Origin of the sequence: Helicobacter sp. (genome assembly GCF_029067145.1) — a bacterium.
Taxonomy (GTDB): Bacteria; Campylobacterota; Campylobacteria; order Campylobacterales; family Helicobacteraceae; genus Helicobacter_D.
The window spans coordinates 1-54,674 of sequence record NZ_JAIEFA010000034.1 but is presented as its reverse complement, the minus strand read 5'-3'; the positions used below and the strand labels follow the sequence as shown (position 1 = coordinate 54,674).

Here is a 54,674-nt window from a genome sequence, read left to right as displayed (position 1 = left end):
ATATTTATGCAAACCCAACGCGTCGTATGGATTTGATTTTTGGCGTTGGTTATACGAGTGATTTGCAAAAGACAAAGCAAATTTTAGAGGAAATCTTACAAGAAGAGGAGATTGTCTTAAAAGAGCCTTTGCCTGTTATAGGCGTGAATGCCTTAAATACTAGCAGTGTAGATTTAATTGTGCGTTTTTGGGTAAAAAGTGAAAACTACTTTAAGGCAAATATTATTATGCAACAAAAGGTTAAATTGCGTTTTGATGCAGAGGGCATTGAGATTCCATACAACAAGCTAGATATTAACCTAAATCAATTAATGGGAACAAATCCATAATGCAAATTATTGGCGCGGATTTTGTAGTGCTTTGTGATGCAGAATTTCGCGTCCTCAAAAGAGGTGGGATTTGTTTTGAATCCGATGAAATTATCGCTATAGATTCCTATACTTCCTTACGCCAACAATACCCCAATATCCCAAGTCTATATTATGAATCCTGCGCTATCACGCCCGCATTAGCAAATCTACATTTGCATTTGGAGTTTAGCCAAAATGAGGGAATCTTGCATTTTGGAGATTTTGGAAAATGGCTAGATAGCGTGATTGTAAATCGCGAAACTTTAATGCAAGAAAAATTAATGGGTGTTAATTTGAAAACTGCAATGCAACAAGGAATCACAGAATGCTTGCGAAGTGGCGTGGGGTTTGTAGGGGCAGTTTCAAGCTATGGATATGATTTGGAGGTTTTGGCGGATTCTCCTTTGCGCGTGCTTTATTTTAATGAAGTTATTGGTTCAAAAGTAGAAGTTTTGGACATTTTGTTTCAGAATTTTCTTGCGCGTTTGCAGGATTCTAAATCTATGCAAAAGGAATGCTTTACTCCAGCAGTTGCGATTCATTCTCCTTATTCTGTCCATTCAAAATTGCTTGAAAAAACACTTCAGATTGCGCAAAAGGAAAATTTGCCTTTAAGCGTGCATTTTTTAGAATCGCAAGCAGAGAAAGAATGGCTAGAAACTAGCAGCGGTTATTTCCAAGAGTTTTATCAAAAATTTTTTGGGAGCAATCCCAAATCTTTTTATGATGTGCAAGGTTTTTTGGAGTTTTTTAAGGACACAAAAAATACTTATTTTGTGCATTGTCTGGAAGCGGATTCTCAAGTCTTAAGGAAAATTGCTACAATGGAGGGTAAAATCATCACTTGCCCTAAATCCAATCGCTTATTAAACTCCAAACTTTTGAATCTTAACGCATTGCAAGAATGTAGGATTCCATTTTGTTTGGGGACAGATGGCAAAAGCTCTAATAATTCTCTTTCTTTGTTAGATGAGTTAAGAATCGCCTTATTTGCATATAGTAGTATGCCTTTAGAATATCTCGCAAGGGAATTACTGCTTAGTGTAACGCGCAATGCGTTTTTGAATACCGCTTGGAAGCTTGGAGAATTAAAAGTTGGGAATTTAGCAGACTTTGCTGTGTTTAAAATCCCTAAAACAAAGGAATTTTTAGCGCAAAATTTAATTTTATATGTTAGAGAGGCGTTTGCACTTTATATCAAGGGTAGGGAAGTCTTGGAAAATTTACAGGAGAGGGAAGAATGCAAAAATTAACGATTTTTAGAGAATACGATATTCGCGGAATCTACAATGAGGATTTAACGCGAGAAAATGTTACGCGCATTGGTTATCTTTTGGGGCTAGAATTGCAAAAAAGGGGAGGTAGAAATTTGGGTGTGGGTTATGATGCACGCGTGCATTCAGAAATCATCTTTGATTGGTTTTGTCAAGGTGTTTTTGCAAGTGGAGCTTGTGCGTATAATCTAGGGAGGATTCCAACTCCTGTGGGATATTTTGCCTTGTATAGCAAGTTTGAAATGCAATCACAAGCTTTGCAGCTTGAGGGAAGCGTGATGATTACAGGTTCGCACAATCCTCCTAAATATAATGGATTTAAAATTACTCTTTGCAAAGAGCCCTTTTTTGGTGATGCAATTTATGCGTTAGAAAAAGACTTTTACGCACTTAAATTTGAGGAAGTCGCTAAAAAGATTCCCCACAATGCAATCCCGCAAAAGCTGAATGTCTTAGATTTGTATGTGGATTATTTGGTAAATGAATTTGCGCATTTAAAAGGATTGGATTTACCTATTTCCATAGATTGTGGAAATGGAATCGCAGGAGTTGGAATCGCACGCGTTTTGGAACGTTTGGATATTCGCTTTAAAGGATTATTTTTAGAGCCTGATGGGAATTTTCCTCACCACCACCCAGACCCTAGTGAGGAGAAAAATCTACAAGACCTTAAGGCAGAAGTCGCAAAAAGAGGCGGAATTGGGTTTGCCTTTGACGGAGATGGGGATAGATTGGCGGTGATTAAACATACGCAAGAGGGAGGAAAAGTCTATAAAGGCGATGAGCTTGCGATTATTTTTGCGCAAACGATTCCACACCCTATTGTAATTGGCGAAGTGAAATGCTCGTTAAATATGTATGAAAGCATTGATAGAATCGGACAGAGCATAATGTATAAAACAGGGCATAGCAATCTGAAAGTCAAATTAAAAGAAAGTGGCGCGCATATGGCGTTTGAAGTCAGTGGGCATATTTTCTTTAATGATAGATATTTTGGATATGATGACGCGACTTATGCGGCTTTGCGCGTGTTAGAATTGCTAAAAACTAAGGGCTTGGAGTTTGATAAAGTCCTAGAATCTCTGCCCAAACTCTATTCCACCGATGAAATCAAAATTCAAACGAGCGAAGAAGAAAAATTTACGCAAGTAGAGCGACTAAAAGAGATTCTAAACGATGTTTCTAAGCTTCCTGCAAATTTTCCTAAAATTGTTAAGATTATTTCCATTGATGGCGTGCGCGTAGTTTTTGAAGAGGGTTGGGGGCTTGTGCGGGCAAGCAATACCACGCCCGTGCTTGTAACGCGTTTTGAAGCCAAGAGCAAGGAAGCAGTTGCAATGTATCAAAGCGCACTTTTAGAGCTGCTCAACAATCTTTCAAAAGAGGAACAATAATGGAACAAATCGTTTTGCAATCTCCCTTGGATATGCACTTGCATTTAAGGGACGGAGAGATTCTTGAAAGTGTCGCGAAATTTACCGCACAAAGCTTCAGCGGTGCGCTTGTAATGCCGAATCTCAATCCCCCGATTCTAAATGTAGAGGACGCGCTTGCTTATCAAAAGAGAATTTTAAAGGCTTGCGGAGATGAAAATTTCAATCCAATGATGTCTTTGTATCTCACAGAAAAATTAGATAAAAAAGAACTTCAAAAGGCAAAAGAAAAGGGAATTATCTTTATCAAACTCTATCCAAAAGGGGCGACAACAGGAAGCGAGAATGGCGTAAGCGAAATCCTTAATCCAAAAATTTTAGAGATTTTAGAGATTGCGCAAGAGCTTGGGCTGATTTTGAGTATTCACGGAGAGAGTAATGGCTTTGTTTTGGAGCGAGAAGCAGAATTTCACGCAGTGTTTGCAGAGCTCGCAGAGACTTTTCCGCATCTAAAAATTATTTTTGAACACTTGAGTGATAGACGTTCTATTGCTGTGGTAGAAAAATATGACAATCTCTACGCCACACTGACTTTACACCATATTAGCTTGAGCTTAGAAGATGTGATTGGCGGAGCATTGAATCCCCATTGTTTTTGCAAGCCTATTTTAAAGACGCCAAAGGACAGAGACGCTTTGTTGCAGGTTGCTTTAAGTGCACATAAGAAGTTTTCTTTTGGTAGCGATTCTGCGCCTCATTTGCAAAGCAACAAAGAGAATGCCAAAGGTGCGGCAGGAATCTTTAGCGCACCGATTCTGCTTCCGGCACTTGCGACACTCTTTGAGACGCATAAAAGCCTAGAAAATTTAGAAAACTTCATAAGCGGTAATGCACAAAAAATTTATGGAATCCGCGCAACCAATAAGCAAGTGAAGTTGATTAAAAAATCAATGACGATTCTACAAGTCATAGAGGGAATTATCCCTCTTTATGCCGGAAAAACCCTTGCGTGGAGCTTCGGCTAATGTCAAAAATCGCAGTGTATCCCGGCACTTTTGACCCGATTACAAAAGGGCATTTAGATGTGATTGAACGCGCGTGTAAGCTCTTTGATGGATTGATTATTGCCGTTGCAAAATCAGAGAGCAAGCACCCTTTATTTTCTCTTGAGGAACGCGTTAAAATGGTGAATTTGGCAATTAAGGATTCCAAAAATATTTCTTGCAATGTGTGTGTGCAACCTTTTAGGAATCTTATTGCGGATTTTGCAAAAGAAAACAACGCTAATATTCTTGTGCGCGGGCTTAGGGCGGTAAGTGATTTTGAATACGAATTGCAAATGGGATATGCCAATGCGTCTTTGAATCGTGAGTTGGAAACGATTTACCTTATGCCTGCACTTCAAAATGCCTTTATTAGCTCCACGGTGGTGCGTTCTATTCTTTTGCACGGAGGGGAAATTGCACATCTTGTGCCAAACTCTGTTAAGGCACATATTGCAAGTTTGCCTCATTTTGTGGAAGAGAATGCAGAATCCAAGACGCAAGATTCCATCTTAAAGGATTAAGATGTATTGTGCGATAGAGGGAATTGATACGAGCGGAAAAAGCACGCAGATTGCAGCCTTAAAAGAGATTTTTAAAGAAGCCCTTTTTACCTTTGAGCCCGGCGCGACAGAGATTGGCAAAGAGATTCGCTCCACTTTGCTTGAGCGCAATTTGCACTGCACACCAAAAACAGAAATGCTGTTGTTTTTGGCTGATAGAGCAGAGCATAGCGAGAGAATCTTAAAGCCAAATGCAGATAAACTCATCATTAGTGATAGAAGTTTAATTTCTGGAATCGCTTATGCAAAAGACTTTGATTTTGAGATTCTGCGCAGTTTGAATCTTTTTGCCACGAGCGGAATTGTGCCCAATAAAGCTGTATTATTGGAATTGACGCGAGAGGTTTTAGAGGAAAGATTGAGTGCAAAAAGTTGGGATAAGATAGAAAAGCGTGGAATCTCTTATTTGCTTGAACTTCAAGAAGCCTTGAAAGAGGTGATTTTGAAGCTTGAAATAGAATCGCTTTTGTTGCAAGCAGATTTACCACAAGCAGAGATTACTACAAAAATTGTGGATTTTATCAAGAGCTAATGCGCTGTTTGATTTGTGGGGATTGGACATTGCATACATTCTGCAAAAACTGCTTTAATACAATCCATATTACTCCACGATACAGGGAAATTAAAGGCTTTAAAATTTATAGCTTTTTTGCATTTAGTGAGATTGAATATTTGCTCCACGCTAAATATCAAGTGATTGGTAGTAAAGTCTATGGAATCTTGGCAAAAAAAGCAAGTCAATATTTGAAAAATACTTTAGAGATTCCGCTTAATGCTTATGCGGTGGGGATTGATGATAAAATCAGCACACAAGGCTACGCACACAATGCGATTTTATTGCATTATTTAAAACAGGTGGGATTGATGCCACTTTATCGGACATTATATGCCAAAAACCCTGTATCTTATGCAGGAAAAAGTTTGAAATTTCGTCAAGCAAATCCTCGCAATTTCTGCCTTAAACGCAAGGTAAGAGGCAAAGAAATCGTATTGGTTGATGATATTGTTACGACAGGCTTAACGTTAATGGAGGCAAAAGAATGTTTGGAATCTAATGGCGGAAAAGTTTTGAATGCTTTTGTCTTAGCAGACGCAAGAAACTAAAGGCAAACAAAGAGAAAACATATTGAGGGCAAGAAAAATAAAAGAACTTATTTAATTTTAATTAACAAGATTGCAAGAATTTAAAAATTGCGAGATTCTACAAAAAATCTCACAATCGTGCTATGCTAATCATCTTTCATTAAGTTATCTTTGGCAGCTTGTGGAAGTTTAGTTAAAAAATTTCCCATATTAAAATCTACTCCTTGATTGGTAGCTTCATTAACAAGCGCAATGGCTTTTTTAGAATTAAAAGAGCTTAAGGGATTATAGGGTTCAAAAAGACAATTTGTAACCGCTAGTGCGTAGGCATTTTTTTTGATTTCGCTAGAAGCAGCGTGTGGGTTTTCAATATGGGTAATGCTCTGGATTAGTCTTTCATCAAACTTCCAATGGTCAAATAAGAATCCTAGAAATGCCACATGATCAATACCGCAGTATTGATTTTCTAGTTCGGATACATTTTGAAAATTGTTGGTTTGATTTTCGGTTAAAAATTCCTTTGCTTTGCCTGATTTTAGGAGCATATTTGCAAGCAAAATCATTCCTAAACGCAAAAGCATAGCACAGGGCACAAGCTCATTAGAAAGTGCTTTATCTTCTTCTTGAAGCCAAGTAGAGATGAAATCCACTTCATTAGAACAATTGGCTAAGAATACTCCTGTATCTAATCCATAAGGAGAAACATCAATAGAAAAATTAGACCGAATAGAGTTTGCTAAAACAACATTTTTGATATTGCTAATTCCGAGCAATGAGACAACTTGTTGAATCGTAGAAACTTGATGAGAAAATCCATAAAATGGAGAGTTTGCAAGACGTAAAAGCTCACCAATTAATAAGGGGTCTTTAGAAATGATAGCGACAACTTTGTTAATCTCCAAATCTGCCCCGCTAGAATCAACATATTCTTGCAGTTCCATCACGGTTTTAGGGAGTGGTGGGAGATCATTAATAGTCTCTAAAAGTAAAGGATTCATTGAAAACTTCCTCTATAAGGTATTTTTTGTAAATAATTTTTTATTGTATAGTATTTTTAGTAAAACATTACTTATTAAAGTTTCAAAAATAACATAAAATTGTGAATAAATGGTAAAATAATCAGAAATTTTTAGGAGATTTTATGCGCTTTGGAAAAATTGATTACCTCAATCTTTTGCCTTTTGAAACTTTTGTGCGGGCATATCCTAAGCCATCGCATTTTCAATTATTTTATAACAAAAAAAAATCTTATCCTGCAAAGTTGAATCGTGAATTTTTGTTTGGGCGTATTGATGCGGGATTTGTTTCATCTATCACGGCACTTAGGGCAAGGAGTGAGCGTTTTTGGGCTTCGCAAGTTGGAATCGTAGCACGCAAGGAAGTCCTAAGTGTGATTTGCTTGCCAAAGGAAAAGGGAGAGGATTATCAATCTGCGACTTCTAATGCGCTTTTAAAAGTTCTTGGTTTAAAGGGACGTGTATTAATAGGTGATAGAGCACTTGTAGAGGTTTTGAAGCAGAAAAGCAACCATCAAAAAGATTATGTGGATTTGGGTAAGTTTTGGGTAAAAAAGGAACATTTGCCTTTTGTTTTTGGGAGATTGTGCGTCAAAAAGAATCATTCGTTTTATAAAAAATTAATCCATTCCTTCTATAAAAAACCTATCAAGATTCCACATTTTTTGCTAACAAAAGCTGCACTTAAAAGCGGAATCTCAAAACAAGAGATTTTGCAATATCTCCAAGTATTGTCTTATAAAATAGACAAAAAAGCAAATTTCGGTGTGGAAAGATTTTATAGGAATTTAAGGATTTCAAGGATTAAAGCACCACGAAGATTTTAAGAAATGGATTCTTGGCTATATTTTATGGTTTGCCAAGATTTTATTTAAGATTTCTTGTGTGGAATAAAATGGAATCTAAAAATAATGGCATTTAATAAAAAATGCAGGTTATTTTGAATATAATATGTCCTTTTATTTTAAAATTGCCCCAAAAGAGTGGGCTTTAGGAGTAGCAATGGAGCAAACATTATCCATTATCAAGCCTGATGCGGTGAAAAAAAATGTTATTGGGAAAATTGTTGAACGCTTTGAAAGTAATGGGTTAAGAATCGCAGCAATGAAAAAAATCAGACTTAGCCGATGTGATGCAAAAGATTTCTATGCAGTGCATAAAGAGCGTCCCTTTTTTGGCGAGTTGGTAGATTTTATGGTAAGCGGACCAGTTGTAGTTATGGTGCTTGAAGGATTGAATGCGGTAGCAAAAAACCGCGAACTAATGGGTTCAACGAATCCAAAAGAAGCAGCACCCGGCACCATTCGCGCGGATTTTGCAGAGAGTATTGACGCAAATGCAGTGCATGGAAGTGATAGTCTGGAAAATGCTAAAAAAGAAATTGCATTTTTCTTTGCTACAAAGGAAATTTGCTAGTTAATGCATAAAATTGCTTTCGCAAAGGCATTTCAGACTTGCAAGAATGGAGAAAAAGTCCAATTTTGCATTGAAGAGAATCAGGTCAAGTTGGAGGGTGTTTTATCTTGTGATAAAAGTTATCCCGATATGCTCAAGCTCAATGGAATCTTAAGCGGAGCAATCACTCTTGTCTGTGATTTGAGCGGAGAAGAATATCAAGAAATATTAGAAGAGCCCGTGGAGTTTTATCTAAGTGATACAATCGTGCATTTAGATAGCGAGCATTTTGAGGAAATTGTGGAATGCAAAGAGGGCGAGATTGATTTTGAAGAAATTTTACAGAGTGAATTAGAGATGATTCGCTGTGATTATCATATTAAAGAAGACGAATTTAAGGAGTAAAAAATGGCAGTACCAAAAAGACGTGTGAGTAAAACAAGAGCAGCAAAACGAAGAACACATTATAAAATTACACTAGCAGTTCCTGTAAAAGATAAAGACGGGACTTGGAAAATGCCTCATCGTGTAAATAAATTTACTGGAAAATATAAAAATAATTAGTTGGAATTTTGCAAATGAGAATTGCCGTTGATGCAATGGGTGGAGATTTTGGCTCTTCCCCGCTTGTGCAAGGTGCTTTGCAGGCACTAAGAGAACGTGATTTTACACTTGTGCTTGTAGGTGATGAACAAGTTATTGCGCCGCTTATTCCTGCAGAATACAAGCAAAAGGTAGAAATTGTGCATTGCACGGATTTTATTACGATGGAAGAGGGTGCAACTTCTGCACTCAAGCGTAAAGAAAGTTCTATTTATCTCGCAATCGAAATGCTTAAAAATAAGCAAATAGACGCAGTGGTTTCTGCTGGGCATAGCGGTGCAACAATGAGCCTTGCAACTTTAAAAATTGGACGTTTAAAGGGTGTTTCTCGTCCAGCAATTTGCACTCTTATGCCACGTATAGACGCACAAAAAAGTTTAGTAGTAGATGCGGGTGCAAATGTTGATTGCAAACCAGAGAATCTCTTTGAGTTTGGAGTTATGGGGCACGAGTATGCGACTACAATTCTTAACTATCCTAAGGCACGGATTGGTTTGCTAGCAAATGGAGAGGAAGAATGTAAGGGTAATGAAATGACAAAAGTTGCCTTTGACCTTTTAAAAAAGCATCCAAGTTTTATTGGCAACATTGAAGGGAACAATATTTTTGACGCAAATGTAGAAGTCATTGTGTGTGATGGATTTGTCGGTAATGTTGTGCTAAAAACAAGCGAGGGAGTGGCGGATTCTATTATTTTTTTGTTAAAAAAATATATTAAATCCTCTCCTATTGGAATCTTTGGTGCATTGTTTATGAAAAATGTCTTTAAAAAGCTTAAAAAACAAATTGATTATGCCGAATATGGAGGTGCGCCGCTTCTTGGGGTAGATGGGAATGTCATCATTTGCCACGGAAAAAGCAATGCAAAGGCGATGAAAAATGCAGTTTTTCAAGCAATTTTAGCAGTTGAAAATAATGTCAATGACAAAATTTTAAGTGCTTTAGAGAAATATAAGATTTAAGAAATGTCAATAGAAATTCCACTTTATGCGTCCTTAAGTTCTATTGGTGCATATGTTCCTAGTAGAATCGTGAGTAATGAGGATTTATCTAAAATTGTTGAGACAAGCGATGAATGGATAACGAAACGCACAGGCATTAAAGAAAGGCGATTTGCAGAGGACAATGAAGCAACAAGTGATTTGGCAACCAAAGCCGCAAGAATCGCAATAGAGCGCGCGCAGATTGATATTAGCGCGATTGATGCGGTGGTTGTTGCAACAATCTCTCCCGATTTCTTTTGTATGCCTTCAACTGCGTGTGTAGTGGCAAATAACTTAGGAATCATCAATAAGCCTGCTTTTGATATTGCAGCGGCTTGCAGTGGATTTATCTATCTCCTTTCTCTTGCAAAATCTTTCATAGAATCTCAGACTTACAAAAATATTTTGATTATCGGTGCGGAAAAGATTTCAAGTATTTTAGATATGCAAGACCGCAGTACTTGTGTTCTGTTTGGCGATGGAGCAGGAGCTGCAGTCATTCGTGCGACAGAGGATAAAAACCTTAGCATATTAGATGTGCAGTGTGCTGCAAATGGGCAATATCAAGAGCTTTTGATGACACCGGGTTGTGGCAGTCGTTATCCTGCAAGTGCTGAAATTTTGCAAGAACGTTTGCAATTTATCAAAATGAAAGGCAATGAGACTTTTAAAATTGCGGTAAAGACCTTGACAAAAGATGTGGTAGAGATTCTACAAAGAAATCATCTCTCCAAAGATGAAATTGATTTTTTTGTTCCACATCAAGCAAATTTACGCATTATCTCTGCGGTAGGAGAGGCATTGGGATTCTCAAGTGAAAAAGTCGCCCTTACCGTGCAGAAATATGGCAACACTTCTGCTGCTTCTATTCCTATGGCTATCAATGATTTATACGAAAGCGGTAAAATCAAGCAGGGTTCAAAACTGCTTTTGGACGCTTTTGGTGGTGGCTTGACTTGGGGTTCTGCGATTCTTACCTTTGGTGGTCAATGATTTTGCGGGCAGTGTTTTTATTCTTGCGAATGTGGTGAGTGTCTATTAAAGAATCTAGCCTGCATTTGCAAGCTCATAATCTAAATTGACTTTGTGATTCTATTGCTAAACTTGCTATGCCAAATTATGGATTGCTCAAGCTTGATGAGGCTTCACAATAGCACAAATTAGTAATGTTGTAAATGTCAATATAAAATCTTGCTACAAACAAATGTATTAGTTTGCTCTGCCAACCAATCTAGCTACCAAAGCTAACGAGGAATCTTTGGCACGTGGAATCAGAGTTTCTTGATAAAATAAAATCTCTAAATCCAAAAAAGCGTGCAAAAGCTCATTTTTGTGCAATAAATGATTAGAATTGCTTGCAAAGGCATTGTGCGATTCTATCTCGCTTTTGGCAAAAGTTTCAAAGACTAAGATTCCACCCTTTTTTAATCCCTCACGCATAAAAGGAAATAATCTTCGTTCTAAAAAATAGCTATTGCAAATGAGATGATAATTTTGCGACGGAATTTTAAAAGAATCCAAATCTACGCAATGTGCGTAAATATTGCGTTCATTTTGCAAGGAAGCAATCGCAAAGTCAGAAATATCTATGCTTTCTACTTCAAATCCGCAATCCCGCATAAAGCGCGAATTGCGTCCCATACCGCAAGCAATATCTAGTGCTTTGCCTTGTGGGGCTTTGGTGATGAATTGACGCAGCAGCGCAAGAGGCTCACTTGGAATTGGATTGTCTTTATGACGCAGATTCCATTTGTCTTGGTCGCTTTGCATTAGTCGCAGAATCTTTTGAGAATCTCTTGATAGGAATCAATGCGTCTATCACGCAAAAAGGGCCAAATCCTACGCACTTCCTCGCTTCTTTGTTTATCCCATTCAAAATATAAAATCTCTTCTTTTTCTACGCTTCCAAGCGCGAGCAATTCGCCTTGTGCTCCATAGGCAAAACTAGAACCCCAAAAGGTGATTCCCTCCATTACCCCGCTTTTGTCCGCTTCAAAACCCACGCGGTTAATCGCTACAACAGGGATTCCATTTGCGACACTATGTCCGCGTTGCACTGCCATCCACGCTTCCCTTTGCCGCTCTTTTTCATCGGTTTTATCGCTATTAAACCAACCAATTGCAGTGGGATAGATGAGAATCTCTGCCCCTTTTAATGCCATAATGCGTGCGGCTTCAGGATACCATTGGTCCCAACATACAAGCACTCCGAGCTTGCCTAAGCTTGTAGTAATGGGCGTAAAATCTAAATCCCCGGGCGTAAAATAAAATTTCTCATAGAATCCAGGGTCGTCGGGAATGTGCATTTTGCGATATTTTCCCGCAATGTCTCCATCGCGTTCAAACACGACTGCCGTGTTATGATAAAGTCCTGCACTTCTGCGTTCAAAAAGTGAAGTTACAAGCACGATTTTATTGTTTTTGGCAATTTGACTGAAATATTCGCAATCTGCTTCAAAACTCAACGCATAATCAAAAAAATCTACATTTTCACTTTGACAAAAATATTCTTGCGTATGGAGTTCTTGCAATAAAACAAGCTGTGCTGCATTTTGTGCAGCTTCTTTTATCATTTGCGCACTTATTTGCTGTGTAGAGGGTTTGCTGCCTTTATAGGATTGTTGGATTAAAGCAACTTTGATTTTGGATTCCATTTTTACTCCTTAGTAGTCTGCGTCCTCGTAATCTTCCTCTCCGCTATCGTAATCGTCCTCATCATAGAGAAATTTATCGCTGTCTTCATACTCCGAATTGTAGCCGTCATATTCCTCATCTTCAAACTCTTCGCAATTTTCGTCCTCAAAAATTTTCATCTTTACTCCTTTTTAAAATCATTGTAATGGCTTCACTCGCTAAGCGTAGTCCAAAACTTGCTGTTACTCCGCTAAAACTCCCAAGCTCTTTACATTTTGGCTCTTCTGGACTAAAGGCTACCATAAAACTTCCTTTAAAACCTTGCTTTTTCAACCCCTCGCGAAATTTTCTTGCAAATTTATCCCCATAGCTTTTCCAAATTGGTGCAAATTGAATCTGTGATGGGTCTAGTTTCTTAGCGCTTCCCATAGAGGAGAGTAAAAGAGGTTTTGCAGGAGATTCGGGCTGATTTGCAACTTTGAGTGCAAGAGCGATTTTTGCGTCAATGTCGTCAATCGCATCTAAAACAATGTCATAAGCGGTAAAGTCAAATTGTTGGATAAAGTCTTGTGTGATTTTTACATCAAGGGGAATGACGCCTTGATAAATTTCAGCAAGCACTTCTACTTTTTTGCGTCCGATTCCGCCTAGAGAGCCGATTTGGCGGTTTTGATTGCTTGGCTCAAAACAATCAAAATCTATAATGCAAATCTCACCGATTCCTGTGCGATAAAGGCAATCCAATGCAAATCCTCCAACACCTCCTACGCCAAGAATAAGGACTTTGGAATCTTGTAGTTTTGCTAAACCCTCTTCTTTGAATAATGGTAAAGTTCTTGCAAATTTTTTATTCATTGAATCCCCCGCTAATCCAATCTTCTAAAGCGCGCAAGCGATTCCTTGCGGTAAAATCAAGGGTAATAGGAGTGATAGAAACATAGCCGTTTTTGGTTGCTTCAAAGTCGGAAGTTTCGTTGTTGTCTCGCTCATTCCACGCAAGAGGATGTAAGCCAAGCCAATAATACTCCTCTCCGCGAGGATTGCGATGCACATGCGCGTCGTTGCCATAGGTTCGGATTCCAAGTTCGGTGATTTTAAATCCCTTGCAGTCTTTGGGAGAAATTTGTGGAATATTGATATTTAAAAATTCTCTTGCGCCTAGAGGATATGTATGATTTAGGATTTTTTTGGCTATTTTGTAAATACTTTGTTTTGCGAGTTCAAAATCAAATCCAAAGTAATTTTTATCTTGCAAGACTTGTGAAATAGCAATAGAGGGAATCCCGTGTAGCACGCCCTCCATTGCAGCACTTGCCGTGCCAGAATAGCTGACATCCTCCCCCATATTAGAGCCAATATTAATTCCGCTCACAATTAAATCCGGCATAAATCCCTCTTGATAAAGCGCATTTAAAGAAAGATAAACACAATCCGTAGGGCTTCCATCCTCTAGCTTATAAAAATCATCTTCTAGTTCTACAAAACGCAAAGGGCGCGTGAGGGTCATTGCGTGCCCACAGGCAGATTTTTCACTAGCGGGTGCTACAATCATAATATGCCCAAGTGGGTTTAACGCACTTTTAAGTGCTAAAAGTCCGGGAGATTGATAACCATCGTCATTGGTAAGTAAAATGCGTTTCATCACTGCTTCTTAAAAAATAAAATAATGACTTAAGAGTTCATTTAAAATTTTGTTGGCTTTTGGATTAAGCGTTTTAAATTGTGTCAAAATAGAATCCGATAGATTTTTTGCTTCTTTTTTTGCCGCCTCTAATCCCAATAAATTTACATAGCTATTTTTATCAGTATCGTGCTGTGTGGGTTTGCCGGCTTCTTGTTCGCTTTGTGTGGCATCTACGATGTCATCACGAATTTGGAAAAATAATCCCAAGTCTAAGCCTAATTTATAAAGAGATTTGCGTGTCTTTTTATCACAATCTGCAAGGATTCCACCCATTTGTAAGCTTGCTGCAATCAGCTTGGCTGTTTTATTTAGATGAATGAATCTTAGCTGTTTTAGCGGAAGTTTTTGATGTTCAAAATAACAATCTAGTGCCTGTCCTAGCACCATACCATAGATTCCACCATTGTAGCTTAAGCATTGGATTAGCTTCACCTTTGTTTTTGGTTTTAGTTTTGCCTTTGTGAGCAGATAAAACGCGTGCGTATTTAGCCCATCGCCCACTAGAGTCGCACTCGTTTCATCGTATTTTGTGTGAAGTGTTTGGAAGCCTCTGCGCAAGGGCGCATTGTCCATTGCAGGTAAATCATCGTGAATAAGCGAATAAGTGTGCAGAATCTCTAATGCAAGCGCAGGGGCAAAAGCCTTTTCTAGCATTTTGGGTTTATAGCTTGCAACAATGCTTAGAAGAAGTTTCGGACGGAATCTTTTACCGCCATTTACAACCATTTCCCACAGAGCTGCTTCAAAATGAGGGTGAAAACTTGCAACTTTTGGAGCTTGATTCTTGACATAATGTTCAAATCTATCAAAGACTAAAGGCATTAGATTCATTTAAAAGTCCTTGTATGAGACTATCTTGCGTATTTGTAGGTTGTGCTTTTTGATTGACATTGATAAAAAATTGAAAATCATCTCGCGAAATCAGCCATTTTTGCGTTTTGTCTGGAAATTTACCAAGCAGGCGAATAATTGCGTCATAGCCTTTTGGAGCAATTTGCTGATTGACGCGCAAGACTTTGTCGCCCACTCTTAAACGTTCAAAGCCATTTTTGGCATAAGGTGCGACAGAGGTTACCACAAAATCACTATTGACTTCAATTCCTACGCGCCCTAAAAAATCTTCTTTTAAGAGCATTCCGCCACGTCTTTTATCCACGCGCGCCTGTAACTCCATTACTACTCCATTGCGTGATATGCGCACAGGCACGCTTTCACCTTCTTTTAAATCAAAAACTACACGATGAAAATGTGCGACATTTGGAATCGCTTCGCCATTAATCGCCATAATAATATCCCCATACGCAAAGGGATTTGCGCTGAAAAATGGGTCAATGAGATTCACTTCCACTTTATCCTCGCTGTTTTGGAAAACGCGTACTCCAATGTCTCCATAATAAACTGAATTGCCATAAATAAATCGCTCTAAATAAACTTTTTCAATGAATTGATTTTTGCCAATCCCGATTCCATAAATATGGTCGCAAACCGTGCTAATAAGGCTATTTTGAAAGGTTGGAGTATTGAGCGTTGCATAATCAATGGGACTTTGCATACGCGTTTGAATCTTTCCACTCACGCCCTCTTGCGGTAGAATGCTTGCCATTTCGTCCTCTAGGATTTCTTTATTGATAGAACGCAAGGAAATAGGGAGCAATTCTCCTTTGGATTCCAATAAATACATTCCAACAAATGGGTCGTGTTTTAGGATTTTATAACCTTTGGGTGTAGAGTGTGGAGAATAAACAAAAAGGGCTACTTTGGAGGGTGTCAAGCTGTTTTCGGATTCTTTTGTAGAATCTCCTAGCCGTTTAATAGCGATTCCATAAGTGCTGCCTACGCGTTCCATTGAAAGAACCGCCTTTTGTCTGCAAGCCTCAAAGTCGTATGCAGCAAGTGGCAGATTCAACGCAGCGATTCCGTATCCCAACCAACAAAGTTTTTTGCAAAGTTTTTTGAAATTTATTAAATTCATCATAACCCCTTAAATGGAAAATCTCCTAAATTGCCCAACATTCCCATTGCCATATTTTTGCGATTTTGCTCTACACTCTTAGAAATATCATTAAACGCACTCATTAGGAGGATTTGTAAGGATTCTTTGTCTTCTAGCAAAGAATCGTCAATGCTAATATCAATGACTTCTCCCTCTCCATTGGCTGTGATACTTACTAATCCCCCACCGCTTTTGGCACTGAAAGTTAAGTTTTTGTTCTCTTCTTGCGCCTCTTTAAGCTTTTCTTGTAGGCTTCCAAGTGTTTTAGCAAGCTCCTGTGGGTCAAACATTTTTCAACTCCTTTTTAATTGCGATGATTTGGTTTTTTTCATCTACTAGCACAACTTTTGGTGTATAAGTTGCAAGTTCTTCTTGTGTATAGGTAGCATACGCCATTACGATGATTTTGTCGCCCACTTGCACCTTGCGCGCTGCTGCACCATTAAGGCACATATCTCCTTTTTGTCCCTCTATCACATAGGTTGAGAATCGCTCACCATTGTTGATATTGACAATATCTACCTTTTGCCCCTCTTGAAGTCCCGCAGCTTTGATGAGTTCAATATCAATGGTAATAGAGCCTACATAGTTAAGATTGGCATCGCTCACACTCGCCCGATGAATTTTGCTATATAACATTGTGAGATTCAATTTAAAACCTTTTTAAGAATTTTAACACATTTTGATATTTTTGATTTCATATTTTTAGAATCTTTAAATAAAGATTTCCTTATAAATCCAAAAGCGTATAAATCGGAACAATTTTACGCAAATTTTCTGCGCCTTTTAGGGATTCTAAATTTAAAATAAAGCAAGATTCTAGACAATTTGCTCCCGCTTGTTTAATGAGATTGACTGCGGCGACTGCTGTGCCACCTGTGGCAATTAAATCATCTATCAAAAGCACATTGGGGGTTGGATTCTTTGAATTTTTAAATGCATCAATGTGGATTTCAATTTCACTAAACCCATATTCCAAAGAGTATTTTTCAGAAATCGTTGTATAAGGCAATTTGCCTTTTTTGCGGATTGGCACGAATCCAACTCCTAGCGCGTAAGCTAAAGTCGCGCCAAAAATGAAGCCACGACTTTCAATTCCAGCAATAAAATCAATCTTGAAAGATTCATAATGTGTCTTAAGATGAGAGATAATAAAATGAAAAACTTGTGGATTGTTTAGAAGTGTTGTAATATCATAAAATAAGATTCCGGGTTGTGGATAATCTGGAATCGTGCGGATAGAATCAAGTAATTTTTTTTTGTCCTCTTGGGTGAGTTGTTGCATATTTGTCCTTTTAAAATCAGAATTCCCGAAATCTTAACGCGTTTTATCTTAATGTGTCAAGAATTTAAGTTTTGTTTGGATTAAAATTTGATAAAAGTGGAAGTTTGCTACAATTTCAAGCATAAAATAAAATGCTTTTAAAAGGCAGAATCTTAAAATGCAAAATCAAAAATTGCTTAACAAACTTTTTCTCATTCTGTTAGGCTTGTGTTTGACAAGCTTAAATCTCTTTGCCTTTGCGACGCCTCCTATTAGCAGGCAGGCACTGATGAAGCATATTTTTGCGCCCACGCTTTTTAGTATGTATAGCAAGGATTATGGAATGCTTTATTGTCAGCTTTATGGTGTCGCAGGTGTGAGCAAAAGCTTCAAAAATGACACTTGCGAAGTAAGTGCAAGAGCGGTTAAAGAAATGCGACATTTTGCGATGCAATACACGCGCAATAAGGTTTTTTTGGAACAACAATATCGTTTGGGTTATAAAAGCGGTTGGTGTTTTTTGCAACGCGGGGGGAATCTCTTTAATGCGGAGTTAGTGCGTGATGGCTATGCGGTGGTGCAGTATTTTGATATTACAGAATCCGCAGTATTGGCAGATTTGGAAGTGCTAGAAAGTATTGCAAAGGCTGAAAAGCGCGGATTGTGGAAAGAGTGGGGCAAGGAAATGGAATGCTTGAAAAGAACCTTGCAAGAAATCGCCAAAGAAACATTAAGCGGAGATTCTGCCGAATAAATTGCATAACTTTTATATGGAATCTTAAGGAGATAAAATGATGATGTTGGGGTTAAAATGCTTTTGACGAGTTTATATATTGTAGGAATCACCGCAGAGGGAATGAGTGGCGCGTTAGCGGCTGGAAGGCATAATATGGATTGGTTTGGAGTGGTTTTTATCGCTTGTGTAACCGCGATTGGCGGAGGTTCTATCCGTGATGTGCTTTTTGGGCATTATCCTCTTACTTGGGTGGCTCACCCAGAATACTTACTTATCGTGTGTTTTGCGGCAATTTTAACGACCAAGATTCCTTATTTTGTCGCTAGATTTGAGCGCACCTTTTTGGTGCTGGACGCTATGGGGCTTGCGGTTTTTAGCGTGATTGGCGCGCGCGTGGGGATAGATTTGCACCCAAGTGGGGCAATGGCAGTAACAGGAGCAGTCATCACGGGAGTATTTGGCGGAATCTTAAGGGATATTTTTTGTGCGAGGATTCCGCTGGTGTTTCAAAAAGAGCTTTATGCTAGTGTTTCCTTGCTTGTAGGTAGCTTGTATGTGGTTTGTGAATGGATTAGCGCGAATTATTTTGTAATGAATCCAAATCTTATTATTATCGCTTGCCTTTCCATTGGCTTTGTTGCGCGCTTGGTTGCGATTCGTTATCATTTGGGGCTTCCAACCTTTAAATATACGCCTAAATCGTAGAATCTTGCCCTGTCATTGCGAGAAAAGTTTGCGATTCGTGGTAATCTATAATGTGGAATCTTATCTTTAAAGATTCCATTGTAAAGGTTTAAGTATGCAAGATTATAATTGCTTCGGCTTTGCCTCACAAGGACGAAGCGGCGAACTTTTGATTTTCCGCTACTCACCACCTACAATAACGATAAATTAGACTTTTTCTAAAGCTTCTTAGCAATAAACAATGTGCAAACATTTGCAGAAAATGCTTTGGTGTAAAGTGGCATAAAGCCTACTTCTTGTAGCTCACTATTAAGCTTTTTTGCGGTGAGAAATTCCTCAATGGAATCGGGCAAATAGCGGTAAGCGCGGTAGTTTTTAGAGACAATTCCTCCGATATAAGGTAGGATATTTTTGGTATAAAATCCCATAAGTTTTTCCAAAAGCGTAGGATTCTCACATTTGGTAAATTCCAAAATTACCAAGATTCCATTGGGCTTAATCACCCGCGCAAACTCCTCTAAAGCGCGTTTTCTCTCAACGACATTGCGGATTCCATAGGCAATGCTTAAAATATCCTTGCTTGCGCTTTCTAGTGGGAGTTCTTTTGCCTCACACTGCTTAAATTCCACATTGGGGAGTTTTTTGCGTGCGACATTTAGCATTCCCTCGCTCGGGTCTAGTCCTATTATGGTTTGGATTTGCACCTTTTCTTTGAGCGCATTTTTGTGCCAATGGCTTATCATATCTCCCGTCCCGCAAGCAACATCAGCGATATTTAACGCAGACAAGGATTCTTGTGGCAAGTTTTTAAAGGCAAGATTGCAAGCCTTTTGTCTCCAAGCAATATCTATCCCGCAGCTCATCACGCGGTTTGCCAAATCATAGCTTCCCGCAATGTCATCAAACATCGCGATGATTTCTTGTTGCTTATTTTGCATTTTGGGATTCCTTTGAATCTTGCAATGCCCTTTTTGCAAGTTGTAGCCAAGCCTCTAAGCTCTCAATCTGTGTTTTTGTCGCTTGCGTGGAAGTGCCACCATAGGAGTTTCTGCTATTCATAGAAGTCATTAAGTCCAAGCTTTTGTGCGCGCTTTGTGGAATCCTAGAATCCGCGCTACATAATTCCTCTTGCGTAAGCTCGCTTAAGTCCTTGCCTAAGGATTCTGCAAAGGCTACGGCTTTGCCTGTGATATGGTGTGCTTCGCGGAATGGAATCCCACAAGTCTGCACGAGGAAGTCCGCTAAATCTGTCGCACTCAAATGTCCTCTTTTGCAGGCTTTAAGCATAGAATCGGTGTTAATAGTCATTGTTTGTAAGGTATCTTTAAGGATTCTTAGCGCAATGTCCAATGTTTCAAAACTATCAAACACACCCTCTTTGTCCTCTTGCGTGTCTTTATTATAAGCAAGTGGCAAGCCTTTCATTACTACTAAAAGCGAGAGGAGATTGCCATAAACGCGTCCGCTTTTGCCACGTAAAAGCTCGGGGACATCGGGATTCTTTTTTTGTGGCATTATGGAGCTTCCTGTGGAATATGCGTCGCTTAGAGTGATGAATCCAAACTCATAGCTGCTCCACAGCACAAGTTCTTCGGCTAGTCTTGAAATGTGCATTGCAATCATAGAACAATCATAGAGAAAATCTAGTGCAAAGTCTCTATCGCTGACGGAATCGGTGGCGTTTAATGTTGGCGCAATAAAGCCCAAAGTTTGTGCAGTGAAAAATCTATCGGTTGCATAAGGTGTGCCAGCAAGAGCCGCCGCGCCTAATGGGCAGAAATTATTGCGTCTAAAAGAGGATTCCAATCTTTCAAAATCTCTTACAAACATACTGATATACGCACACATCAAAAAGCCAAAATTCACAGGTTGGGCGTGTTGTAAGTGCGTCATACCCGGAAGCATTGTTTGCGTGTGTTGGGTTGCGATTCTTAATAGAGTGGCGATTAAGTCTAAAAGGAGCGCGCGTAAATTGTGGTTGGAATCTAGCACAAAAAGTCTAAAATCAAGGGCGACTTGGTCGTTACGACTGCGTGCGGTGTGGAGCTTTTTGCCCACCTCACCGATGATTTGTGTCAGTCGCTTCTCCACTGCCATATGAATATCCTCATCGCTAAGGATAAATTCAAATGCTCCTTGCTCTATCTCCTCTTTAACTTGCTCTAAGCCTTTGCAGATTTCCTCTGCTTCCTCTTTTGTTAGGATTCCGCAGTTTGCCAGCATTTTGGCGTGTGTTTGAGAGCCTAAAATATCTTGCTTGTAGAGTTTTTTATCAAAGGGCAAAGAAGCGTTAAATTCATCTAAAATTTCTGCTGCACTTACGCTAAATCTCCCGCCCCAAAGTTTTTGATTTTCCATTTTTTACCTTTAAAAAGGTTTGAGAATGACTAAAATAGTGATAAAAATAATGGCGAGTGTGGGCACTTCATTGTAAGCGCGGAAAAACTTGCCACTTTTAAAACAGCGATTCTCTCTAAAAGCCACCAAAAACCGATAGAGGCTATAATGATAAGCTACCAAAAGCACGATAATTAGAATCTTTGCGTGCAACCAGCCCCCGCTGAACCAACTTGGCTCTAACACAAGTAACCATATCCCAGAAATTAATGTGCAAATTAGCGCGGGGTAGCCAATAAAGTTAAAGAGTTTTTCCTCTTGAATCTTTACAACTTCTACAAAGCCGCTGTTGTCTAAATGCTCCGCGTGATAGACATAAAGTCTAGGGAGATAAAATAGCATCGCCATCCACGATACAAACGCCACAATGTGAAAAATCTTTACATAAAGATATGCCATAGATTGCTCCTTACAAACTAAAAGTCAAAATTGTAGCAAAACAGACTTAAAGTCAAGCGAAAAATTAATTATCTTTTTTGTATAATCCGCGACAAATTGCCAAAATAACTGAAATTTATATGAGGATTTTGTTTGCACGAGCTGTTTTTGAACCTTGATTTTGCTTTTATGCAAAATGCGATTCCAACCTTTGCCAAAGCTTTGTGGCTGACGCTACATTTATCTTTTTTTGGAATCTTGTTTTCTATTGTTTTGGGGTTTTTGATTGCTTTGGTGCAGTATTATAAATTGCGTTTTTTATCTACATTGACGCAAGGCTACATTGAGCTTTCACGCAACACGCCCTTGCTGATTCAGCTTTTTTTCTTGTATTATGGATTGACGCAAATCGGATTCCATTTGAGCGGATATGCTTGCGCCCTCATCGGTGTAGTGTTTTTGGGTGGAAGTTATATGGCAGAATCTTTTCGTGCGGGGTTGGAATCTGTGGGTAAGATTCAGCTAGAATCCGGGCGGAGTTTAGGGCTTAGTGAATGGCAGCTTATCGCCTTTGTCGTCTTGCCACAAAGCCTAATGGTGAGTTTGCCCTCTATTGCTGCAAATGCAATTTTCTTGCTCAAAGAAACTTCAGTTGTTAGCGCAATTGCTCTAGCAGATGTGCTGTATGTAACTAAGGATTTAATCGGTAGTTATTATAAGACAAGTGAAACTTTGTTGCTGCTTGTGCTTTGTTATTTGGTGGTGCTTTTGCCTTTGTCCATTCTGTTTTCGCTTTTGGAGCGACATTATAAGCGGTATATTTAGAGGTAAAGATGAAAAGAAAGAGAATGCAAAATACAAAAAATAGCATTACGCAATCGGGTCTTAAAAGGAATCTAGGGCAGTTTTTTAGCCCCAAGATTCTTGTAGAGCAATGTATTGCTTTGATTCAAAACAAAAAGGGGAGACTTTTAGAGCCAAGTTGCGGGAATCTAGCCTTTAAAGAATGCTTGAAAGACAATGCGGTTTTTATTGAGATAGATAAAAGCTTGATAAAGGATAAAAGAGTCTTAAATATGGATTTTTTTGATTATCCTATGGAGCAGAAATTTGACACCATTATAGGTAATCCGCCCTATGTAGATAACAAGTTTTTAAACATTACACACCAAACAAATATTAATGTAGAGGCAAATTTATATCTTTATTTTATTGAGAAATGTTTTCATCATCTAAAAGAGGGTGGCGAGTTGATTTTTATTGTTCCACGCGATTTTATCAAACTCACTTCTGCAAGATATACAAATCAACTTCTTTTGGATAATGGGACAATTACGCATTTCTTTGATTATGGAGATAAAAAACTATTCCGTGAATCTTGTCCTAATGTCTGCGTTTTCCGATACGAAAAGGGCAATTTTTCTTATCAAACCCAAACTTTTAGTGGCAAAAAACATTTGCTTATTCAAGATGGCATTATTTCTTTTAGTCAAAGTCGTAAGGTAAAATCACTTGGAGAAATTTTTGATATAAAAGTAGGAGCAGTTAGCGGCAAAGATGAAGTTTTTGTCAGCGAATGCGGAGAGGAGTTTGTCTGCTCACAAACAGCAAAAACAGGCAAACTAAAAAGAATGATTTACGAAAGATATGATTCAGAACTTGAAAAATATAAAAAAATTTTGCTGAATCGTAGCATTAAAAAATTTAATGAGGAGAATTGGTGGGCTTGGGGGCGTTCGGTAAATTTTAGAGAAAAAGAACCTAGAATCTATGTTAATTGCAAAACAAGAAACAAAAAACCATTTTTCATTCATCAATGTAAAAAATGGGACGGCTCCATTTTAGCACTTTTTCCAAAGATTCCGTTAAATTTAGAAAAAGCAGTAGAGCAATTAAATACGCTAAATTGGGAGCAAATGGGGTTTGTAACGGGTGGCAGATTTATTTTTGCTCAAAAATCCTTAAAAGAGGCGATGATAGATGACGCAATATTTAGAAAACATTGTTGATTTTTTGAAAAATCACCCGCTTTTATTAAAGAACGAAAACGATGATGGCAGATTAAATTCTGCAACAAATGAAGAAATGATTTTAAAACAATTACAATTACTTGAAAAATTTAAAGAAATCAAAACGCCAAGCATTAGAGAATGGTATGATTTTAGGATTTGCATTCAAGAGGAACTTTTTGTCAATATTAAAATTTCAGATTTAAACAATGGTGCAGCGGATAATTGCTCATCAAAATTAGGTATGGGTTACGCTTTAAGCGGGGTTAGGAATATGCCTTTAGCGTGGGATAAGTTTCATAGTATGCTAGTAGATGAATTAAAAATAGGCTACGATTATTACTTTTTAGTCATCAATAAAAATGACACGCAAGATTGCTTTTATACATCACTTAAAAGAATCCAAACGCTTGTGCCAAATGGCAATAATTTGCCTTTTCAATGTGATTGGTCTAAGAATAGAGAATTTTCAAATAGAACCGAGATTGAGGCTATGCGATATATTTTGGATATTTATATAAAAAGTTGGGATAAAAAGGTTAAGGGATACCCTTTTGCGCTAAAAGAAATGTTATTAAATCATAGAATCTTGGAGACTGAATAAGCCAAATATTAGGTATTTTAAATTAGGAAACACAATGGAATTACTCTTTTTGCCGCAAAATATGTTAAGAATCGCGCAAGGTGTGCTAGTAACACTTCAAATCGCGCTGATAGCGATTCTGTTTTCTTGCATTTTTGGCTTTATTTTAGGATATTTGATGACTTTGCAATCTAAGGTTTTACGCGGTGGTTGCCGATTGTATTTAGAATCTATCCGCATTATTCCGATTTTGGCGTGGTTGTTTATCGTTTATTTTGGCTTTTCTAGCTTTTTGAACCTAAGCGGAATCGCCGCGTGTATTTTGGTATTTAGCCTTTGGGGAATCGCAGAAATGGGGGATTTAGTGCGCGGAGCAATCTCAAGTTTGCCTCCACATCAAAGCGAGAGCGCGAGGGCATTGGGTTTAAGCGAATTTGCAGTGCAGTATTATATTATCTTTCCGCAAGGTTTCAAGCGGCTTTTGCCAAGCCTAGTAAATCTCTTTACTAGAATGATAAAAACAACTTCTCTAGCGGCACTCATTGGTGTGAGCGATATGCTAAAAGTTGGTCAGCAAATCATTGAAGTGAATCTCCTTGCTTATCCAACGGCGAGTTTTTGGGTGTATGGCGGAATCTTTATGGTGTATTTCGCACTATGCTATCCCCTCTCGTTGTGGAGCAGAAGTTTAGAGAAAAAATTAATATAAGGTTAAGGCGATGAATCCTGTTCTTTTAAGATTAGAAAATATCACAAAAAAATATGGGGACAATTTGGTGCTAGATTCTGTGAGCTTGGAAATTACAAAAGGGGAAGTTTGCGCGATTTTGGGACCAAGTGGTTGTGGCAAAAGCACCTTTTTGCGTTGCATTAATGGGCTAGAATCCATACAAGGGGGCAAAATTTTTTTCAAAGACACGCAAATTAGTGGTGAAAATGTGAAAACCCAATGGAAAAAAGTGCGCCAAAAAATCGGTATGGTATTCCAAAATTATGAGCTTTTTCCGCATTTGAGTGTCTTAGAAAACATCATCTTAGCACCAATGAAAGTAGAGAATCGCAAAAGAGAGGAGGCAATTACAGAGGCTTTAAGTCTCTTGCGCCGCGTAGGTTTGGAGCAAAAAAAGGACGCATATCCCAAAAGCTTAAGCGGAGGGCAAAAACAACGCGTTGCCATTGTGCGCGCACTTTGTATGAATCCAGAGATTATGCTTTTTGATGAGGTTACCGCCTCTTTAGACCCTGAAATGGTAAAGGAAGTGCTAGATGTGATTAAGGAGCTAGCAAGCGAGGGAATGACAATGCTACTTGTAACGCACGAGATGAAGTTTGCCCAAAATGTCGCTGATAGAATCGTGTTTTTTGATAAAGGAAAAATAGCAGAAATTGCAACGCCACAGGAATTTTTTAGCAATCCCAAAAGCGAGCGTGCAAAGAAATTTTTGAATATTTTTGAATTTTAGATTCTAAATATAATAAATTAGCAACAATTTCTCAAAAAGTCTGTATAATTATGACATTTCATTTAAGGAGAGGTTATGAAAAAAGCTTTAGTCATTTTGGGAATCTTGGGTTTAATGTTTGCGTTCAATGCTTGCAAAGGCAACGACTATCAGCACCCTTCTCATCGTAGCGGTCAGACAAAATAGCCAAATTTTGGATTCTGTGTGGAAATGCAGAATCCCTTGAAATCAACTTCCTTATTTAAAACAATCTAAGTCAATCCAATGTGTTAAAAACAATTTTGGAACAAGTTTTGCTTTATCTTTATTTAGTTTAAGCGAGAAAAGGATATTCAAGCAATGAAACAACTTCGTAAGATTCCAATCATTCTACTAGTATTCCTCTGTTTTACGATTCCGTCTTTTTGTGCAAAAGTTGGAGATTTAGTCAATGTAGTTGGAGTGCGCGATAACCAACTCATCGGATATGGTCTGGTTGTTGGGTTAAATGGAACAGGCGATAAGACGACCTCAACCTTTACAATGCAATCTATTTCCAATATGTTAGAAAGCGTGAATGTCAAAGTAGATCCTAATGACATTAGCTCCAAAAACGCAGCAGCAGTAATGGTAACTGCAAAACTCCCCGCCTTTGCAAGACAAGGGGACAAGATTGACATCATTGTTTCTAGCATTGGAGATGCAAAATCGTTAGAGGGCGGAACGCTCTTGCTTACCCCGCTTAGTGGTTTAGATGGTAGAATCTATGCAGTAGCACAAGGAGCAGTTGGAATCGGAGGTAAAAGTGAGCGAGGAGGAAGCGCAAATCACCCATTAGCAGGTATTTTACCCAATGGCGCAACGGTGGAACGCGAAGTAACTTATGACCTTTATAATAAGCTGAATGCAACCTTGAGTTTAAAAGAATCTAATTTTCAAAATGCTGTGCGGATTCAAACGCGTATCAATGCGGCTTTCCCTAATCCCCAAAACGCAGGAGAGATTCAAGCTCCTATTGCTACTGCCGTAGATCCTCGTACAATCAAACTGCAACGCCCACAAGAAATGAGTATGGTAGAGTTCTTGGCTCGCGTGCAAGAAGTGGAGGTAGATGCGATTAAAGAGGACAAAATTATCATTAACGAACGCACAGGAACAGTGATTGCTGGAATGGGTGTAGAGGTTTCGCCTATTGTTGTAACACATAATAATATTACGATTAAAGTCAGCAATGAGCCAAATAACGACCCCGAAGCTGTGGATATGGGCAATGGAGCAACCTTTAGTGCGCAAGGTGCAATGGTAACAAGCGCTAATAATCCGACGATTTCAAGTGTAACGCGTGCCTTGCAACGAATGGGGGCAACGCCTAAAGATGTGATTGCGATATTGGAAACGATGAAAAAAGCGGGCGCATTTAATGCGGATTTAGAAATTATTTAAGGAGTTTAAAATGAATATTGATTTTAGCGGAATCGGTGGATATTCTAAAGAGTTGTTAGACGCAGCAAAATCTACACCAAACATTATTAAAACAGATGATGATTCAAGATTGAGAGAGCAAACAGATGCTTTTGAAGCATTGATTATCAAAAATATGCTAGATACTGCATTGAAAATGGACGAATCTCTTTTCCCTAAAGCTCCCGGACATGATATTTATGAGTCTATGTATCGCGATACTTTAGCTGATAGTTTAAGCGGAAGCTTCGGGTTTAGTGATTTGCTTTATGATTATCTCAAAGATTTACAAGGCAAACAAGGCGTTAAGGGTTTATAAGTGATAGACCAAAATCTACTAGAATCTTTAAGTAGTAGTGATAAGGAATCCTTTGCAAAAGGCTTAAAGGAGCTGATTACTCAAACCTATGAAGTAGAAAAGGAATTTGTAGAGTTAAAAGCTCTTTTTGAGGAAGTGCTAGATGTTTTGCCAACGGCGGTTTGGGTTCTAGAGCAAGAGGGGACGATTTTTTATCAAAATAGCCTTGCTAGCGAGATTCCAGAGTTATTAGAAAAGCTTGATTTATCGCAAAATAATCGGCAGGAAATTGAATTGGAGGCTTTTGGCGAGCCAAAAGTCTATTTGGTGCAATCCAATCAAAAATTAAATAAATTGATTATTTCTGCGACAGATATTACAAGCGAGAAGCGGCGCGAAAGGCTTGCTTCAATGGGACAAATTTCTGCGCATTTAGCACACGAAATCAGGAATCCCGTAGGTTCAGTCGCTTTGCTTGCTTCCACTCTTGCAAATCGCGTGGAGTTAAAAAACAAAACTCTTGTATTGGAGATTAAGAAATCTATTTGGCGTGTGGAAAGAATCGTAAAAGCTACCTTGTTGTTTTCTAAAGGTGTGCATTGCAATAAGGCAAAAATCAACCCCCAAAGTCTTGAAGAGGAACTCAACGAAGCATTAAATTATTATACTTATTCTAAAAATATTAATTTTTTATTCCATTTTGAATGTGATTCCTTTGAAGCGGATTTTGATTTGCTTTGTATCGTGCTGCAAAATTTCTTATTCAATGCAATTGACGCAATAGAAGAGAGTGAAGAGGAAAAGGGAATTGTGGAGATTACTTGTATTAAGGATTCGCAAAATGCGATTTTTAGGATTTATGATAGCGGCAAGCCGATTGAGAATCCAGAGATTCTGTTTGAGCCTTTTAAAAGCACAAAATTAAAGGGAAATGGTTTGGGTTTGGCACTCTCTTTGCAGATTATTGAGGCACACGGAGGCACAATTTCTCTTATGAAAGGAGAAAGAAAAGGGTTTGAAATCCTTATTCCACAATTTTTAAATTGACTTCAAACGCGTAAAATTTGCACATTTGATTGAAAAATTAAATTTTGTTACATTTTTGCATTGGGATATAATAGGAATTAAGCCATTTTGAGTTAAAATTTTTAACTACAATGAACAAAAAGGGCAAAAATGAGCAATAATATTCAAGAAATGCAGAATGTAAAGAGTCTCCGTGAGGTGAATATCAAAGATAAGCGGGTTTTGATTCGTGTAGATTTTAATGTCCCAATGGACAGCGAATTAAATATCAGTGATGATACAAGAATCCGTGAGGCGATTCCTACTATTAATTATTGTATTGACAATGGCGCGAAGTCTATTATTTTGGTAAGTCATTTGGGGCGTCCGCAAGGCAGAAGCAATGAGTTTTCTCTGAAGCATATTTTGAAACGATTGGAGAGACTTTTATCTAAAGATGTTGTTTTTGTGGATAATTTAGAAAATGCACAAGTTACTTTAAATACACTAGTAGATGGCAGTATTGTGTTGCTAGAAAATATCCGATTCCACGAGGGAGAAGAAAAGAATAATCCAGAATTATCCCAAAAGCTTGCTAGCCTCTGTGATATTTATGTCAATGACGCGTTTGGAACAGCGCACCGCAAACATTCTTCTACTTATGGAATCGCAAGTTTCGCCAAAGAAAAAGTGGCGGGATTGTTGCTCAAAAAAGAAATTGATTCTTTTGCTATTGCCCTTTCTAACCCTTTGCGTCCTTTGCTGCTTATTGTCGGAGGTTCAAAAGTTTCTTCAAAGCTTACACTTTTGAAATCTATTTTAGATGTGGTAGATAAAATTATTATCGGTGGTGCAATGAGCAATACCTTTTTGCAGGCTGTGGGTTATGATATGAAAAATTCTCTTATTGAAGAAAATCTACTAGAAGAGGCGCGCAATATTCTAAGAAATGCAAAAGAAAAAGGTGTAAAAATCTATTTGCCCGTAGATGTTGTTTCAACGGATAATCTTAAAGAACCAAAAGAAATTAAAATTAGTCCCGCGCAGGATATTCAAGAAGGTTTAATGGCGGTAGATATTGGACCTGCAACCGTGAAGCTATTTAACGAGGTGATTCGGGATTGTGAAACGATTATTTGGAATGGACCTCTTGGTGTTTATGAGAATCAGAAATTTTCTCGCGGAACTTTTAGTATTTCCCATACAATCGCAGATACTTACTCGTATAGTGTGATTGGAGGAGGTGATACTGCAGACGCAGTAGATAAGGCGGGAAATAAAGATGGTATGAGTTTTACTTCAACAGGAGGTGGCGCGAGTTTGGAATTGCTTGAAGGTGCTGTATTGCCAGCATTTGAAGTATTGGATAAGAGAGTATAAAATGGGAGAACCCCCGACGAAAATAAAAAACTAAAGGAGAGATTCCGTATCTCCTTTAGTTTTAAAGAATTAGAGGTAGATAATGTTGAATCTTTTTATTAAACGCAATGGTATGGTGGTAAGAGAAAGTGTGCAAGCCGTAGAGGCTATCCAAGTAGATGCAGATATACTCTGGATTGATTTGCTACACCCAACAGCGCAAGAAATTGCCTATATATCTAAAACTTATCTTTTAGATATTCCAACAAAAGAGGAACGCGAAGAGATTGAGGAATCTTCGCGTTATTGGGAAAATAGTGAAACCGTAACGATTAACACTTACTTCCTTGCGCGTCCCAGCGCAGAAAATGTGTTACATAATGAAACGATTACTTTTTTGCTCACGCGGGGGATTCTATTTACCGTTAGATATAATGAATTTAAGGTTTTTGATGAAATTCAGCAAAGAGTGCTTGCAAGTCCGAAAAAATTTGAAGATGGATTTGATTTGATTTCCAAAATTTTTGAATTGCGCGTAGAAAGAGATGCGGATATACTAGAAAGCATTGCGAAGCAAACGCGTCTTTTGCGTCGCTCTGTGGTATTTGATAAGAAATTAGGTGATGAAATCTTGGAAAATTTATCTATTTTGCAAGAAATGCACTTAAGTTTGCGTGATAGTTTGTTTGACAAAAGACTTGCAATCGCGGCACTTTTGCGCACACACAAGGCGGATTCAGAGGTGAAAAAGGACTTAGGCACGGTGCTAAAAGACATCAACTCTTTGGTAGAATTTACGAATGTCAATATGAATATTTTGGATAATATTCAAACGCTTTTTTCAAGTCAAATCAATATTGAACAAAACAAAATCATTAAGACCTTTACAATGGTAACGGTTGCGATGATGCCGCCCACATTGATAGCCACGATTTATGGAATGAACTTCACGCATATGCCAGAGCTAGAATGGACTTATGCTTATCCTGTCGCCTTGGGAATAATGGTGATTTCAACGATTCTTCCTATGCTTTATTTTAAAAAGAAAAAATGGCTCTAAGAGAATATTTGTGTAAAATTTATTGACGAAATCTTTAATATTGAGGAATCCAAAGATTATAAAACGCGCGGGTTTGATGTCGTGCTGTTTGTGATTAAGCACACTCGTTGGATTATTTTTGAAGGCTAAAACCATATAATCTAAGTGATTATTGATGACTTTTTCTAAGTCTCTTTTGTTGTAAAAAGGGATTTGGTTTATTCCTAAAGTGCAGAGAATGTTGAATCCCTATTGGAAACAAGAACATATCATCAGCGATGGGATTTTGAATCTCGTGCGCGCAATCAACACGAAATATTTTGACAACACATTCATAAAATTGACTTTACGCAAGCAGAGATTCCGCAAGGAGCAGAAAATATAGTTTTTGTGGAATCCGCATTGGAAAGGTTGGGATACAAAAAATATCAAAAACTCATCAGCATTTGTCCCTTTGGCAAAAACACAAAAGCCAATGCGTCTAAAATTTTGCCTTAAAGGATTCCAACCCTAGAACTTATCAGGGATTTTCTTAAACGCAAATGGGCGGGCGGTAGTTATGGTGGAATCTGCAAATGTGTGGTGCCTGCCAACAAATTGGCAGAAATGCAAGAAAGATTATCGGGATTTCTTTATGCGTGAGGCTTTGGAGATGATTTTAAAAATGTGTTAAAGGAATCCCTTTGGGATTCTATGATTTTCAAAGCAAGTCCTTATACTCCCTTTTGTTTCCAATAATCTTGCAGCTCTTGTGCAATGTTTTGAGGCTCTTTTGCCTCTAGTGTTGGATTGGTAAGAAATTCCAAAGTGGTTAAAAAGCGATTTTTTGGCATAAAACCGGGATAGATGAATAATTCTTTACCGCTTGGGCTTAAAAAAACAAGCGTGGGCGTGGGTTTGATTGCATATTTTTGCGCCAAATCCGCAGTGCTTAACTCTTGATTTAAAAACCCGATTTTGTGGGTTTTGGTGTAACTAATATTGATATAATAAGGTGCGTAGTTGGATTTAAGAAAGTTTTTGATTTCGGGATTCTCTTTGATGAGATTTTTTAGCCTATCGCAATACACGCAACCATTTGCCGAAAACACCAAAAAAAAGGGCAGATTATCACTTGTAATCTCACTTGTTTCCTTAAATACATCAGAAACTTCCGCATAGGAGTTTCTATCTATATTTCTCATTGCCTCTAATTGTTCTTTTGTGTTGTTTGTGCCGCTAGAGACAATCTCATCTCCAACCTTTTCTTGACAAGCATTGAAGCTAAAAGCTAAGAGAATGGAGCAAAAAAAGTATAAAATTTTCATTTTGGATTCCTTAATAAAAATGCAATTATAGCCTAAAATAGCTCTTTTTTGGATTTAGAGACCTTGCATTAGGAGATTCCATAGATTATCTACTTCGGCTTCCTCTAAAAACTCTCCGCGTAAAGAAAGCCATTGTGCAATGTGTGCTTGCTCAAATATCGCGCCTTGCATACAATCTTTGTGTCCGCAAACCAATCCGCGCCCCAAGATGATTTTGTCTTGCAGGGGTTGCTCGCAAATGAGGCAAGTTTGCAGCGTGTTTCCTCTGCCTTCAAAGCGCAAGAGTTTAGCGTATAAATTGAGAATGGCTCGTTTGGGATTCTCTTTTTCTAGTCGTTTTACTCCCTCTTCTAAATGCTCAAAATAAAAGGAATCTAGGTGAGAAATATCTCTTAAATGCGCGTTTAAGAGGTTGAGATATTGTTGCCAAAAGTATCTTTTTTGCGCCTCTCTTTCCCAAATGAAGCCTAGATGAATCGGCTCTCTTAAGCGTCCAATCTCACGCAAGTCTTGTTCTATGGAAAAGTCAATCTTGTGTCCTAGATGCACGACACTATGGCGCGCACCATAGAACCGATAAAGTGTGTGAAGTTGGCTTTGTGTCAGGATTCTAACAAGCAAATCCTCCTCACGCACGCGCAAAGTGTGTAGAATATAGCCTTGCAAAAGTTGCCTTTTGGTAAATTTCTACTCAATTTTAGCATAAATTTTCGCAAGGATAAATTTTGCGCTGCCATTGCAAGGCTGTTGCGATTTTATTGTATAGAACTTGCGACGCAATCTGATACAATGGGATAAGGAGTAAATTTTCTATAAAGTATGTTCTGCTAGCACCTTAAATCCAAGTGCAATCAAGATACAGCCCGCACTGATTTCAAGAATGCGTGTGGGGATTTTTGTAAGCGTTCTACTAAGCATATAGGCTAAAATGACGCAAATAAAAGTAATCACGCCAATCCAAGAGGCACTGCTAAGGAGAGGTTCGTTTTGTGAGAATATCAGCACGCCCGCAGCAAGTGCATCTATGCTTGTAGCAATACCAATGAGGAGCAAAACCCAAAAGGAGAGACTTTTTTGCGTTTGTTCCTCTTCATTGGAGCTAGAATCCTTGATGATTTTTAGCCCCAAAACCAAAAAGACAATAAAGGTAATCCAATGGTCAAAGGTATTGGCAAAATGTGAGAATCTTGTGTTAGCAAACCATAGTAGAGTCCAGCCTAAAATAGGCATAAATAGTTGGAAAACAGAGGAAACAAGCGCAATTTTAATTCCATTTCCTATGTGCCACTTTTGGCATAATCCATAAGAAAATGCTACTACCGAAGCATCTATGGCTAGAGTAATACCAAGTAAGAGAATCTCTAAATGCGGCATAAGCTTTCCCTATAATGAGAGATTTGCGATTCCCCCTGTGGGTGAGCTTGCTGTGGCGTAGGGTTTTTTTGGAATTCTACCTGCAAGATAACTTGCGCGTCCTGCGCGCACCGCATCACGCATTGCTTGTGCCATTAGAATCGGGTTTTTTGCTTGTGCAATGGCGGTGTTTGTTAGCACCGCGTCCGCTCCAAGCTCCATTGCAATCGCAGCATCAGAAGCACAACCCACACCCGCATCTACAATGAGCGGCACAGAAATTGCCTCTTTGATAAAGGCGATATTATAGCGATTCTGTATGCCAAGTCCGCTACCAATGGGTGCGGCAAGAGGCATTACTGCACTTGCGCCAGCATTTTCTAAATGGCGTGCCATAATGGGGTCATCGTTGCTATACGCAAGCACGCAAAAGCCCTCTTTTGCTAGAACCTCACAAGCTTTGAGCGTCTCAAGCACATCAGGATAAAGCGTTTTTTGTGTGTCGCCGATAATTTCTAGTTTGACAAACTCAATGCCTGTGGCTTCACGCGTTAAACGAAAAAGGGCAATGGCTTCCTCTGCATTGACACAGCCCGCCGAGTTTGGCAAAAACTGAATCTTGCTTCCTTTAAAATAATCTAGTAAATTTTCTTCATTGGGGTTTGTGATATTCACGCGTCGAATTGCAACGGTAATCATTTCTGCCTCTGAAGCAAGGGTTGCGTCTAAAGTTGTTTGGAAGTCTTTGTATTTGCCGCTACCTACAATAAGGCGACTTTGAAAGGTTTTATTTCCAATTTTTAGAGGTGTATCTGTTTGCATTTAATATCCTTTAAATTTTTGGTGAAATGTAGCGGATTTGCTCAATTAAATCAAGGGGGTTTAGCGAAAAATCATTGCATTTTTTCGCAATTTCTTGTGCGCAAAAGCTATGCAACAAAACACCACAAATTGCGGAATCTAGCGGAGTGTACCTTTGCGCTAAAAGCCCGCCAATGATTCCTGCTAATATATCCCCGCTTCCTCCTTTGGCAAGAATATTCGTGCCAAAGGGATTGATATAGATGTTTTTATCCTTGCAAATCAGTGTATTTGCGCCTTTAAGCACTAAAATCGCGTGTGGATAGGCATTGCAAAACTTTAGTGCATAGGCGATTCTGTCTTTTTGCAAGTCTTGCGTAGAAATTGTTGCAAGATTGCATACTTTTAGGATTTGTGTAAATTCTTTTGGGTGAGGTGTCAAAAGGATTTGTTTGTGGGTTTGCAGAATCTCTAAAAAGTTAGAATGATAAAAAATATCCGCGTCCAGCAATAAAGGGAGATTTTTAAGATTTTTTAAATTTGGCAAGGGAGATTCTATGCCAAAGCCCATACCAAGCAACATTGTTGTTGCATTTTGTGGAATCTCTTGCGGATTCATCAGACTAAAAGGGAGATTTTGGATTTTTTCTTTGCTTATTACGCTCACAAGTCCAGCTCCGCTGCGTAAGCCTGCAAGTGCGCTTAATACGCCCGCGCCGATTTTTTCTCCCGCATAAACACACAGATGTCCAAAATTTCCTTTGTTTGTGTTTTGTGCGATTCTGTGCGGAGGCTTGAAATCGCTCCTCTCTAGTAGTTTGAAGCTAGAATTTGGTGCAAAAACTTCCTCGCTAAGACCTAAGTTTATCAAATGCGTTTCGCCGACAAAATCTTTTGCTTCATCGCAAAATAATGCCACCTTTAACGCACCCATTGTAAGCGTAAAATCCGCCTTAAAGGCTACCTCTCCACCTAATGCGCCGCTTTTTGTGATTCCGCTTGGAATATCACAGGCAATTTTAATGGCATAGGATTGATTTAAAATGTGTAAGATTTTGGTTGTTTCTAAGTCTAGTGTTCCTCTAAAACCTGCGCCAAAGATTCCATCAATAATGATTGCATAGTCTATTGCAGATTTTAAGGATTTTAAGAATCGTAAATTTAATTTGGAGTTTATTTGCAATGCTTCTAGTCGTTTAAGCTGCGCTAGGCATAAGGGGCTTTTTGTGCCTTTGGGCAAAAAGAGATGCACTTCACAGATTCCACAAAGCATTCTAGCTAGCGCCAAACAATCTGCGCCATTGTCGCCATTCCCACAAACAAGCAATACTTTTTTGGGAGTTTCAAAGGAGTTGGACAAAAAGCGATTTTTGATGAAATAATACATTCCACTTGCAGCATTTTCCATTAGCAATTCTGCGGGTAGATTAAAGCTTTTTGTCGCATTTTTGTCTAATTCTTGCGTGGTTAAAAATAAATTTTTCATTTTGGATTCCTTAAGAGAATAAAAGCTTTTGGAATCTTAACAAAATATGCTATAAATTCAATCTAAAAAGTGATTGTATAAAGAATTTTTATGGCATTTAAAACTATTTTTTTAAATTTTTTTGTAGTTTGTTTTATATTGTTTGGTTTAATGGGTTGCAATGAAAATAAACCCCAAAAGAATCAAGAAGACAATAAAACATTAGAAAATAATGCAACAAGCCTCTTAAAGCCCAAGCAACAAGAGGAGGATTCTTTGGAATCTCCCTTGCAGCAGCAGCTAAAAAAGAATCTCAAAAGCCATTTAGACGGATTAAGCAAAGAATTGCAAGAAAAAAATCTAAACAACTTACAAATGGAGCAAAACACAGGTTTGCAGAAACATTTAGAGCATTTTGAGAGCTATCACGGACGCAAGGATATTCCTAAAAAGGATTCCGCACAAAGGAATCTTAATCAGAAAATACAAGAAGCATACGAGATTCAACAAAAGAGGATAGAAGCATTGCGTCAAAAAAATGATGAAATGAGTAAATAACGCGAAATTTACTAGATTATAAGTAAGTTTTGATTAGAATTATAAATTTTGAAATTAAAGAAAGGGCTGGTATGGCAAAACGCGTTTTGGTTAAATATTCGGGAGAGGCATTGTCTGGCGAGAGCGGCTTTGGGATTGAGAGTAAAATTTTGGATTATCTTGCAAGAGAGCTTAAAACGCTTGTGGAAGCCGGGATTGAAGTTGGAATCGTGATTGGCGGGGGGAATTTTATCCGCGGCGTGAGTGCGTCTCAAGGCGGTTTGATTCGGCGCACAAGCGGAGATTATATGGGAATGCTCGCAACAATGATTAATGGAGTTGCAATGCAGGAAGCTTTAGAATACTATGGCTTAGATGTGCGCGTGCAAAGTGCGCTAGAGATTAAAGAAGTGTGTGAGACTTACATTAATCGGCGTGCGATTCGGCATTTGGAGAAAGGACGCGTTGTGATTTTTGTAGCAGGCACAGGGAATCCCTTTTTTACTACCGATACTGCGGCGACTTTGCGTGCAGTGGAGATTGGAGCGGAGATGATTATCAAAGCAACCAAAGTAGATGGCGTTTTTGACAAAGACCCTGCAAAATTTGAAAATGCGACGATGTTACACCAAATCGGCTATGACCAAGCTCTTAAAGATAATATTAAAGTAATGGACGATACCGCGATTGCGCTTGCAAAGGATAATGCACTTCCTATTGTAGTGTGCAATATGCTGCGAGAGGGAAATTTGCTGAAAATCATACAAGGCGATTCTAGTGCAGTGTATTCTAAAGTATCCAATGAAAATTAATTTATACAAAGGAAAAAAATGAGAATTGAAGAAATTGCATCAAAGGCTTTAGAAAAAGTTAATGGAGATAGATATTTGTTATCTAATATTTTGTTTATGAGAATTGATGAATTAAGTCGTGGAGCAAAACCTCTTGTAAATAAAGATGTAAAAGCGGACAAGCTTTCAGACATTGCTTTACTTGAAGTGGCAGAGGGTAAAATTAGCTTAGACAAAATTGAAGAATCGCAAAATTAACCCTCTTTTTATGAAGAAATAAAAGGTATTCAAATAAGATAAAGTATCAGGCAAAGAAGGTAGAATTTGGAATTTTTAAAACAGGTTGCAGAAATCACGAGCCCTAAAGCAGCGTTAGAGTTGCTGTATTCTATGGTAGAGGAGACGCCAAATATCCAAAATGCGGTTGCTTTTGCTACAGAATCGCACAAGGAGCAAAAAAGAAGAAGCGGCGAACCTTATATCGTGCATCCTTTGCTTGTTGCGTGCATTGTGGCGTATTTTGGCGGAGATGAAGTAATGGTGTGCGCAGCACTTTTACACGATGTGGTAGAGGATACAGACGCGACATTAGAGGATATTAAACGCGACTATGGCGAAGATATTGCGTCTTTGGTAGATGGCTTGACAAAAATCGTTGCGATTCGTGCAGAAGAACTGCCCGCTTCCCATTCTAATGAAAAGCTCGTCGTTGCGGCATTAAGCTTCCGTAAAATGCTCATTACCTCTGTCAAAGATGTGCGTGTGCTTGTTGTGAAGCTTTGCGATAGATTGCACAATATGCTAACACTTGGTGCTTTGCCTCCTAATAAACAAAGAAGAATCTCGGAGGAAACTTTGGTTGTTTATTCTCCTATTGCTCATCGTTTAGGAATCTCCTCTTTGAAAAATGAGCTAGAGGACAGAAGTTTTTATTATATTTTTCCTCAAGAATACCGCAAGATAGAGGAATATTTTTTAAACCACAAGCAAACGATTCAACTAAAGCTCAATGCCTTTATCCAAAAGGTGAGAAAAAGTCTTGTGCAAGAGGGTGTTCCAGAGAGTGAGTTTAGCATTGCAAGTCGGATTAAGCGGCATTATTCTATCTATCTTAAAATGCAGCGCAAAGGCATTTCTATTGATGAAGTTTTGGACTTGTTGGCAATCCGCGTGATAGTCAAAACGCCTTTGGATTGCTATAAAGTTTTGGGGATTCTGCATTTAAAGTTTAAGCCCATTATGTCGCGTTTTAAAGATTATATTGCTCTGCCCAAAGAAAATGGCTATCAAACAATCCACAGCACCTTGTTTGATGATTCCGCTATTTTTGAAGTGCAAATTCGCACAGAGGATATGCACAAAAGTGCAGAATATGGAATCGCAGCGCATTGGAAATATAAAACAGGCGGGAATAGCGGTCCAAGTCTTGATTGGCTCAACAAGCTGCAATTCCAAAACAATTCCATTGAGGAATTTTATGAGCTTGTAAAAAATGATTTATATCGTGAGGATATTGTAGTTTTCTCGCCCGATGGAGATAATTATTCCTTGCCGATTGGTGCGGTGGTGTTGGATTTTGCTTATGCGGTGCATACGGACATTGGGAATCGTGCAAAAGAGGCTTATGTGAATAATCAAAAATCCTCTTTGCTGACTACATTAAAAAGTGGCGATATTGTAAAAATTATTATGGCAAAAGACACGATTTTGCGATGTTCTTGGATTGACGCAGTGAAAACCTCCCGTGCAAAAAGCCAAATCAAGATGAATTGCGCAACGCGTATTAAAGAGATTGAGCGTAAAAGCGCAATTAATATTATCGCAACGATTTTTGGTAAAAGCGCAGAAGAGATTGAGGATTATATAATAAAAAATGATTTAGAGGATACGATTTATCGCGCGACAACGGATATTGGATTCTTAAAGGATATTAAGAATCGTATTAAGAATTTTTATAAACAAAATGCGGGATTTTTGGAGCAGATTAAAATCAGAATCCTAAAGCTCAAAGAATTGCGTTTTGACAATCTCGTGATTGAAACCAATCATACGATTAATCAAGCGGTTTTTGATTATTGCTGCCACCCAAAATTTGGGGATTCTATTATCGCATTTAAGAGCGGTTCTAAAGCGTTTGTGCATCATAAGCTTTGCGAGCGCGCGTATTTGGAGATTCAAAAGGGCGTTAAAATGCTTTATGTGGATTGGCTAGAGGATAAGTTGCAAACTTATAAACTCATCGTTGCACTAGAGAATCAAAAGGGCGTATTGGCTAATTTCTTGTCTTTTCTAGCAAAGCACGATATTAATGTTTTGGGTGTGGAATTAGGCTCACAAAAGAGCACTTATGCAACACATTGTGAATTGCGGTTTGAATCTAGCATTACCGAAATTAAAGAGCTAAAAAATCTTTTAGGGAATAATTATAAAATCATAGAAGTGCATGCATTAAAAGACGCATATGCAGATTAATTTAAGGAGTATGTATGAATGTAGAATCTCAAATTAGCACCGCTTTAGAAGAGATTAAACGCGGCACACAAGAGATTATCGGACTAGAAACTATTGAAGAGTTGGTAAGTGCATACTTTAAAGAAGGCAAAACTTTTACAATTAAAGCGGGTTTTGACCCGACTGCACCCGATTTGCATTTGGGACATACCGTTCTTTTGCAAAAGCTTGCTACTTTTCAAAAATATGGTGCAAAAGTTTATTTTTTGATTGGTGATTTTACAGGAATGATTGGCGACCCAAGCGGCAAGAGCGAGACAAGGAAGCCGTTAAGCAAAGAGCAAGTGTTGGCAAATGCAAAAACCTATCAGGAACAAGTAACAAAAGTTTTGGATTCGGACAAAATGGAAATTGTCTTTAATTCTGTATGGCTTGATAAACTCGGCACTCGCGGTATGATTGAGCTTGCTGCAAAATTTTCAGTGGCTAGAATGTTGGAGAGAGATGATTTTGAAAAACGATTCAAAGCACAGAATCCCATTAGTATTGTAGAATTTTTTTATCCGCTTTTGCAGGGTTATGATTCTGTGGCACTGAATTGTGATATTGAGTTTGGTGGCACAGACCAGAAGTTTAATTTGCTTATGGGCAGACATTTGCAACGCGCTTATGGATTAAACAAGGGACAATCTGTTGTAATGGTGCCATTGCTTGAGGGATTAGATGGCGTGCATAAGATGAGCAAGAGTCTAGGGAATTATGTCGGAATCACGCAGGAGCCAAAGGAAATGTTTGGAAGGCTTTTAAGTATTTCAGATTCTTTAATGTGGAGATATTATGAACTGCTAAGCGCAAAAACACTTCAAGAAATAGAATCGCTAAAAGAGGGAGTAGCAAAGGGTAGTTTGCACCCAAAAGCAGTCAAAGAGGACTTGGCAGTAGAGATTATCACGCGCTATTATGATAGAGATTGCGCCTTGAGTGCGAAAGAGGAATTTGCAAAAGTTTTTGTCAAAGAGGAATTGCCAAGTGAGATGCCAGAGTTTAAAAAACCTTGTGGCATTTGGATTGCGCAGCTCTTGAGTGAATGCAATCTTTGCACATCTAATTCTGAAGCGTTGCGCCTCATTAAACAGGGCGGGGTGAAGCTAAATAGTCAGAAAGTTGAGGATTCTAAGTTAAATTTAAATCAAGGTGAATATATTTTGCAAGTTGGCAAGCGTAAATTTGCTAAAATTATGATTCAATAAACTTCAAAAAAGGAAAGATATGCCACACACACTCAAAGCACTTAAAATTGGAAAATACACCATTCCTTTACCTATTATTCAAGGGGGAATGGGAGTTGGAATCAGTTGGGATAATCTCGCGGGTAATGTATCTAAATGTGGTGCGCTTGGCATTATTTCTTGTGTGGGAACAGGCTATTACAAAAGAAGTGCATTTGTGCAAAAAACGATTAAGCATAGACCCTTTGATACTCTGAATTTTTATTCCAAAGAATCTCTTATGGAGATATTTAAGAATGCACGAAAAATTTGTGGCGAAAATCCTTTGGGCGCAAATATTCTTTACGCAATCAATGAATATGGTAGAGTGGTGCGTGATGCTTGCGAAGCAGGGGCAAATATGATTATTACCGGAGCGGGATTGCCTACAAATATGCCAGAATTTACAAGTAACTTTCCTAATGTTGCTTTGATTCCTATTGTTTCTTCTGCCAAGGCTTTAAAGATTTTGTGTAAGCGGTGGGAGGGACGCTATAAACGCATTCCTGATGCGGTGATTGTGGAGGGACCATTGAGCGGAGGACATCAAGGAGTGAGTTATGAGGATTGTTTCAAGCCTGAACATCAACTAGAAGCTGTTTTGCCTGAAGTCATTGAAGAGAGTAAGAAATGGGGAGATATTCCAATCATTGCTGCAGGCGGAATCTGGGATAGAAAAGATATTGATAAAATGCTAGATTTGGGAGCAAGTGGAGTGCAAATGGGAACGCGATTCTTAGGAGCTAAGGAGTGCGATGCTACATACTATAATGAACTTATGTTAAGAGTTAAAAAAGAGGATATTGAGCTGATAAAATCTCCTGTAGGTTATCCTGCACGCGCTGTGATTACAGGTATTGTTAAAGGGTTGCGTGAGGGGCGTCTTCCTAAAATTGCTTGTGTGAGTAATTGTGTAAGCCCTTGCCATAGGGGAGAAGAAGCAAAAAAGGTGGGATATTGTATTGCAGATGGTTTAGGAGATGGCTATCTAGGAGACCCCATTAATGGCTTGTATTTCACAGGTGCAAATGGTTATCGGATTGAAAAAATCCAAAGTGTGCAAGAAATTTTAGATGAATTAAGCCGATGATTAGATTATTCCTCTTATTTTGTTTATTTTGCAGTGGATTGTTAGCAGAAGTTAAAATTCTTTCGGTGCAACAACTGCAAAATGGTATTATTTTAAATTTTAATCAAATAGTTAAACCAACAGATTTTAAAAATTTTCTCTTGCAAAGCCAAGAAAAATTGCGCTATGTTTATGATATAGAATCCCAATTACAAGGGAGTGCAAGAGTTTTTGAGTTTCAAGGCGATGTGCAGGTTAAAGTGGCTCAGAATTCTCAAAAAAAAGTGCGTTTAGTTATTACGAGTTCGGAACAATTAAAGATTGAATTGAAAATCAATAAAAAACAAGCGACTTTTACGATTCCTAATGCCAAATTGGCACAAAGTAATTTTTCCATTGCCTCACTTTTTGAGCCCCAAACCCCCAATCAATCCGTAGAATCGCAAAAAAAACCAAATGCAACAAAAGTGCAATCGCAAAAACCAAGCCCCAAAAAAGAAGAGAAAAATGCACCCAAGACAACTAATACAACAAAAAATTATTCCAATAAAATAAACAAAACCATTGTGATTGACCCTGGACACGGAGGTAAGGATTGCGGAGCAATGGGCATAGATAGAGTATGTGAGAAAAAAATCGTATTAAATATCGGTAAATATTTGCGTGATGAGTTGAAAAAACGCGGTTATAAAACTTATATGACACGCGATAAAGATGTGTTTATTGGGTTGCGGCAGCGCACAAATTTTGCCAATAATAAAAATGCCGATTTATTTATCTCAATCCACGCCAATGCAATTCCAGAGAATAAGGCAAAATTTGAGGGCGTAGAAAGTTATTTTTTATCCACTGCTAGGAGTGAGCGCGCTAAAAAAGTCGCTGCATTGGAAAACAAAGATGATACAGAGGGAATGAATTATTTTTCTAAGCAGTCTTTTTTAAACACATTAAATACGCAACGCATTGTGGCTTCCAATCGTCTAGCCATTGATATTCAGTATGGTATGTTGCAGTCTTTGCGTCCTAAGTATTCAATTATAGATGGTGGTGTGCGTGAAGGTCCATTTTGGGTGCTTGTCGGAGCAATTATGCCTTCTGTTTTGCTTGAAGTAGGTTATATTACACACCCCAAAGAAGGTAAAAGACTAAATCAAGTAGCTTTTCAAAAGACTATTGCCAAAGGTATTGCTGATGGCGTAGATGGCTATTTTCAAAAAAATCCCTAAAGGTTAATAATGCGAAAAATTACGATTCCTCATTTAATATTCTCTTCTTTATATTTTATTCTAGCACTTTTTACGATTTTGATGTTAGTTTTAACAAGTTTTGCACCAGATTTTAAACATATGTTTCGGCTTACAACACAGCCTTTTGGCGTATATTTTGGTATTAGTGCAATTTTGCTTGCTTGTGGTGTAATGGTAAGCTTTTTTAATATTATACGCATTTATTCTAGCCATTTACCAAAGTTATATAGTTTGATGATTGGTTTTGCATTGTGTGTGTTTGCATTTTTGCTTTATTATGAACTTTTTGTAATGCATAGAACCTATTTTGAGCCTTTTTCTTTTGAGGATTCTTTAAGATTAACTCAAGAAAATGTTTTTTCTAAAACGATTTATCAGATATTTGTAGATTATATCTGCTATATATTTTTTGTGATTTGTCCCGCAGTTTTTTATATTTTTAATTTTTCTTTTAATAAAAGCACAAATTTTGGCAAACTCTTGCAGCTCATACAACCAAGTTTTAATGTAATGCTAGGTGTTTTGTCTGGATTCTCTATTTCACCTTTTTTCAAAAGTGGAATTTTAGGTTACTTTGATTTAGCGTTGTTATCTTTGGGACTTGGATTGGTATTATATTTGTGCATTAAAGGCAACAGAAATATTGATTCTTATGAAATTTTTAATTTATTTTTGCTCCTTATTATATGCATAGTGATTATGATTTCTTCTTATAGTTTTGTAGATGGCGAATCTTATTTTGAGGTGCGTAAGGCGTTTTATGCCTTAGTATTGTTTGGTTGGTGTAGTGCGTGGATGATGAAGCTTACGATTCGGCGTTAAGTTTGATTTAAAGTTTCTTTGTTAGAATAAACCCAAAAAAGAGGAGAGCAATATGGATAAGTTAAACAGAAGCTTAATATTATTCTCTTCTTTTGTTTATGCTACTTGGTGGGGCAATCGCCCCTAGTTTTCTTTCTTAAATTACGCTTTTATTTATACATTTTTGCAAAAGGATATTCAAATGGATAAACCATATTTTAAGAAATTTCCAGATGAGTTTGGGTTCTTTGGAAGGTTTGGAGGAAGTTTTGTGCCCGATTCCATTAAGCAGGCGATGAATGAGATTAATACAGCTTACGATTTGATGGCACAAAATAGTGATTTTATCGCGGAGTTAAGAAAGATTCGCAAACATTTTCAAGGGCGTCCAACGCCGATTTATTTTGCCAATAATTTAACGAAAAAATATGGTGGAGCTGGAATCTATCTAAAACGCGAGGATTTGAATCATACAGGTGCGCATAAATTGAATCATTGTATGGGTGAGGCACTTTTGGCGAAATTTATGGGCAAAAAGAAGCTGATTGCAGAAACAGGAGCAGGGCAACACGGCGTTGCAATCGCGACTGCAGCAGCGTATTTTGGGCTAGAATGCGAAATCCATATGGGAGAAGTGGATATTAAAAAGGAACACCCCAATGTGGTGCGTATGAAAGTCTTAGGAGCAAAGGTGGTTCCTGTTGCTTTTGGTGCAAAAACGCTCAAAGAGGCTGTGGATTCTGCCTTTGAATCTTACTTGAAAGATCCTAAGAACACAATGTATGCAATCGGCTCTGTCGTAGGTCCTCACCCCTTTCCCAAAATGGTGCGAGATTTTCAAGCTATCGTAGGAGTAGAATCCCGCGAGCAATTTTTGGATATGACGGGAGAATTACCCGATATTGTGTGTGCTTGTGTGGGCGGAGGAAGCAACGCAATGGGAATCTTTAGCGGATTTATTGAAGATGCAGTGGAACTTGTAGGGGTTGAACCTTTGGGCAAAGGAAGTGCGCTAGGGCAGCACGCTGCGTCTTTAAGCTATGGAAGTGAGGGGATTATGCACGGATTTAATTCTATTATGCTAAAGGATAAAGGAGAGAATCCTGCACCCGTTTATAGCGTAGCAAGCGGGTTGGATTATCCAAGTGTGGGACCAGAACACGCCTATTTGCATAGTATTGGACGCACAAAAGTCGCAACGATTAGCGACAAAGAAGCCATTGACGCATTTTTTATACTAAGCAAAAATGAGGGAATTATTCCAGCGATTGAATCTAGCCACGCATTGGCTTATGCCCTCAAAGTCGCTCCGAATTTAAAGGGGCAAAAAATACTTGTTAATTTAAGCGGTCGCGGAGATAAAGATATAGATTTTGTTGTAGAAAATTTCGGCTATGGGGAGTGAGAGGGAATCGCACTCATTAATTATGCGGAATTGAAAAACGAAAGAAAAGAAGCAGAATCCGATTCTGCACAGATTGCCCATAAAGGAATGCAATGAGCTTAGCTTTAGGGTATGTCGTCATTTCGGCGATTTTAGATGTGATTGCAAATTTGTTTTTAAAAAATCCAACGCTTTCACACACAAGGGTTATACCATAGGCTGCATTTTGATGGTTTGGGCGGCTTTTAGCGTGTTGATTTTTGCGCTTGAGGATATGCTTTTAAGCGTGGCGTATTCTACTTGGGGTTGAATCTGTGAGATTTTATCTTTGCTTTAAGATTCTATTGCGTTATTGCGAGATTCCGCTATGGAATCTCTAGTTGTTTGGTTCTTTACGCATTGCTTCACCCTCTGTGTATAGTTGCCGATTAAGTAATTTTATTTCTTCATTTTGTTTAAAATTGCGATAAAAAACAAAGAATGGTGTTGCAATACTAGCAAATGAGCCAATTGCTATCAAAGAACCCCACAGATTTATAAATATAGCGTTGTTAGCAAATGAGTTAAACGCTCCCATTAAAGGAATTATTACCCCTATGAATATAGTGATAAACTGAATTGCCAAAAACCAGCCAATAGAACTCCATATGGGATAGTTAAGCTTTCTTACAGGCACAAACACATCACGAGTGATATTATAAAAAGCATTGACATAATGTGTTCCATTGCCTTGTGGAATCGCATATAGCGCAACTTTATCTCCATCAGTAAAATAATATCCCCCCTCATATCTAAATACTGTATTTTCTATTGTAAATTCCGTTTCATATATGTTTGTTAAAACCTGTTTATTAGCATTTTTAATTTCACCTTTAGTTATTCTTGCCATTTAAAATCCTTAGTAAAAATAGTTAAAAATTTTAGTTTTTAACATTTGCATCATTGCGAGAGATTCGTTAGAATCTCTTGGTAATCCATAATTTAGAATCTTGCCTTTAGAGATTCCATTATAAAGTTTCTTTGCATTTGAATTATAGATTGTTACGAATTGCGCTGCAATTCTCGCAATGACAGAAAAGCAAGGTGTCATTCTCTTAAAATGGAGATTCTAGCGCATTATCTCAACGCATTTTCTCTTAAAGTTTTGGCAAACTCCAAAAGATTTTCGCTCCAAGGGATTTGCAAAGGCGAGAAAAACCCTAGTTGCGCGCCGCTTTCTTTGGCAATAAATTCTGCGGCTTTGGTAGAAAATTCCGGTTGGGCAAAAATGATTTTCAGATGATTTTCTTTAATTGTTTGAATCACTCTTATCATTTCTTGCATTTTTGGGCTTTTTCCCTCAATTTCAATCGCAATTTCCTCTAACTGATAATCTCTAGCAAAATACCCAAGCATAGGGTGAAAAACAACAAATTTCTGATGGCTTGGCAGTGTATTTAAGATTTGCCTTAATTGCATATCGGTTTGTTGGATTTCAGCAAGGAGAGCTTGATAAGTCTTTGAATAATCTGCCTTTGGGTCTAATTCTTGTAAGGCTTCGTAAATATTGCGTGCAATTTGTTTGGCGTTTTGCGTAGAGAGCCAAATATGCGTGTCTCCCTCATAATGTTCCTCGTGTTTTTCGTGCGAATGCGCGAAGTTGATTTTTGCGATTCCTAAACTATTGTCATAAACTTTCATCGCCTTGTTTTGCGCTTGGAATCGCGTGAGCCAAACGGCTTCAAACTCAATACCAATACCAAAATAAGCCAAAGCAGAATTTACTTTTTTAACATCTGAAAATTTTGGTTCAAAATCGTGGGGATTCATACCGAGTTTTACAAGTGAGACAACCTCGTATCTATCGCCTGCGATTTTTTGCACAAACTCTTGTTGCATAGGAATGCTTACTGCAATGATTTGTCGTGCTTCCTGTGCAAAAGCGATTTGGCTTATCCACAGCAAAGCCAAGAATAACTTTTTCATTTCTTCCCTTTTAGTAATTATTAAATTTTTTTGAGATATTATTATACCTTATTTTAAATTTTAAAAACGCGTTCATAGCTCAATTGGATAGAGCATCAGACTTCGGATCTGAGGGTTGGGGGTTCGACTCCCTCTGAGCGTACCACATAAAACTTTCTTAACATTTATCAATCAAACAATTTAAAAAGGCTAAAAATGGATTTAGGTGCATTAAAAGCAGAGATTAAAGAGGGATTAAAGACTTTAGAAAATTTGGATAATATTGTTACGATTTTTGGCGGAGCTCGTGTGGGTTGCGAGAGTAAAGCCTATCAATCCATTGTGAAGCTAGCGCAAAAGCTTGGTGCAGAGGGTTATTCTATTATGACAGGGGGCGGTCCCGGGATTATGGAAGCGGCGAATCGCGGGCTGATACAATACAAAAAAACTCAAGGTTTGGTATCTCCTAACGCAAGCTTGAAAAATCATTCGGTTGTATCTATTGGTTTGAATATCCAACTTCCCCACGAACAGCAAATGAATCCTTATGTAGAAGTGCCGCTGAAATTTCAAAATTTTTTCAGCCGAAAAATCGTTTTTAATTATAATTCTACCGCATTTATTGTGGCAGTTGGAGGATTTGGCACTTTAGATGAATTGAGCGAAGTTTTGGTGCTAATTGCGACAGGTAAGCACAAAAGAATCCCAATAATTTTGTATGGCAAAGATTATTGGAAAGGATTTATGCAATGGCTTCAATGCACGATGTTAAAGGAGGGTGTTATTTCAAAACAGGAATTAGAGTTAATCCAAATCGCAAACAAGCCCAAAAAGGTTTTAAAGATTTTAAAAAAATATCAAAACCAATGAGTAATCCTGTTAAAATACAGGATTGCCTATACCATACATCATAAAAAGCACCATAAAAGCGGCGAAAATCCCAAGTAGCAAAGGAACAAACCTTGACATATTTTTCCTTAAAAGAGTGAAAATGAAAAATTTAGCATACAATAAAAGACCTAAAAGTTTCCAAGATTTCATAGGACAATCGCATCTTTTTGGAGAAAATGCTCCTTTAATGCGCCTTATTTTGAGCGGTAAGATTCCGCACAGCTTTTTCTTTGGACCTCCCGGAAGTGGCAAGACAAGTGCTGCGATTCTCATTGCTAGAGCGATAGATTCTCCCTTTTATTCTCTCAATGCGACAAGCTTCAAATCAGAGGAATTGCGCGCGATTTTAAAAAATTATCAAAATACCTTGCAAAAGCCATTGATTTTTATTGATGAAGTGCATCGTTTAAACAAAGCCCAGCAAGAAATACTTTTGCCCATTATGGAAAATTATCAAGCGTTAATTTTGGGTGCCTCTACGGAAAATCCTTATTTTGCCCTCACTCAAGCGATTCGCTCGCGTTCAATGGTATTTGAATTTTATCCCCTAGAGAAAAAGGATTTAGAAAATATTTTAAAGCCTTACGCACTAAGTTCAGAGATTCAAGATTTTTTGATTCAAACAAGTGGTGGCGATGCGAGAGCAATGCTGAATCTGCTAGATTGTGCCTTAAGCACAGAGTTGCCCTTAAATGTGGAGTTATTAGAAACTTTTCGCAAAACAAATTTAAGCGGAACAAGCGAGCTAGATACGCATTATAATCTGATTTCTGCGATGATTAAAAGCATTCGTGGAAGCGACGAGAACGCGGCGGTTTATTATCTTGCGCGTTTAATTAGCGGGGGTGAGAATCCAGAGTTTATCGCGCGTCGTCTTGTGATTTTGGCGAGTGAGGACATCGGAAATGCGAATCCAAATGCGTTAAATTTAGCCAATTCTACCTTGCAAAGTGTTGCAAAGATTGGTTATCCAGAGGCTAGAATTATCTTAGCGCAATGCGTGATTTATCTTAGCAGTTCGCCCAAATCCAATAGTGCTTATTGCGCCATTGATAAGGCATTAAAATATGTAGAGCAAAATCCTAACGAGCCGATTCCGCCAAATATTGTGCAATTTAACAAAAACTATCTTTACCCTCACGATTTTGGCGGTTTTGTAGAACAAAAATATCTCCATAAGGATTTGAAGTTTGTAGAGTGGCTACCTAAGGGATTTGAAAAGACTTTGAAAGAATGGCTAGATAAAATCAAAGGCAGAGAATGAGAATCGCAAATAGTTATGAGTTACTAGAATATCTAAAGTTGCAGAATCTCTTACCCACGATTCCACAGGATTTTGTAGCGATTTCTCTAGCGGATTTGGAATCTTCAAAAGATTTATGGTGGTGGCCTAATGCGCTAAGTTTTGAGGTGGTTGTCGGGGCGATTTTGGTGCAAAATACGCGTTGGGAGCAAGTTTCTAGCGCGTTAGAAAAATTAAGAAACAAAGAAGTTTTGAATCTAAACTCTTTGAGCACAATTTCGTTGCCAACTTTGCAGAATCTCATTTCAAATGTCGGATTCTATCGCCAAAAAGCAACAAGAATCCAGCAACTTTGTCGGAATATTTTAAAAGATTTTGGGGATTATGCGAGTTTTTGTGCGCAAGTTTCAAGGCAGTGGCTTTTGAGTCAAAAGGGCATTGGAGCGGAGAGTTGCGATGTGATTTTGTGTTATGGGTTAGGAAGAGAGGTTATGGTCGCGGATAGATACACTTATAAGCTGCTTTCAAGTTATGGTTATACTTTGGAATCTTATGAGGATTTACAGGCTTGGTTAAGCAGTGGAGTGAATGAAAATTATGATAAAGTTTGCGCGCTTTATGGCTTTAGGATTCCGCTTAATCTGCTCTTTGCAAGATTTCATGGTAAAATTGTAGAATATTGTAAAATTCATAGAATCTAAAAGGAAAAAATGTGAAAAAATATGAAAATTTTGAACCCTTAAAAGTGTTTTTAGAAATTTGTGCGATTCCGCACGCAAGCTTCCAAACACAAGCATTAAAAGAATGGATTATCAAGGAAGCGCAAAAGTTTGGTGCAAAAGTGCAATGCGATACAGCGGGCAATGTGCTATGCACAAAAGGCTTACCGAAGTTGTGCTTACAAGGACATTATGATATGGTATATGTGGGACAATCTGCACAATTTTTGGTAAAACCCAAGTTTATAGAGCGCAAAGGCAAAGCATTTTTGTGTGCAGAGGATTCTAGTTTGGGGGCAGACAATGGTGTGGCTTTAGCTTGTATGTTGCTTGCATTAAGGGATTGTCAAAATATAGAATGCCTCTTTACGATAGATGAGGAAGTCGGAATGATAGGAGCAAGGGAGATTGCATTGCCCCTTTTAGCTCCATATACGCTAAATTGTGATAGTGAGGAGATAGATGAGGTAGTATGCTCGTGCGCAGGCGGTTATGATTTGGAATGCAAAATGTCTTTTCCAAGCATTGAAATCGCACAAGATTGTGAGATTTGGGAGATTTGCACGCAAGGCTTTATGGGGGGACATAGTGGGATTGAAATCCACAAAGGAATCCCTAATGCGATTTTAGAATTAGCCAAAGTGGCGCAATCTCTTATAGAATGTGGCGCGCTAGCAATAGAGTTTTATGGCGGTGAGAAGCGCAATTCTATCCCTGTGAATGCGACTTTATCCGTTGCGATTCCACAAGAGAAAAAGGCACAATGCAAAGAAATCCTAGAAAGAATCGCACAAGGAGATTTAGAGGATTGCGCGCGATTCAAAGTTATGAAAAAACCCCAAGAAAGACAAAAAGAAGGACAAAGAAAGGCTTTTGATATATGTAAGCTTTTGGAAGCCATTTTGGGTTTGCAAAATGGTGTCCTAGCTTCCCAAAATGCCGAGCCGATTCTCTCAAGCAATCTTGGGATTTTGCAGCAAACGCTTCAAGATGAAAAAGTGCAGATAGAATTTGTGGTAATGGGGAGAGGAAATCAAGAATCTTTAATGCAGGACAATATCGCAAAAGAGAAAATGAGGCTAGAAGCATTGGGTTTTGAAGTTGCATTATTGGATTATTATGCACCTTGGGAGAGAGAGGAAAGTGAGTTGTTGGAAAATGTCTTGCAAATTGCTCAAAAGCACAATCCCAAAGCACGATTAAAAAGTATCCACGCGGGGCTTGAATGTGGAATCTTAAAACAAAAATATCCCTCCATTTGTTTTGCTTCCATTGGTCCAAATATTTTTCACCCGCATTCTGTGCGTGAAGAGCTTGACTTGGAAAGTTTCGTATGCTTTGATAGGATTTTGCAAGATGTGCTTAAAAGATTTGGCGCGTTTTAACAAAAACCTAGAGAGATTCTGCTAAAATTGCTTAAAATTTAGATTTAGGAATCGTAATGGCAAAACACAAATGGAATCTAAAATTTCTTGTTTATTTTGTGGGCTTTGGTTTTTTGCTAGCTCATTCTAGCTTATTTGCTGCCCCATCTCTCGTGAATGGAATCGCATTTTTCGTCAATGATTATCCTGTTACTTTAATGGAGGTTTATAAAGTTCAGCAACGCGATAAGGTTTCGCAACAAATTGCAATAGACTTGCTGATTAATGACCGCCTGCATAAAGAGGAAATAGACAAAAGAAAAATTGTTGTCAATGAAATAGAGATTCAAGATGAGATTGCAAGAATCGCGAGACAAAAAAAGGCTACATTGGAGCAAGTGAGAAATTATATTCAAGGGAATGGTGGAAATTGGGAACATTACAAAGAGGAAATTAAACGCAATTTACAAAAAAGAAAGCTTTATCAATCTATCACGCAAGAGGGCTTGAGAATGGTAGATGAAAAAGAGCTTGAAAATTATTATAATACACATAAACAAGAGTTTTCTATCCCCCAAAGCATAGATGTTGTCAAATACTTTAGCAAAGAAGCAAAATCACTTGAAAAAGTTGTCCAAAGTAATGGTAAAGTCGTTCTGTCCGATGTGCAAAAGACAAATGAAGTATTGCAAACAATGGAGCTACACCCGCAAATTGTCAGTGCTTTTACACAAGGAGCAATCGGTAGATTTACCCCGATTTTTCCTGTTTCTGATGAATTTGTTGTGTTTTTGATTAAGGCAAAAAATAATCCCGCGCTTTTACCTTATGATAATGTGCGCAATGTAGTTTTGCAAAAAATAATGGAGCAAAAAGAGGATTATTTGATTTATGAATATTTTGAAAAGTTGCGTTCTAACGCGAAAGTAAATATTGTGCGTTTAAATTAAGGAGCAAGTATGAGTAAAATGCAAGAAATTTTTAAATGGAGTTTGTTTGGTATGGTGATGAGTGCGGTAGCTTTTGTCTCTGTGGGTTGTAGTTCTAATTCTGTTACTCCCAATGACCCGAAATTAGTCCCTTGCTATCATCAGGAAACCAAGACGGCTAAGAATTGCGAGGAAGTGGATTTTGTAAGGCTTTTAGAATCCAAAGAAGAATGGAAAATCCATTCGTATCATTTCAAAGGTAAAACCATTATTTTGGCAAAAAATGTAGAAAATCCTCCGATTTTGCGATTTTCTAAAAATCAAATCAATGGCACTTTTGGGTGTAATCAATTCTTTGGAGGTTATTTGATTCAAGAGCAATCTCTCCACCTAGACAATATCGGAATGACACGTAAAATGTGCGAACCCAATACTATGACACACGAAGATATTTTGGTGCAGAACTTTCTTAATGCTTCTACAAAGATTCTTGTAGTAGAAGAAAGCAAGGGAATGAGTAAAATTTTCTTTATCGGAAAAGATTTTTATTTGGTATTAAACTAAAAGTATAAGTTTAAAGATATTTTTACCAAAATTACAATAGGCTTTTGAGATTTAAGACGAATAAAGGAAAAATATGTGGGTTACAAAATCCTATAACGATAAATTTCAACAAGAATATAAAATAGAACGCAAATTACACGAAGTCAAAGGCGAAAGGCATACATTGGAGCTTTTTACCTCCGAAGCATTCGGCGAGATTGCCTTGCTAGAGGAGGGAATGTTGCTTCAAAAGATGCTTTGTGTGCAAAGTGAGTTTTTGGCACATCTCTTGGCTTGTTCGCACAAAGCGCCCAAGCGCGTATTGATTGCGGGAAGTTTCAACTTAGAAATTGCTTTTGAATTTTTGCGTCATCAAGATTTATGTGTAGATTTTTTACAATTTGATTTAAAAGTTCTAGAATCGCTTGTTAGCTTTTTTCCGCATTATAAAGAAGTGATGGAATCCCCACGCTTTACTTTGATTCCACAGCAAAACAAAGAATTTTTAAAGCAAAATACACAAGAAAATCGGGCAAGTTATGATATTATCTTGCTTTTGGATTCTACACAGCAAGCGCAGGATTATCAGTCTTTGCTAGAGGAAAAGGGAATCTTGATGATAAAATCACCACAGATTCTCTTAGAAACCTTAGAAGTCAAGCGTTTGTTGGAATCTTTGGGGGATTTTAGGGTAAAAATGCCTTGTTTTGCGCCTTTGTCTCTTTTGCAAGATTGCTATATTTTCGCCTCTAAAGTCTATCACCCCACAGCGGATATTCAGCTGCAACGCGCAGATATGTTAGAGGGATTGCAATATTATCACGCAAATTTACATTTGAGTGCATTTGTATTGCCAAAATCCGTTAAAACCGCACTTTCTGGAGTAGCGAAAAATTGAATCTTAGATATGCTATTGCATTAAGCGGTGGAATCGCAAGTGGCAAAAGCACAGTGGCTTCACTGCTCAAGCTTTATGGGTATCATATTATTTGTGCAGATGAGATTGCGCATACGATGTTGAATTCTAGTGCAAAAGAAGTGGTTGCAGTTTTTGGCAATGGAATCTTAAGCGCAGATTGTGGCGATTGCGCATTAAAGATTGATAGGCAAAAACTAGGAAAGATTGTATTTGCAGACAAAGTTGCTAGGGGCAAGTTGGAATCCATTTTGCACCCAAAAGTCCGAAAAGAGATTCTGCAACAAGCGCAAAAACAAGAAAGCAAAAAGGTTTTATATTTTATTGACATTCCTTTATTTTTTGAGACGAAACATTATCCGATTCAGCAATCCTTATTGATTTACGCAACAAAGGATTTGCAGATTGAACGTCTTAAAAAACGCAATGGCTTAAGCGAGCAAGATGCGCTTTGCCGAATAGAATCGCAAATGCCATTAGAGGATAAACGCGCAATGGCTAGCTATGTGATTGACAATTCTGGGAGCTTAGAGGAATTGCAAAGTGCGGTGGAGACTTATTTGCACTCTCTACAAAAGCTTAAAATTTAATTTAAGCTTTGTTTGCTATAATTGCGCCTTTTAGTAAAAGTGTAGGGGTGTTAGCTCAGCTGGGAGAGCGCAACGCTGGCAGCGTTGAGGTCAGGAGTTCGAACCTCCTACACTCCACCATATATGCGTCCGTAGCTCAGCTGGATAGAGCAACAGGTTGCGGTCCTGTAGGTCGGGGATTCGAATTCCTCCGGGCGTACCATTCTCCCTTTTTCTTTAATTCTCGTAAATTTTAATGGATTGATATAACTTTATGGAATCTTAATTTTATTCTCTATAAAATAAGCCTTTGTTTAGCTTCACTATGGATTAGAAATTTATTCTATTATTGGAGCGCATTTAAGGAATGAAATGCTTTTACAATTCAAACAAACCACAAAAATCTTATTTTACTTAAAGGCTATTCCTGCGG

At 38.1% G+C, this 54,674-nt stretch carries 66 protein-coding genes and 3 tRNA genes (1 of these 69 running past the window's edge); 47 read left to right on the top strand and 22 right to left on the bottom strand.

Annotated features, from left to right (window positions below; genetic code table 11):
• The 7 genes in view from K2N75_RS03420 to K2N75_RS03390 are tightly spaced (at most 1 nt apart) and all read left to right on the top strand, a layout consistent with a single transcriptional unit that may run on beyond the window.
• Positions 1–329, top strand: partial view of a mechanosensitive ion channel domain-containing protein gene (locus K2N75_RS03420; RefSeq protein WP_297679659.1) — the 3' end only. 505 nt of this gene lie to the left of the window's left edge; only the last 329 of its 834 coding nucleotides appear in the window; its start codon lies off the left edge, out of view; it ends in the stop codon at positions 327–329.
• Positions 329–1,603 (top strand): aminofutalosine deaminase family hydrolase, encoded by a 1,275-nt coding sequence (locus K2N75_RS03415; protein WP_297679660.1) that lies wholly within the window; start codon positions 329–331, stop codon positions 1,601–1,603. The genes K2N75_RS03420 and K2N75_RS03415 overlap by 1 nt, the downstream gene beginning before the upstream one ends.
• Complete coding sequence (locus K2N75_RS03410; protein WP_297679661.1) at positions 1,591–3,018, top strand: phosphomannomutase/phosphoglucomutase; 1,428 nt, start codon at positions 1,591–1,593, stop codon at positions 3,016–3,018. The genes K2N75_RS03415 and K2N75_RS03410 overlap by 13 nt, the downstream gene beginning before the upstream one ends.
• Positions 3,018–4,022, top strand: a complete 1,005-nt coding sequence (gene pyrC / locus K2N75_RS03405; protein ID WP_297679662.1) for a dihydroorotase — start codon at positions 3,018–3,020, stop codon at positions 4,020–4,022. The genes K2N75_RS03410 and pyrC overlap by 1 nt, the downstream gene beginning before the upstream one ends.
• On the top strand, positions 4,022–4,564 hold the full coding sequence (coaD, locus tag K2N75_RS03400) for a pantetheine-phosphate adenylyltransferase (protein WP_297679663.1): 543 nt from the start codon (positions 4,022–4,024) through the stop codon (positions 4,562–4,564). Before pyrC ends, coaD begins: the two co-directional genes overlap by 1 nt.
• A 1-nt stretch (position 4,565) precedes the next feature.
• Positions 4,566–5,135, top strand: coding sequence for a dTMP kinase (gene tmk / locus K2N75_RS03395; protein WP_297679664.1), 570 nt, complete (start codon positions 4,566–4,568; stop codon positions 5,133–5,135).
• Entirely contained in the window at positions 5,135–5,707 is a 573-nt protein-coding gene (locus K2N75_RS03390; protein ID WP_297679665.1) for a phosphoribosyltransferase family protein, read from the top strand. The genes tmk and K2N75_RS03390 overlap by 1 nt, the downstream gene beginning before the upstream one ends.
• 125 nt (positions 5,708–5,832) lie before the next feature.
• Here the strand turns inward: K2N75_RS03390 and K2N75_RS03385 are convergent, their stop codons facing one another.
• Positions 5,833–6,684, bottom strand: a complete 852-nt coding sequence (locus tag K2N75_RS03385; RefSeq protein WP_297679666.1) for an HDOD domain-containing protein — start codon at positions 6,682–6,684, stop codon at positions 5,833–5,835.
• A 143-nt stretch (positions 6,685–6,827) separates the two neighbouring features.
• On the opposite strand from K2N75_RS03385, the gene K2N75_RS03380 reads away from it, so the two are divergent.
• The 6 genes from K2N75_RS03380 (at position 6,828) to K2N75_RS03355 (ending at position 10,676) form a co-directional block, all read left to right on the top strand.
• Positions 6,828–7,529 (top strand): MqnA/MqnD/SBP family protein, encoded by a 702-nt coding sequence (locus K2N75_RS03380; RefSeq protein ID WP_297679667.1) that lies wholly within the window; start codon positions 6,828–6,830, stop codon positions 7,527–7,529.
• A gap of 175 nt (positions 7,530–7,704) precedes the next feature.
• Positions 7,705–8,118, top strand: a complete 414-nt coding sequence (gene ndk, locus K2N75_RS03375) for a nucleoside-diphosphate kinase (RefSeq protein ID WP_297679668.1) — start codon at positions 7,705–7,707, stop codon at positions 8,116–8,118.
• A gap of 3 nt (positions 8,119–8,121) precedes the next feature.
• The gene (locus K2N75_RS03370; RefSeq protein ID WP_297679669.1) at positions 8,122–8,502 is read left to right on the top strand and encodes a hypothetical protein; all 381 of its coding nucleotides are present in this window, start codon (positions 8,122–8,124) and stop codon (positions 8,500–8,502) included.
• 3 nt (positions 8,503–8,505) lie between these two features.
• Entirely contained in the window at positions 8,506–8,661 is a 156-nt protein-coding gene (gene rpmF, locus K2N75_RS03365) for a 50S ribosomal protein L32 (RefSeq protein WP_115551219.1), read from the top strand.
• A 14-nt stretch (positions 8,662–8,675) separates the two neighbouring features.
• A complete protein-coding gene (plsX, locus tag K2N75_RS03360; protein WP_297679670.1) occupies positions 8,676–9,662 on the top strand; it encodes a phosphate acyltransferase PlsX in 987 nt (328 codons plus the stop codon).
• Positions 9,663–9,665: 3 nt separating this feature from the next.
• Entirely contained in the window at positions 9,666–10,676 is a 1,011-nt protein-coding gene (locus K2N75_RS03355; protein ID WP_297679671.1) for a beta-ketoacyl-ACP synthase III, read from the top strand.
• A 216-nt stretch (positions 10,677–10,892) separates the two neighbouring features.
• Here the strand turns inward: K2N75_RS03355 and K2N75_RS03350 are convergent, their stop codons facing one another.
• The 10 genes from K2N75_RS03350 to apt all read right to left on the bottom strand — a co-directional run bounded on the left by K2N75_RS03350 (position 10,893) and on the right by apt (position 17,279).
• Positions 10,893–11,453, bottom strand: coding sequence for a methyltransferase domain-containing protein (locus K2N75_RS03350; RefSeq protein ID WP_297679672.1), 561 nt, complete (start codon positions 11,451–11,453; stop codon positions 10,893–10,895).
• Positions 11,453–12,337: a carbon-nitrogen hydrolase gene (locus K2N75_RS03345; RefSeq protein WP_297679673.1), complete on the bottom strand. Its 885-nt coding sequence runs from the start codon at positions 12,335–12,337 to the stop codon at positions 11,453–11,455. Before K2N75_RS03345 ends, K2N75_RS03350 begins: the two co-directional genes overlap by 1 nt.
• Before the next feature lie 9 nt (positions 12,338–12,346).
• Positions 12,347–12,496, bottom strand: a complete 150-nt coding sequence (locus K2N75_RS03340) for a hypothetical protein (protein WP_297679674.1) — start codon at positions 12,494–12,496, stop codon at positions 12,347–12,349.
• Positions 12,483–13,172: a tRNA threonylcarbamoyladenosine dehydratase gene (locus tag K2N75_RS03335; protein ID WP_297679675.1), complete on the bottom strand. Its 690-nt coding sequence runs from the start codon at positions 13,170–13,172 to the stop codon at positions 12,483–12,485. Before K2N75_RS03335 ends, K2N75_RS03340 begins: the two co-directional genes overlap by 14 nt.
• Complete coding sequence (surE, locus tag K2N75_RS03330; protein ID WP_297679676.1) at positions 13,165–13,959, bottom strand: 5'/3'-nucleotidase SurE; 795 nt, start codon at positions 13,957–13,959, stop codon at positions 13,165–13,167. Before surE ends, K2N75_RS03335 begins: the two co-directional genes overlap by 8 nt.
• Positions 13,960–13,968: 9 nt before the next feature.
• A complete protein-coding gene (locus K2N75_RS03325) occupies positions 13,969–14,832 on the bottom strand; it encodes a polyprenyl synthetase family protein (RefSeq protein WP_297679677.1) in 864 nt (287 codons plus the stop codon).
• A complete protein-coding gene (locus K2N75_RS03320) occupies positions 14,807–15,973 on the bottom strand; it encodes a PDZ domain-containing protein (protein WP_297679678.1) in 1,167 nt (388 codons plus the stop codon). Before K2N75_RS03320 ends, K2N75_RS03325 begins: the two co-directional genes overlap by 26 nt.
• Positions 15,973–16,284, bottom strand: coding sequence for a YbaB/EbfC family nucleoid-associated protein (locus K2N75_RS03315; RefSeq protein WP_297679679.1), 312 nt, complete (start codon positions 16,282–16,284; stop codon positions 15,973–15,975). The genes K2N75_RS03320 and K2N75_RS03315 overlap by 1 nt, the downstream gene beginning before the upstream one ends.
• Complete coding sequence (panD, locus tag K2N75_RS03310; RefSeq protein WP_297679680.1) at positions 16,277–16,645, bottom strand: aspartate 1-decarboxylase; 369 nt, start codon at positions 16,643–16,645, stop codon at positions 16,277–16,279. The genes K2N75_RS03315 and panD overlap by 8 nt, the downstream gene beginning before the upstream one ends.
• A 79-nt stretch (positions 16,646–16,724) precedes the next feature.
• Positions 16,725–17,279, bottom strand: a complete 555-nt coding sequence (gene apt / locus K2N75_RS03305) for an adenine phosphoribosyltransferase (protein ID WP_297679681.1) — start codon at positions 17,277–17,279, stop codon at positions 16,725–16,727.
• Positions 17,280–17,436: 157 nt separating this feature from the next.
• Between apt and K2N75_RS03300 the strand changes: the two genes are divergently transcribed.
• Positions 17,437–18,012, top strand: coding sequence for a thermonuclease family protein (locus K2N75_RS03300; RefSeq protein WP_297679682.1), 576 nt, complete (start codon positions 17,437–17,439; stop codon positions 18,010–18,012).
• A 57-nt stretch (positions 18,013–18,069) separates the two neighbouring features.
• Complete coding sequence (locus K2N75_RS03295; protein WP_297679683.1) at positions 18,070–18,699, top strand: trimeric intracellular cation channel family protein; 630 nt, start codon at positions 18,070–18,072, stop codon at positions 18,697–18,699.
• A 197-nt stretch (positions 18,700–18,896) separates the two neighbouring features.
• Here the strand turns inward: K2N75_RS03295 and ubiE are convergent, their stop codons facing one another.
• From ubiE to hemJ, 3 genes are read right to left on the bottom strand one after another with little or no spacing between them, the layout of a single operon-like run.
• Positions 18,897–19,616 (bottom strand): bifunctional demethylmenaquinone methyltransferase/2-methoxy-6-polyprenyl-1,4-benzoquinol methylase UbiE, encoded by a 720-nt coding sequence (gene ubiE, locus K2N75_RS03290; protein WP_297679684.1) that lies wholly within the window; start codon positions 19,614–19,616, stop codon positions 18,897–18,899.
• Positions 19,606–21,036 carry an argininosuccinate lyase gene (gene argH / locus K2N75_RS03285; RefSeq protein WP_297679685.1) on the bottom strand — a complete coding sequence of 477 codons (1,431 nt, stop codon included), beginning with the start codon at positions 21,034–21,036 and terminating at the stop codon, positions 19,606–19,608. The genes ubiE and argH overlap by 11 nt, the downstream gene beginning before the upstream one ends.
• A 9-nt stretch (positions 21,037–21,045) precedes the next feature.
• Entirely contained in the window at positions 21,046–21,474 is a 429-nt protein-coding gene (gene hemJ / locus K2N75_RS03280) for a protoporphyrinogen oxidase HemJ (protein ID WP_297679686.1), read from the bottom strand.
• Positions 21,475–21,642: 168 nt separating this feature from the next.
• On the opposite strand from hemJ, the gene K2N75_RS03275 reads away from it, so the two are divergent.
• The 11 genes from K2N75_RS03275 (at position 21,643) to K2N75_RS03225 (ending at position 31,034) form a co-directional block, all read left to right on the top strand.
• Entirely contained in the window at positions 21,643–22,278 is a 636-nt protein-coding gene (locus tag K2N75_RS03275; RefSeq protein WP_297679722.1) for an amino acid ABC transporter permease, read from the top strand.
• Between the two features lie 23 nt (positions 22,279–22,301).
• Positions 22,302–23,462 carry a class I SAM-dependent methyltransferase gene (locus tag K2N75_RS03270; protein ID WP_297679687.1) on the top strand — a complete coding sequence of 387 codons (1,161 nt, stop codon included), beginning with the start codon at positions 22,302–22,304 and terminating at the stop codon, positions 23,460–23,462.
• The gene (locus K2N75_RS03265; protein ID WP_297679688.1) at positions 23,434–24,066 is read left to right on the top strand and encodes a restriction endonuclease; all 633 of its coding nucleotides are present in this window, start codon (positions 23,434–23,436) and stop codon (positions 24,064–24,066) included. The genes K2N75_RS03270 and K2N75_RS03265 overlap by 29 nt, the downstream gene beginning before the upstream one ends.
• A gap of 34 nt (positions 24,067–24,100) precedes the next feature.
• Positions 24,101–24,754 (top strand): amino acid ABC transporter permease, encoded by a 654-nt coding sequence (locus tag K2N75_RS03260; protein ID WP_297679689.1) that lies wholly within the window; start codon positions 24,101–24,103, stop codon positions 24,752–24,754.
• Between the two features lie 10 nt (positions 24,755–24,764).
• The gene (locus K2N75_RS03255; protein WP_297679690.1) at positions 24,765–25,508 is read left to right on the top strand and encodes an amino acid ABC transporter ATP-binding protein; all 744 of its coding nucleotides are present in this window, start codon (positions 24,765–24,767) and stop codon (positions 25,506–25,508) included.
• Between the two features lie 339 nt (positions 25,509–25,847).
• Entirely contained in the window at positions 25,848–26,930 is a 1,083-nt protein-coding gene (locus tag K2N75_RS03250) for a flagellar basal body P-ring protein FlgI (RefSeq protein ID WP_297679691.1), read from the top strand.
• Positions 26,931–26,940: 10 nt separating this feature from the next.
• Positions 26,941–27,267, top strand: coding sequence for a rod-binding protein (locus tag K2N75_RS03245; protein ID WP_297679692.1), 327 nt, complete (start codon positions 26,941–26,943; stop codon positions 27,265–27,267).
• Positions 27,268–28,293 (top strand): HAMP domain-containing sensor histidine kinase, encoded by a 1,026-nt coding sequence (locus K2N75_RS03240; protein ID WP_297679693.1) that lies wholly within the window; start codon positions 27,268–27,270, stop codon positions 28,291–28,293.
• A gap of 129 nt (positions 28,294–28,422) precedes the next feature.
• Positions 28,423–29,631 carry a phosphoglycerate kinase gene (locus K2N75_RS03235; RefSeq protein WP_297679694.1) on the top strand — a complete coding sequence of 403 codons (1,209 nt, stop codon included), beginning with the start codon at positions 28,423–28,425 and terminating at the stop codon, positions 29,629–29,631.
• An 82-nt stretch (positions 29,632–29,713) separates the two neighbouring features.
• The gene (gene corA, locus K2N75_RS03230; RefSeq protein ID WP_297679695.1) at positions 29,714–30,670 is read left to right on the top strand and encodes a magnesium/cobalt transporter CorA; all 957 of its coding nucleotides are present in this window, start codon (positions 29,714–29,716) and stop codon (positions 30,668–30,670) included.
• A gap of 217 nt (positions 30,671–30,887) precedes the next feature.
• Positions 30,888–31,034, top strand: coding sequence for a hypothetical protein (locus K2N75_RS03225; protein ID WP_297679696.1), 147 nt, complete (start codon positions 30,888–30,890; stop codon positions 31,032–31,034).
• Positions 31,035–31,362: 328 nt separating this feature from the next.
• On the opposite strand, the gene K2N75_RS03220 is transcribed toward K2N75_RS03225, so the two are convergent.
• From K2N75_RS03220 to K2N75_RS03200, 5 genes are all read right to left on the bottom strand, one after another.
• Complete coding sequence (locus K2N75_RS03220; RefSeq protein ID WP_297679697.1) at positions 31,363–31,956, bottom strand: thioredoxin family protein; 594 nt, start codon at positions 31,954–31,956, stop codon at positions 31,363–31,365.
• A 54-nt stretch (positions 31,957–32,010) separates the two neighbouring features.
• Entirely contained in the window at positions 32,011–32,622 is a 612-nt protein-coding gene (gene recO / locus K2N75_RS03215; RefSeq protein ID WP_297679698.1) for a recombination protein RecO, read from the bottom strand.
• A gap of 144 nt (positions 32,623–32,766) precedes the next feature.
• On the bottom strand, positions 32,767–33,330 hold the full coding sequence (locus K2N75_RS03210; RefSeq protein WP_297679699.1) for a manganese efflux pump: 564 nt from the start codon (positions 33,328–33,330) through the stop codon (positions 32,767–32,769).
• 9 nt (positions 33,331–33,339) lie between these two features.
• Complete coding sequence (locus K2N75_RS03205; RefSeq protein WP_297679700.1) at positions 33,340–34,131, bottom strand: thiazole synthase; 792 nt, start codon at positions 34,129–34,131, stop codon at positions 33,340–33,342.
• Positions 34,132–34,141: 10 nt separating this feature from the next.
• On the bottom strand, positions 34,142–35,596 hold the full coding sequence (locus K2N75_RS03200; protein WP_297679701.1) for an NAD(P)H-hydrate dehydratase: 1,455 nt from the start codon (positions 35,594–35,596) through the stop codon (positions 34,142–34,144).
• A 90-nt stretch (positions 35,597–35,686) separates the two neighbouring features.
• On the opposite strand from K2N75_RS03200, the gene K2N75_RS03195 reads away from it, so the two are divergent.
• The 10 genes from K2N75_RS03195 (at position 35,687) to K2N75_RS03150 (ending at position 45,433) form a co-directional block, all read left to right on the top strand.
• The gene (locus K2N75_RS03195; protein WP_297679702.1) at positions 35,687–36,133 is read left to right on the top strand and encodes a hypothetical protein; all 447 of its coding nucleotides are present in this window, start codon (positions 35,687–35,689) and stop codon (positions 36,131–36,133) included.
• Positions 36,134–36,204: 71 nt separating this feature from the next.
• Positions 36,205–36,924, top strand: a complete 720-nt coding sequence (gene pyrH / locus K2N75_RS03190) for a UMP kinase (protein WP_297679703.1) — start codon at positions 36,205–36,207, stop codon at positions 36,922–36,924.
• A gap of 18 nt (positions 36,925–36,942) precedes the next feature.
• A complete protein-coding gene (locus K2N75_RS03185; protein WP_297679704.1) occupies positions 36,943–37,161 on the top strand; it encodes a DNA-directed RNA polymerase subunit omega in 219 nt (72 codons plus the stop codon).
• A 66-nt stretch (positions 37,162–37,227) separates the two neighbouring features.
• A complete protein-coding gene (locus tag K2N75_RS03180; RefSeq protein ID WP_297679705.1) occupies positions 37,228–39,375 on the top strand; it encodes a RelA/SpoT family protein in 2,148 nt (715 codons plus the stop codon).
• Between the two features lie 14 nt (positions 39,376–39,389).
• Positions 39,390–40,604, top strand: coding sequence for a tyrosine--tRNA ligase (tyrS, locus tag K2N75_RS03175; protein WP_297679706.1), 1,215 nt, complete (start codon positions 39,390–39,392; stop codon positions 40,602–40,604).
• A 19-nt stretch (positions 40,605–40,623) separates the two neighbouring features.
• Positions 40,624–41,712, top strand: a complete 1,089-nt coding sequence (locus tag K2N75_RS03170) for a nitronate monooxygenase (RefSeq protein ID WP_297679707.1) — start codon at positions 40,624–40,626, stop codon at positions 41,710–41,712.
• On the top strand, positions 41,709–42,917 hold the full coding sequence (locus K2N75_RS03165; RefSeq protein WP_297679708.1) for an N-acetylmuramoyl-L-alanine amidase: 1,209 nt from the start codon (positions 41,709–41,711) through the stop codon (positions 42,915–42,917). The genes K2N75_RS03170 and K2N75_RS03165 overlap by 4 nt, the downstream gene beginning before the upstream one ends.
• A 9-nt stretch (positions 42,918–42,926) precedes the next feature.
• A complete protein-coding gene (locus tag K2N75_RS03160; protein ID WP_297679709.1) occupies positions 42,927–43,760 on the top strand; it encodes a hypothetical protein in 834 nt (277 codons plus the stop codon).
• 181 nt (positions 43,761–43,941) lie between these two features.
• On the top strand, positions 43,942–45,144 hold the full coding sequence (gene trpB / locus K2N75_RS03155; protein ID WP_297679710.1) for a tryptophan synthase subunit beta: 1,203 nt from the start codon (positions 43,942–43,944) through the stop codon (positions 45,142–45,144).
• A gap of 208 nt (positions 45,145–45,352) precedes the next feature.
• Positions 45,353–45,433: a hypothetical protein gene (locus tag K2N75_RS03150; RefSeq protein ID WP_297679723.1), complete on the top strand. Its 81-nt coding sequence runs from the start codon at positions 45,353–45,355 to the stop codon at positions 45,431–45,433.
• Positions 45,434–45,499: 66 nt separating this feature from the next.
• Here K2N75_RS03150 and K2N75_RS03145 read toward each other — a convergent pair whose 3' ends face one another.
• Genes K2N75_RS03145 through K2N75_RS03135 form a run of 3 tightly spaced genes read right to left on the bottom strand, consistent with a single transcriptional unit; the run spans position 45,500 to position 47,088 of the window.
• Positions 45,500–46,012, bottom strand: a complete 513-nt coding sequence (locus tag K2N75_RS03145) for a hypothetical protein (RefSeq protein ID WP_297679711.1) — start codon at positions 46,010–46,012, stop codon at positions 45,500–45,502.
• 9 nt (positions 46,013–46,021) lie between these two features.
• Entirely contained in the window at positions 46,022–46,213 is a 192-nt protein-coding gene (locus tag K2N75_RS03140) for a hypothetical protein (protein ID WP_297679712.1), read from the bottom strand.
• Between the two features lie 26 nt (positions 46,214–46,239).
• The gene (locus K2N75_RS03135; protein ID WP_297679713.1) at positions 46,240–47,088 is read right to left on the bottom strand and encodes a zinc ABC transporter substrate-binding protein; all 849 of its coding nucleotides are present in this window, start codon (positions 47,086–47,088) and stop codon (positions 46,240–46,242) included.
• A 68-nt stretch (positions 47,089–47,156) separates the two neighbouring features.
• Between K2N75_RS03135 and K2N75_RS03130 the strand changes: the two genes are divergently transcribed.
• From K2N75_RS03130 to K2N75_RS03080, 11 genes are all read left to right on the top strand, one after another.
• Positions 47,157–47,233 (top strand) — tRNA-Arg (locus K2N75_RS03130).
• A gap of 50 nt (positions 47,234–47,283) precedes the next feature.
• Entirely contained in the window at positions 47,284–47,937 is a 654-nt protein-coding gene (locus K2N75_RS03125) for a TIGR00730 family Rossman fold protein (protein ID WP_297679714.1), read from the top strand.
• Positions 47,938–48,058: 121 nt separating this feature from the next.
• Positions 48,059–49,222 (top strand): replication-associated recombination protein A, encoded by a 1,164-nt coding sequence (locus K2N75_RS03120; RefSeq protein WP_297679715.1) that lies wholly within the window; start codon positions 48,059–48,061, stop codon positions 49,220–49,222.
• Entirely contained in the window at positions 49,219–49,902 is a 684-nt protein-coding gene (locus K2N75_RS03115; protein ID WP_297679716.1) for a 3-methyladenine DNA glycosylase, read from the top strand. The genes K2N75_RS03120 and K2N75_RS03115 overlap by 4 nt, the downstream gene beginning before the upstream one ends.
• Positions 49,903–49,913: 11 nt before the next feature.
• A complete protein-coding gene (locus K2N75_RS03110) occupies positions 49,914–51,305 on the top strand; it encodes a M20/M25/M40 family metallo-hydrolase (RefSeq protein WP_297679717.1) in 1,392 nt (463 codons plus the stop codon).
• Between the two features lie 56 nt (positions 51,306–51,361).
• Entirely contained in the window at positions 51,362–52,234 is an 873-nt protein-coding gene (locus K2N75_RS03105) for a peptidyl-prolyl cis-trans isomerase (RefSeq protein ID WP_297679718.1), read from the top strand.
• Positions 52,235–52,243: 9 nt separating this feature from the next.
• The gene (locus K2N75_RS03100) at positions 52,244–52,777 is read left to right on the top strand and encodes an META domain-containing protein (RefSeq protein ID WP_297679719.1); all 534 of its coding nucleotides are present in this window, start codon (positions 52,244–52,246) and stop codon (positions 52,775–52,777) included.
• A 73-nt stretch (positions 52,778–52,850) separates the two neighbouring features.
• Positions 52,851–53,654, top strand: coding sequence for a spermidine synthase (locus K2N75_RS03095; RefSeq protein ID WP_297679720.1), 804 nt, complete (start codon positions 52,851–52,853; stop codon positions 53,652–53,654).
• Entirely contained in the window at positions 53,651–54,262 is a 612-nt protein-coding gene (coaE, locus tag K2N75_RS03090) for a dephospho-CoA kinase (protein ID WP_297679721.1), read from the top strand. Before K2N75_RS03095 ends, coaE begins: the two co-directional genes overlap by 4 nt.
• A gap of 44 nt (positions 54,263–54,306) precedes the next feature.
• Positions 54,307–54,382: transfer RNA gene (locus K2N75_RS03085), tRNA-Ala, on the top strand.
• A 5-nt stretch (positions 54,383–54,387) separates the two neighbouring features.
• Positions 54,388–54,464 (top strand) — tRNA-Arg (locus K2N75_RS03080).
• Positions 54,465–54,674 lie beyond the last annotated feature (210 nt).

Excerpts from the sequence above, each read along its gene's own strand:
- K2N75_RS03415 (WP_297679660.1), top strand. The coding sequence starts at position 329 with ATGCAAATTATTGGCGCGGATTTTGTAGTGCTTTGTGATGCAGAATTT.
- K2N75_RS03410 (WP_297679661.1), top strand. The coding sequence starts at position 1,591 with ATGCAAAAATTAACGATTTTTAGAGAATACGATATTCGCGGAATCTAC.
- pyrC (WP_297679662.1), top strand. The coding sequence starts at position 3,018 with ATGGAACAAATCGTTTTGCAATCTCCCTTGGATATGCACTTGCATTTA.
- coaD (WP_297679663.1), top strand. The coding sequence starts at position 4,022 with ATGTCAAAAATCGCAGTGTATCCCGGCACTTTTGACCCGATTACAAAA.
- tmk (WP_297679664.1), top strand. The coding sequence starts at position 4,566 with ATGTATTGTGCGATAGAGGGAATTGATACGAGCGGAAAAAGCACGCAG.
- K2N75_RS03390 (WP_297679665.1), top strand. The coding sequence starts at position 5,135 with ATGCGCTGTTTGATTTGTGGGGATTGGACATTGCATACATTCTGCAAA.
- K2N75_RS03385 (WP_297679666.1), bottom strand. The coding sequence starts at position 6,684 with ATGAATCCTTTACTTTTAGAGACTATTAATGATCTCCCACCACTCCCT.
- K2N75_RS03380 (WP_297679667.1), top strand. The coding sequence starts at position 6,828 with ATGCGCTTTGGAAAAATTGATTACCTCAATCTTTTGCCTTTTGAAACT.
- ndk (WP_297679668.1), top strand. The coding sequence starts at position 7,705 with ATGGAGCAAACATTATCCATTATCAAGCCTGATGCGGTGAAAAAAAAT.
- K2N75_RS03370 (WP_297679669.1), top strand. The coding sequence starts at position 8,122 with ATGCATAAAATTGCTTTCGCAAAGGCATTTCAGACTTGCAAGAATGGA.
- rpmF (WP_115551219.1), top strand. The coding sequence starts at position 8,506 with ATGGCAGTACCAAAAAGACGTGTGAGTAAAACAAGAGCAGCAAAACGA.
- plsX (WP_297679670.1), top strand. The coding sequence starts at position 8,676 with ATGAGAATTGCCGTTGATGCAATGGGTGGAGATTTTGGCTCTTCCCCG.
- K2N75_RS03355 (WP_297679671.1), top strand. The coding sequence starts at position 9,666 with ATGTCAATAGAAATTCCACTTTATGCGTCCTTAAGTTCTATTGGTGCA.
- K2N75_RS03350 (WP_297679672.1), bottom strand. The coding sequence starts at position 11,453 with ATGCAAAGCGACCAAGACAAATGGAATCTGCGTCATAAAGACAATCCA.
- K2N75_RS03345 (WP_297679673.1), bottom strand. The coding sequence starts at position 12,337 with ATGGAATCCAAAATCAAAGTTGCTTTAATCCAACAATCCTATAAAGGC.
- K2N75_RS03340 (WP_297679674.1), bottom strand. The coding sequence starts at position 12,496 with ATGAAAATTTTTGAGGACGAAAATTGCGAAGAGTTTGAAGATGAGGAA.
- K2N75_RS03335 (WP_297679675.1), bottom strand. The coding sequence starts at position 13,172 with ATGAATAAAAAATTTGCAAGAACTTTACCATTATTCAAAGAAGAGGGT.
- surE (WP_297679676.1), bottom strand. The coding sequence starts at position 13,959 with ATGAAACGCATTTTACTTACCAATGACGATGGTTATCAATCTCCCGGA.
- K2N75_RS03325 (WP_297679677.1), bottom strand. The coding sequence starts at position 14,832 with ATGAATCTAATGCCTTTAGTCTTTGATAGATTTGAACATTATGTCAAG.
- K2N75_RS03320 (WP_297679678.1), bottom strand. The coding sequence starts at position 15,973 with ATGAATTTAATAAATTTCAAAAAACTTTGCAAAAAACTTTGTTGGTTG.
- K2N75_RS03315 (WP_297679679.1), bottom strand. The coding sequence starts at position 16,284 with ATGTTTGACCCACAGGAGCTTGCTAAAACACTTGGAAGCCTACAAGAA.
- apt (WP_297679681.1), bottom strand. The coding sequence starts at position 17,279 with ATGCAACAACTCACCCAAGAGGACAAAAAAAAATTACTTGATTCTATC.
- K2N75_RS03300 (WP_297679682.1), top strand. The coding sequence starts at position 17,437 with ATGCAAAATCAAAAATTGCTTAACAAACTTTTTCTCATTCTGTTAGGC.
- K2N75_RS03295 (WP_297679683.1), top strand. The coding sequence starts at position 18,070 with ATGCTTTTGACGAGTTTATATATTGTAGGAATCACCGCAGAGGGAATG.
- ubiE (WP_297679684.1), bottom strand. The coding sequence starts at position 19,616 with ATGCAAAATAAGCAACAAGAAATCATCGCGATGTTTGATGACATTGCG.
- argH (WP_297679685.1), bottom strand. The coding sequence starts at position 21,036 with ATGGAAAATCAAAAACTTTGGGGCGGGAGATTTAGCGTAAGTGCAGCA.
- hemJ (WP_297679686.1), bottom strand. The coding sequence starts at position 21,474 with ATGGCATATCTTTATGTAAAGATTTTTCACATTGTGGCGTTTGTATCG.
- K2N75_RS03275 (WP_297679722.1), top strand. The coding sequence starts at position 21,643 with ATGCAAAATGCGATTCCAACCTTTGCCAAAGCTTTGTGGCTGACGCTA.
- K2N75_RS03270 (WP_297679687.1), top strand. The coding sequence starts at position 22,302 with ATGCAAAATACAAAAAATAGCATTACGCAATCGGGTCTTAAAAGGAAT.
- K2N75_RS03265 (WP_297679688.1), top strand. The coding sequence starts at position 23,434 with ATGACGCAATATTTAGAAAACATTGTTGATTTTTTGAAAAATCACCCG.
- K2N75_RS03260 (WP_297679689.1), top strand. The coding sequence starts at position 24,101 with ATGGAATTACTCTTTTTGCCGCAAAATATGTTAAGAATCGCGCAAGGT.
- K2N75_RS03255 (WP_297679690.1), top strand. The coding sequence starts at position 24,765 with ATGAATCCTGTTCTTTTAAGATTAGAAAATATCACAAAAAAATATGGG.
- K2N75_RS03250 (WP_297679691.1), top strand. The coding sequence starts at position 25,848 with ATGAAACAACTTCGTAAGATTCCAATCATTCTACTAGTATTCCTCTGT.
- K2N75_RS03245 (WP_297679692.1), top strand. The coding sequence starts at position 26,941 with ATGAATATTGATTTTAGCGGAATCGGTGGATATTCTAAAGAGTTGTTA.
- K2N75_RS03235 (WP_297679694.1), top strand. The coding sequence starts at position 28,423 with ATGAGCAATAATATTCAAGAAATGCAGAATGTAAAGAGTCTCCGTGAG.
- corA (WP_297679695.1), top strand. The coding sequence starts at position 29,714 with ATGTTGAATCTTTTTATTAAACGCAATGGTATGGTGGTAAGAGAAAGT.
- K2N75_RS03225 (WP_297679696.1), top strand. The coding sequence starts at position 30,888 with ATGTTGAATCCCTATTGGAAACAAGAACATATCATCAGCGATGGGATT.
- K2N75_RS03220 (WP_297679697.1), bottom strand. The coding sequence starts at position 31,956 with ATGAAAATTTTATACTTTTTTTGCTCCATTCTCTTAGCTTTTAGCTTC.
- K2N75_RS03210 (WP_297679699.1), bottom strand. The coding sequence starts at position 33,330 with ATGCCGCATTTAGAGATTCTCTTACTTGGTATTACTCTAGCCATAGAT.
- K2N75_RS03205 (WP_297679700.1), bottom strand. The coding sequence starts at position 34,131 with ATGCAAACAGATACACCTCTAAAAATTGGAAATAAAACCTTTCAAAGT.
- K2N75_RS03200 (WP_297679701.1), bottom strand. The coding sequence starts at position 35,596 with ATGAAAAATTTATTTTTAACCACGCAAGAATTAGACAAAAATGCGACA.
- K2N75_RS03195 (WP_297679702.1), top strand. The coding sequence starts at position 35,687 with ATGGCATTTAAAACTATTTTTTTAAATTTTTTTGTAGTTTGTTTTATA.
- pyrH (WP_297679703.1), top strand. The coding sequence starts at position 36,205 with ATGGCAAAACGCGTTTTGGTTAAATATTCGGGAGAGGCATTGTCTGGC.
- K2N75_RS03185 (WP_297679704.1), top strand. The coding sequence starts at position 36,943 with ATGAGAATTGAAGAAATTGCATCAAAGGCTTTAGAAAAAGTTAATGGA.
- tyrS (WP_297679706.1), top strand. The coding sequence starts at position 39,390 with ATGAATGTAGAATCTCAAATTAGCACCGCTTTAGAAGAGATTAAACGC.
- K2N75_RS03170 (WP_297679707.1), top strand. The coding sequence starts at position 40,624 with ATGCCACACACACTCAAAGCACTTAAAATTGGAAAATACACCATTCCT.
- K2N75_RS03165 (WP_297679708.1), top strand. The coding sequence starts at position 41,709 with ATGATTAGATTATTCCTCTTATTTTGTTTATTTTGCAGTGGATTGTTA.
- K2N75_RS03160 (WP_297679709.1), top strand. The coding sequence starts at position 42,927 with ATGCGAAAAATTACGATTCCTCATTTAATATTCTCTTCTTTATATTTT.
- trpB (WP_297679710.1), top strand. The coding sequence starts at position 43,942 with ATGGATAAACCATATTTTAAGAAATTTCCAGATGAGTTTGGGTTCTTT.
- K2N75_RS03150 (WP_297679723.1), top strand. The coding sequence starts at position 45,353 with ATGGTTTGGGCGGCTTTTAGCGTGTTGATTTTTGCGCTTGAGGATATG.
- K2N75_RS03145 (WP_297679711.1), bottom strand. The coding sequence starts at position 46,012 with ATGGCAAGAATAACTAAAGGTGAAATTAAAAATGCTAATAAACAGGTT.
- K2N75_RS03140 (WP_297679712.1), bottom strand. The coding sequence starts at position 46,213 with ATGACACCTTGCTTTTCTGTCATTGCGAGAATTGCAGCGCAATTCGTA.
- K2N75_RS03135 (WP_297679713.1), bottom strand. The coding sequence starts at position 47,088 with ATGAAAAAGTTATTCTTGGCTTTGCTGTGGATAAGCCAAATCGCTTTT.
- K2N75_RS03125 (WP_297679714.1), top strand. The coding sequence starts at position 47,284 with ATGGATTTAGGTGCATTAAAAGCAGAGATTAAAGAGGGATTAAAGACT.
- K2N75_RS03120 (WP_297679715.1), top strand. The coding sequence starts at position 48,059 with ATGAAAAATTTAGCATACAATAAAAGACCTAAAAGTTTCCAAGATTTC.
- K2N75_RS03115 (WP_297679716.1), top strand. The coding sequence starts at position 49,219 with ATGAGAATCGCAAATAGTTATGAGTTACTAGAATATCTAAAGTTGCAG.
- K2N75_RS03105 (WP_297679718.1), top strand. The coding sequence starts at position 51,362 with ATGGCAAAACACAAATGGAATCTAAAATTTCTTGTTTATTTTGTGGGC.
- K2N75_RS03100 (WP_297679719.1), top strand. The coding sequence starts at position 52,244 with ATGAGTAAAATGCAAGAAATTTTTAAATGGAGTTTGTTTGGTATGGTG.
- K2N75_RS03095 (WP_297679720.1), top strand. The coding sequence starts at position 52,851 with ATGTGGGTTACAAAATCCTATAACGATAAATTTCAACAAGAATATAAA.